We start from the raw sequence: 55155 nt of genomic DNA on the forward strand, positions 1-55155 counted from the left end.
TGTGATCGCGGTGCTGGCAACCGCGACAACCATCGCGATTTTCCTCGGGCTGGCCAATTGGTTCGGCGCATTCTTCATCGTGCGATGTACCGAATGCCGGCATTTGACCTACAGCACCGCCAACGAGTCCGCCCCGTCGTGCCCGCACTGCCGGCATCCGGTGCTGCTGCATCCGCTGCATGCGCTCAGCCATCCGGACAGCCGCACCGACGTGCGGGTCACCGGCGATCGGTTGCGGTACTAACAGGAAGTCCGAGATTGCTTGTCGCGCGCTGATCGTCGCGCACAGCTCGCGAGAAAGAAATTTCGGCCGGTCCACGACATCGTCACCTTTGCCAGCCCTGCCCGTCGGCGATCGTCGACGGGTTATGGTCGTAGGCGCCTCGACGTCGGCGACGTCGGCGGCATCGAAACGAGACGCAGCTTTCTGGCACACGCGACGAGATGACGACGATGACGAGGAGCCAGCACAGATGTCGACATCGCAAGCACCCGGCGAGGACGACCGCGCGACGATGAATCCGGTTCGCGCAGCCATCCGCAGCCTGCACCCGGCCGTGTTCATCCCGGCCTCGGTGATCATCATCGGGCTGATCCTGTTCTCGGTGATCTTCTCGGCGACCGCGGAGAACGCGTTCACCGACCTCAACGCCGCGATCACGAACACCGTGGGCTGGTGGTACATCCTCGTCGCCACCGTCTTCGTGGTGTTCGCCGTCTACTGCGGCGTCTCGCGGATCGGCACCATCCGGCTGGGCGAGGACGGTGAACGCCCGGAGTTCTCCTTCCCCGCCTGGATGGCGATGCTGTTCAGCGCCGGGATGGGCATCGGCTTGGTGTTCTACGGGGTGGCCGAGCCGTTGTCGCACTACGTCGATCCGCCGGCGGCGCGCGGCATCGACGGGCTCACCGACGCGGCAGCCAACCAGGCGATGTCGCTGACGTTGTTCCACTGGGGTCTGCACGCCTGGGCGATCTATGTGGTCGTCGGCCTGGGCATGGCCTACATGACTTACCGTCGGGGTCGTCCGCTGTCGGTGCGCTGGTTGCTCGAGCCGCTGATCGGCAAGGAACGGGTGTCGGGGTGGATCGGTCACACCATCGACGTCATCGCGGTGGTCGGCACGTTGTTCGGAGTGGCGACTTCGCTGGGCTTCGGCATCACCCAGATCGCGGCCGGCCTGGAATATCTGGGCTGGATCGAGGTCAACAACTGGTGGATCGTCGGGATGATCGCGCTGATCACCGTGATCGCAACCGCGTCGGTGGTCAGCGGGGTCAGCAGGGGCCTGAAGTGGCTGTCCAACATCAACATGACGATGGCGGCGATGCTGGCCGCGTTCGTCCTGCTGCTCGGGCCGACGCTGTTCCTGCTGCAGGCCTGGGTGCAGAACCTGGGCGGCTACATTCAGGCGCTGCCGGAATTGTCGCTGCGCACGTCGCCGTTCAGCGACGGGACCTGGCTGGGTTCGTGGACGGTGTTCTACTGGGGGTGGTGGATCAGCTGGGCGCCGTTCGTGGGCATGTTCATCGCCCGGATCTCGCGCGGGCGCACCATCCGCGAGTTCGTCGCCGGCGTGCTGCTGTTGCCCACGCTGATCGGGTCGCTGTGGTTCACCGTCTTCGGCGACTCCGCCATCCTGCGCCAGCGCGATGACGGCGACATGCTGGTCGACGGCGCGGTGGACACCAACACTTCGTTGTTCCAGCTGCTCGGCGGACTCCCGTTGGGGGTCATCACCAGCGTGATCGCGCTGTTGGTGATCGTGTTCTTCTTCATCACCTCCTCGGACTCCGGGTCGCTGGTGATCGACATCCTGTCCACCGGCGGGGAGAACCTCGATCCGCCGAAGCTGACCCGGGTGTACTGGGCCGGACTCGAAGGCCTGGCTGCGGCGGTGCTGCTGGTGGTCGGTGGTGCCGGATCACTGACGGCACTGCAGACCGCGTCGATCGCGACGGCGGCGCCACTGTCGCTGGTGCTGGTCGCGGCCTGTGTGGCGATGATCCGCGCGTTCCGCTACGACCTGGCGACCACGCCACGCTTCCTGCAGGTCACCACCGCCAACGGAGGGGCGGCGCACGGCAGCCGCCATGACGTCTCGGCGACGCTGGCAGGTCTGGTCGCGGTGCGCAGCGTGTCGACACATCTGGTGGAGGTACATCCCACCACCGGAGAGCTGACCGTCACCGAGCCGGTCGATCCGCTGCAGGGTGATGAGCCGGTCGAGGGTGACTTTCTCGGTGATCCCGACCGCGAACTGCCCGAGGGTCAAGACGGCGACAGCGTGCCGGCTACCGACAACCCGAGGGGCTGAACGGGCCTCACCCCGCAGACTGCAACAGCAGCGGTGCCAGGTCGGGCAACCAGGCCCGGTCGGCGGGCACCCACGGCAGCGCTTCGAGCTCGGCTGCGCGCACCCACCCCAGCGCGCGGTGCTCGTGCGCGGTGACGGCGCCACCGGTGCGAGTGACCAGGTAGGCGCGCAGCACCGTCGTCGCGTCGAGCGTGACGTCGGCGCCCAGCTGCGCTCCCACTGTCACGGTGATTCCGAGCTCTTCGCGCAGTTCGCGGGACAGCCCGTCAGCGTCGCTCTCGCCGTGCGCGAGCTTGCCGCCGGGTAGTTCCCACAGCCCGGCCAGTTCGGGCGGCCGGGCACGCTGGGCCACCAGCAGCGCGCCCTGCTCGATGAGGGCGCCCGCGACGACGACGAGCGGATCCGACGGCGGAGGGGGCATCGTCGCAAAACGGTATACCGTCGAGTGATGGCTCTACTGACCGACGAACAGATCGCCTCCGCGCTGGCCGGGCTCAACGGCTGGCAGCATGCCGACGGCGTGTTGCGCCGCTCCGAGAAGTTCCCGGCGTTCCTCGAGGGCATCGAAGCCGTTCGGCGGGTCGCCGAACACGCCGAAGCCCAGGATCACCATCCTGACATCGATATCCGTTGGCGCACTGTGACTTTCGCGCTGGTAACGCATTCCGAAGGCGGGATCACCGACAAGGATGTGCAGATGGCTCGCGATATCGACGGGATCCTCGGATAGCGACCCACCCCAACGTCACCAGGGTGGCGCCGAGGTAGATCAGCCCCGGCCAGGCCAGGTACCACGGCCGGGGGATGGTCCAGATGGAGGGCTGGGCGAAGCTCAACAGCCAGGGCACCCCGATCAGGGTCAGGACCAGCCAGCCCCACCCCAGGATGCGTGCGCCCAGGCATTCCCGCAGCGGGCCGTGCAGCAGCCAGATCATCAGCGGGATCAACCACACCCAGTGGTGGGTCCACGAGATCGGCGACAGCAGCAGGCCGAAGAGCTGCACGATGAGGATGGCGCCGAGTCGGTCCGCGGCGCCGCCGATGGCACGCCAGGCCAGGATCGCGAGCACCGCGGTGACCGCGATGCCGATCAACACCGCCGGACCGTAGCCGGCGTCGTGGCCGAGCAGTCGCGACACTCCGCCGCGCCAGGACTGGTTGAACGACGTGCCCACCGGACCCACCCGGTGGGCGTCGCCGAGCAGTTCGGTGAAGTACACCCGCACCTGCTCACCAACGACGAGGGCGGACACGCCGATGGTGGCGAAGAAGACCGCCGCCGAGCACAGCACGGTGCGCCAGCGGCGCGCGCCGAGGAAGTACAGACCCGACACCGCGGGCGTCAGCTTGACCCCAGCCGCCAGCCCGACCAGCAGTCCCGACAGCCACCACCGGCTGCTGTGCACCGCGCCCAGTACCGCGAGCACCAACACCACGTTGACCTGGCCGTAGTCGAACGTGCTGCGCAGCGGCTCGGTCCAGATACCGGCGGCCGTCCACAGCAACGCGATGCGCCGACTCGCGTCACCATCGGCGACCGAGAGCAGCCGCTGACTCAACCGCACCACGCCGTAGAGCGCCGCGACGATGCCGAGTTGCCAGCAGAACGCGAGCACCCCGAACGGCAGCAGTTGCAGCGGATAGAACACCACCGCGGCGAACGGCGGATAGGTGAAGGGCAGCGGAAAGTCCGGGGTCTGTTCGGCGTAGACGTAGTCGTAGAGGGTGCTGGGATCGTGTAGCGCAGCCGCGCCGCCGACGTATACGTGCAGGTCGACGAAGTTCGCACCGTTGGGTAGCAGGTAGGTCCACGCCAGTCGGGCGGCGACACTGAACAACAGCAGGACCGGCGCCGCGGCTAACAGCCGCGCCGCCAGCCTGCAGCGCAGCGGCGCCGGCCCGGATTCCGAGGTGTCGATGAATCGACTGTATCGACGCGGGGTGATCCGATCGGTGGGCCGGTCACCGTCCGCGCTCATGTGCGTAACGGATGGATAAATGCCACACATGTCACTTGAGTAACACCAGTAACACGCTAGCTTCGGGTGCAGGCGTGCCACCGACCGATTGGGAGATCTCATGCACCGCACCCGAAAACTGTTCGCAACCACGATGATCGCAGCGGCAGGGGCGGTTTCGGCTGCCGTGGCGCTGTCGGCCTCCGCGACCGCCCAGCCGGCACCCGCGCCGGCACCGGAGATCCCGGGGCTGCCCTTCCTGCAGCAGCTGGCGGCCAATCCGGAAGCGGCCACCCAACTCATGCAGACCTTCGCCAACGTGATGGGCAATGCCCCGGCGGCTGCCGCGCCGGTGGCCACCGCGGCGACGGGTGTTCCGGCGACCGCGCCGGGGGCAACGGCCTCGATCACCCTGCCCCAGCCGGCCAATGTGCTGCCGGGTGCCACCGCGCTGCCCGGCGGAAACATCACCACGGTGCCCGTCGGCAACACCACCGCGGCTCCCGCCCCGGCTGCCGCACCGACACAGAACCCACTGGGTGCGCTGACCGATTCGCTCGGAGTGCCCGGGGGCCTGGCATCGCTGCTGCCCACCGGAACCCCGCTGGGCGGCCTGCTGCCGACCGGCGACGCGACGGCCCCGGCACCAGCGGTGGCAGCCCCGGCACCCGCGCCGGTGTTCACCCCGCTCTCGGCACTGCCCTGACCTGGGGCTCACACCAAACATCCACTACATCAACCACATTGGGGGATCATGTCGACGACCAGGACGAAGCTCACCACCGCTGTGGCGGTGGGTTCGTCGATGGCTCTGCTAGCGGTCGGCGTGACCGGAGTGGCTCACGCCGACCCCGCTGCCGCGCCGATACCGATCGACGGGCTGCAGGCTCCCGGCCTGCCGGCCGTGCAGAGCATCGGTCCGGTGATCCAGCAGGCCGCGAATGATCCCGCCAATGCCGCTTCGATGCTGATGGCCGCCGCCGCGGTGTTCGCCGGAGACGCCGCAGCGCCGCGTCCGTCTCGCGACGTCGCGTCGGCGGTCAATCAGTTCGTCCAACCGGTGGCCCACGTGCCCGCCACCGGAGCGGTGCCGGGCACCGAAGCTCATCTGCCCGCCGGGGTCAACCCGGCGCACGCCGTCGGCCCGGTGCCCGAAACGGTGCCGCACGCCCCCGCCGCGATCGCGCCCGGTCCGGCACCCCTACCCGGACCTGCCCCCGTACCGCCACCGGCACCCGCGCCCGAGCCGCTGCCGCCCGCTGCGCCCGTCGCCGCAACCACCCCGGGAGCGGCACCGGACTTCGGTCCCGACGCCCCGGTCACCCAGGACTTCCTTTACCCGTCGATCAGCAACGGATGCCTCGGTGACGGCGGGAATGTGCTTGCCACCGCGCTCTCGGTGGCCGGCCCGGCCACCATCCCCACCCCCGGCCCCAAGCCGGGCCAGACGGCCTACGTCTTCACCGCGATCGGCACCCCGGGTCCGGCGGCCGAGCAGAAGCTGCCGCTCAATGTCACCTGGGTGAACCTGACGACCGGCAAGTCGGGCAGCGCGACGCTCACCCCGAGACCCGATATCAACCCCGAAGGTCCGACCACGCTGACTGCCATCGCCGATACCGGCTCAGGCAGCATCATGTCGACGATCTTCGGTCAGGTCACCACGACCGAGAAGCAGTGTCAGTTCATGCCGACCATCGGGTCGACCGTCGTCCCGTGATCCAGCTGACGTCCCCTGATCCGGTGACGCCGGAAAGTCAGTAGGCCATGAACAGGATGGCGTCGCGGTCGTAGTCGCGACCCGGGTGCTGGTCGGAGAGGTGCTGCTGGGCTTTCTCCACCAGATCGTCCTCGTCCTTACCGGTGATGGCTTCGCCGCACGGGCAGTTCAGGTGAGTCTTCATGACTTCACAATGGCACAGCTCGCAGGCACGGATGGGACAAGATCACCGACATGGACCTCTACGCGGCGATGCGCACCACGGGTGCGGTCCGGCAGTTCACCGATGACCCGCTGCCCGACGAGGCCCTGGAACGCATCCTCGACCACGCGCGGTTCGCTCCCACCGGCGGCAACCGCCAGGGCGTGCGCGTCATCGTCATCCGCGAACACGCCACCCGCGCGGCGCTGGCGGAGCTGAGCCTGCCCGGCGCCCGGCGCTATGTGGCCCAACAGCAGCACGGCGAGGGGCCCTGGAGCCCCGTGCATCCCACCGCGTTGTCCGAGGGACAGCTGGCCTCGGCCGAGGTTCCGGCGGCGATGACGGCCCCGCTGTTCGACGCCGCGGTGGTGCTGGTGATCTGTGTCGACCTGTCGGTGGTCGCGGCCATCGACCAGGAGTTACCCCGGGTGGGCCTGGTAGCGGGGGCGTCGGTCTACCCGTTCGCGTGGAGCGTGCTGCTGGCGGCCCGCAACGAGGGGTTCGGTGGGGTGCTGACCACCATGGCCGTCGCCGAGGAGTCCCGGGTCAAGCAGCTACTGGGCATCCCGGAGCGCTACGCGGTGGCTGCCGTGCTGCCACTGGGCAAACCGCGCCATCAGGTGCGGCGGTTGACCCGCAAACCGGTCTCGGCGTTGGCCACCCGAGAGCGGTTCGACGGCGCGTCTCTGTGACGCGCGGGCAGCGTCGTGAGACCTTGGGAACATGGCGGTCACGCTGGGTTATGCAATGGCCGGCCACCGCTGCACCGACCTCGACGAGCAGGTGTCCGAACTGTGCGCCGCCGGGGTGGATTCGCGGCGCATCTTCACCGACCGCCATCCCGGCTCGACGGACAAGATGCGGGCCGGACTGGTCGCGCTGTTGAGCTACGCGCGTGCCGGCGATGTCGTGGTGGTCGCCACCCTGCAGCGGCTGGGGCGCAACGCCAACGAAGTGACCCGGACCGTCGCCGATCTCGATGGCCGCGGCATCACACTGCGCTGCCTGCGCAGCGGGCTGGACACCGCCACCGCCACCGGACGGGTGGTCGCCGACGTGCTCACCGACCTGGCCACCCTCGACTAGCCTTTGACGGCCTTCGCCATCTTCGCCTGTGCTTTGGCTTCCTTCTTGTAGGCCCGCACCTTCTGCAGCGAGCCGGCGTCGGTCACGTCGGCCACCGACATGTGGGTGTTGGCCTTGCCGTAGTCGCCGGCCGCGGCGCGCCAGCCTTTCGGGGTGACGCCGTACTGCTTGCCCAGCAACGCCAGGAAGATCTTGGCCTTCTGCTCACCGAACCCCGGCAGTGCCTTGAGCCGGCGCAACACCTCGGCCCCGTCGGCACCGTCGGACCACAGCGCGGCGGCGTCGCCGTCGTAGTCGTCGACGACCACCTGCGCGAGCGCCTGCACCCGCTTGGCCATCGACCCGGGGAAGCGGTGCACCGCGGGGGTGCGGGCACACAATTCGGCGAACCTGTCGGGGTCGTAGTCGGCGATCTGCGCGGCGTCGAATCCGCCGAGCCGATCCGCGATCTTCTTCGGCCCGCTGAACGCCACTTCCATCGGGATCTGCTGATCGAGCAGCATGCCGACCAACAGTGCGAAGGGATTGGCCTCCAACAGCGCGTCGGCCGCGGGTTCTTGAACTAACTGCAGTCTGGCCACCCCGTCAGTCTAGGGCGACCGAAAAGGCTCGACACCGGCGCCGACGGGGTCAGGTCGTTCCGGATTCGGGGCCGCCGTCGCTGTGCGATCGTTGAGGACTGAACCGGTCGATGCACACGAGGAGACGGACATGAGACGGGTGGTTGGGCCGCTTGTTGGGGCAATCGCTGCCGCGATCGCGTTGGCCGGCGTCGCCGCTGCGATTCCCGACCAAGGCACACCGGAGTTCGACACGTATCTGCAGGGCCTGCAGCGCAACGGTTACCACCTGTCTCCCGACACCGCGTGGCGGGTTGCCCACCAGGCGTGTGTGGGCGGGATTCCCGGATACATCGGATTGGAGCTGGCGGCCCAAGGGGTCATCGGCCCCGGAGCACAGCAGCGCGTGATGGAGGTCGCCAGGACCTATGCGTGTCCCGTTCAGTGAGCGCAGCCGGCCACGAGCAGAGGCCTAGGACCGATGTCCGGCGAACTCACGATCGCGTTGACCGCCGCACTGAGCCTGCTCGCCGTCGCCGCCATCGTGCTCGCCCTGCGGACCCGGCGGGTGGTGGCCACCCCGACCGAACGTGCCGTGCACACCGCCTTGCACACCGCCTCGCAGGCCGCCCGGGCGCTGCGCCAGGGCCTCGATGTGGAATCCGCACAGACCGCGGCGCCGTTCCTGCGTGAGCTGACCGGCACCGACGGTGTCGCGTTGTTCGACGCCGCGGGCCAGATGCTGGGCCGCGACCCCGCCGATGATCCGATCTGGGGTCACGTGCTCGACAACTGCGCCGAGGCGGCCCGTGAGTCCTTGTCGGCGCAGCGCCGGGTGATGACCCATGCCACCACCTCGGCGGTGATCGCGCAGCCGCTGCTGACCGAGGCCGGCGACCTGCCCGGCGTGCTGGTGGTGGTCACGACCCGATCCCCCGCACCCGGCATGCTCGGCGCGGTCGGCGAAGTGGCCCGCTATGCGGCCGGACAGATTGAGCTCGCCGAGCTCGACGCGTCGCGGGCCCGGCTGGACCGCGCCGAAGTGCTGGCTTTGCGCGCCCAGATCAGCCCGCACTTCATCTACAACGCGCTGAACACCATCGCGTCGTTCGTGCGTACCGACCCCGACCGGGCGCGGGAGCTGATCCTCGAGTTCGCCGACTTCACCCGGTACTCGTTTCGCGCGGCCGGGCAGTACACCACGCTGGCCGAGGAGCTGCGCAACATCGACCGTTATCTGACGCTGGAGCGGGCCCGCTTCGGTGCCGCGCTGACCGTGCGGCTGCAGGTGGCGCCCGAGGTGCTCAACGTCGTGGTGCCGTTCCTGGCTTTGCAACCGTTGGTGGAAAATGCTGTGCGACACGGGTTTGCGGGACGGGGCAGCGGGTCGATCGAGCTCATCGCGCGGGACGAGGGGTCGGACTGCGTGATCACCGTGGAAGACGACGGAGTCGGAATGGATCCCGATGCACTGCGTGCCGGCCCCAGCGACGCGCTCGCCGACAGCACGGCCGAAGGTTCGTCGGCTCATGTCGGTCTGACCAATGTCGACCATCGCCTGCGCGCGGCGTTCGGCAACGATTACGGTCTGGTGGTCGAGACCGCGATCGGTGCGGGGACCAAAGTGGTGATGCGGGTGCCCAAGTTCCGGTCGGGGGTGCGGGCCAGCGGAGGAGCGTTCGGAGTGGGCATCCAGTGACCAGACCGCTCACCGTGCTCGCCGTGGACGACGAGGCCCCCGCGCTCGACGAGCTGGCCTACCTGCTGGGTCGGCATCCAGACGTCGGGGACGTGCTGCGCGCCGGCGAGGCGACATCGGCTCTGCGCGAACTCAATCAGCGACCCATCGATGCGGTGTTCCTCGACATCAACATGCCCGGACTGACCGGAATCGAGTTGGCCGCGGTGCTGGCCAACTTCTCCCAGCGTCCGGCGGTCGTGTTCGTCACCGCCCACGAGGACCAGGCGGTGGCGGCGTTCGACGTCGGCGCCGTCGACTATCTGCTCAAGCCGATCCGCGAGGACCGGCTCGATCAGGCGGTGCGCCGAGTTCTCAGCGCAGCCACCGCGACACCGGCCGCCGATGCAGCCCCACCCAACGCCGACGCCGAGACCGAATCCGACGTGGTCCCGGCCGAACTCGGTGGCGTCACCCATCTGGTGCCACGCGACAGCATCGGGTGGGTGGAGGCCGAAGGCGACTACGCACGCCTGCACGCCGCCTCGGGCGCACATCTGGTGCGTATTCCGCTGAGCACCCTGGAAACCCGTTGGCACAACCATGGTTTCCAGCGGGTGCACCGGTCCTATCTGGTGGCCTTGCGGCTGGTGACCGGGTTACGCAACGTCGACGGCGGCATGCTGGTTCGGCTGCGGGCCAACGGCGCCTCCCCCGCGGTCGAATTGCCGGTCAGCCGACGTCAGGCTCGAGAGCTACGGGATCGCCTGGTGCGCAACCCGATGCGCAACCTGCGCCCCGACGGGACCCAGGGTGACTGACGCCGAGAAACCGCAGCGCCAACGGGTGGTGCTGGCACACCGCAGCGGAGCGCGAATGGTGCGCACCCGCGTCGAGGTTCAGGAACAGACCACCGTCGGGGACGCGCTGGTGCGCGGACTGGTGCGTGCGCAACTGGGCCTCGCGTTGCGCCTCGGGACGGTGGCCGTGTGCATTCTGGGCGCCGTCCCGTTGCTCAACGCCGCGTTCCCCGAGCTGGCGGCACTGACGGTCCTAGGTATCCGGCTGAACTGGTTGGTGCTGGCTGCGCTGGCCTATCCGCTGCTCTACGGGCTCGGGTGGTTCTACGTACGCGCAGCCGAGCAGAGCGAGCGGGATTTCGTCGGCGTCATCGACTCCGAACCATGACCGGATCGGCACTGACTGCCGCCGCACTGCTGGCCTCCGCGGTGGCCACGGTGGCCATCGGGGCCTACGGGGTGCGGTTCTCCCGCACCACCTCCGACTTTCTGGTCGCGTCGCGCACCGTCGGGTCGCGCTGGAATGCCGCCGCGGTGTCCGGGGAGTACCTCTCGGCCGCTTCCTTTCTCGGTGTCGCCGGACTTATCGCGAAGTACGGCGCCGACGCGCTGTGGTACCCGGTCGGTTTCACCGCCGGCTATCTGGGGCTGCTGCTGCTGGTGGCCGCCCCGCTGCGACGCTCCGGCGCCTACACGGTGCCCGACTTCGCCGAGTTCAGGCTGGGGTCACGACGGCTGCGCAAGGTCGCCATGCTGGTCGTCGTCGCGGTCTGCATCTTCTATCTGGTGCCCCAGTACCAGGGCGCCGGGCTGGCACTCAAGACGCTGTTGGGCATGCCGTTGTGGGTGGGTCCGCTGGCTGTCGGCGCCATCGTGATCACCAACGTGGTGGCGGGCGGCATGCGGTCGATCACCTTCGTGCAGGCGTTTCAGTACTGGCTCAAGCTCACCGCGGTCGCGATCCCCGCCCTGGCCTTGACCGCGTTGTTCTTCACCGACCGGGGCGGCGAACTCGGTGGGCCGCTGCCACCGACGGTGCAGCAGGACACCACCGTGGCCATCGAGACCGACGTGGTGGTTCAGGTCGCCGCGCCGGCGGGGCTCACCGTCACCGGGATCCTGGACGGCCGCCAAGTGGCCGCGGCCACCATCGGCGAGCCCGGCGAGCACAGTCTCGGGGCAGGCAGCATGCTGAAGCTGACCGCCGGGGCGGCGACGCCGGTGGTGGCGGGATCGCCGGACGCCGGGACGGAATGGATCGCCTCAGGCGGCGGACTGGGCGGTCCGCATCCGCTCTACCAGGTGCTGTCGATCATCGTCGCGACGTTCCTGGGCACCATGGGTCTGCCGCATGTCTTGGTGCGCTTCTACACCAACCCTGACGGGCGGGCCGCCCGGCGCACGGCCCTTGCGGTGATCGCGCTGCTGTCGCTGTTCTATCTGTTCCCCACGCTGCTCGGCGTCTTCTCCCGGCTTTACGTGCCGCAACTCCTGATCACCGACACCGCCGACGCCGCGGTGCTGTTGGCACCGGGCTCGGTCATCGCCGGACCGATTGGCCAGCTCCTCGCTGCGCTGGTCGCCGCCGGTGCCATCGCAGCATTCCTGGCCACCTCGTCGGGGCTGCTGGTCAGCTTCGCCGGCGCGCTGGCCACCGACGTGCTGCGCGGACGGGTCCGGGACTTCCGGTTGGCCGCGATCATCGGTGGGCTGCTGCCGATTCCGTTGGCGCTGGGCGTATCCGGCGAATTGGAGCTCTCCCGCAGCGTGGGGCTTGCCTTCGCGGTCGCCGCCTCGACGCTGTGCCCGCTGCTGGTGCTCGGCATCTGGTGGCGCGGCCTGACCGCCGCCGGCGCCATCGCCGGGCTGGTGGCCGGTGGCCTGTTCTCCGGGGGTGCGGTCACGGTTGCGGTGTTGGGCGGTGTCGACGAGGCGCTCGGTTCCGGCTGGCCCGCAGTCCTGATCGGCTATCCGGCCGCGTTGAGTGTTCCGCTGGCGTTCACCACGATGATCGTCGTCAGCCGGCTGACCCGCAGCACCGTGCCACCCGATGTGGCGCAGACCTTCGCGCGCATGCACGTGCCCGAGCATTTCGGCATGGGCATCGAGCGGCTCCCGCAGGAGCTCGCGGGCGGCCCCACGGTACGCAGACGGCGCCGCCGCGGCGTTGCAGGTCGCGCCGCTCGTCGTCGCTGACCAACCGTTCACCGCAGCACGCCCCGACCTCACCGCCTCGGGCCCGACAGCCCTGGGTTTGTGATCTGAGTCTCAGTTAGTTTCACCTCAGTGCCACTTCACAGACCACGCCGGTCCAACAAGCAGTCAGGAGCATGACGGTGTCCGAGACAAGTCTTCCCATTCGCCCGGAAGCGATAAGTGGCGAACGCTATCTGGAGGTGCAGGCCAGTCCCGAGTTCCAGGAGCTGCGTACTCGACTGCGCCGCTTCGTGTTCCCGATGACGGCCGTCTTCCTCATCTGGTACGGCACCTACGTGCTGCTGGGCGCCTTCGCCCACGACTTCATGGCCACCAAGGTCTGGGGTGACGTCAACATCGGGTTGATCACCGGGCTCGGCCAGTTCCTGACGACGTTCCTGATCACCGGACTGTATGTCCGCTTCGCCAACCGGGAACTCGACCCGCGCGCCGAGGCCATCCGCACCGAACTCGAGAGCGAGCTGAAATGACCACCTTCCTGGCGCAATCCGAAACCGTCGGCAACCCGCTGGCCAACATCGGCATCTTCAGCCTGTTCGTCATCGTGACCATGGTGGTGGTGATCCGGGCCAGCAAGCGCAACGCCACCGCCGCGGAGTTCTTCACCGGAGGACGCGGCTTCACCGGCACCCAGAACGGCGTCGCGATCGCCGGCGACTACCTGTCGGCGGCCAGCTTCCTCGGGATCGCCGGCGCGATCGCGGTGTACGGCTACGACGGCTTCCTGTACTCCATCGGCTTCCTGGTGGCCTGGCTGGTCGCCCTGCTGCTGGTCGCTGAGTTACTGCGCAACACCGGCAAATTCACCATGGCCGACGTGCTGAGCTTCCGGCTCAAGCAGCGTCCGGTCCGATTGGCCGCGGCCACCAACACCCTCACGGTGTCGTTGTTCTACCTGCTGGCACAGATGGCCGGCGCCGGCGGCCTGGTGGCCTTGCTGCTCGACATCAACAGCCGTGCCGGGCAGTCCGTGGTGATCGCGGTGGTCGGCGTGCTGATGATCGCCTACGTGCTGATCGGCGGCATGAAGGGCACCACGTGGGTGCAGATCATCAAAGCCGTCCTGCTGATCGCCGGCGCAGGCTTGATGACCTTCATGGTGCTGGCCAAGTTCGGGCTGAACTTCTCCGAGATCCTCGGCTCGGCTCAGTCGGCGATCAGCGGCGCCACCACAGCCGGTGTCGCCGATCGAGACGTGCTGGCCCCGGGCGCGCAGTACGGCGGCTCGCTGACCTCGCAGATCAACTTCATCTCGCTGGCGCTGGCACTGGTGCTCGGCACCGCCGGCCTGCCCCACGTGCTGATGCGGTTCTACACCGTGCCCACCGCCAAAGAGGCACGGCGGTCCGTGGTCTGGGCGATTGCCCTGATCGGCGCCTTCTACCTGTTCACCCTGGTGCTGGGATACGGCGCGGCGGCCATCGTCGGCCCCGACCGCATCCTCGGCGCGGCCGGCGGAGTCAACTCGGCGGCACCGCTGCTGGCTTTCCAGCTCGGCGGCGTGGTCCTGCTGGGCATCATCTCCGCGGTGGCGTTCGCGACGATCCTCGCGGTCGTGGCCGGGCTGACCATCACCGCGTCGGCGTCGTTCGCCCACGACATCTACGCGACCGTGCGCAAATCGCACAAGGTCACCGAGCACGAACAAGTGCGGGTCTCGCGGATCACCGCGGTGGTGCTGGGCGCACTGGCGATCGGCTTGGGCATCCTGGCCAATGGCCAGAACATCGCGTTCCTGGTGGCGCTGGCGTTCGCGGTCGCCGCGGCGGCCAACCTGCCCACCATCGTGTACTCGCTGTACTGGAAGCGGTTCAACACCCGCGGCGCGCTGTGGAGCATGTACGGCGGCCTGATCTCGACCATCGTGTTGATCGTCTTCTCCCCCGCGGTGTCCGGCTCGCCGACGTCGATGATCCCCGGGTCCGACTTCGCGTGGTTCCCGCTGGCCAACCCCGGCATCGTGTCGATCCCGCTGGCGTTCGTGCTGGGCATCGTCGGCACCCTGACCTCGCCGGACGACGAGGATCCGAAGGTGGCCGCCGAGATGGAGGTCCGGTCGCTGACCGGGATCGGCGCCGAGAAGGCCGTCGCGCACTGACGAATCCGTCCTTCGACCCGCCGCGCATTCCACGCGGGACCCGCACGGGTCCCGCGTGGAATGCGCCGCCGGCGGAATACCCGCCGGCGCGAGACCGCTGAGTTCTCCGTGCGCCGCTACTCGATGGCCCTGCTGGCCTACGCCTTCGCCGCGATCATGGTCGGCACCACACTGCCCACGCCGATGTACGCATTGTTCGGCGTGGACCTGCAGTTCTCGGTGCTCACGACGACGGTGATCTTCGCGGCGTATGCGGGCGGCGTGCTGGCCGCGCTGCTGGCCTTCGGCCGATGGTCTGACGTGCTGGGCCGGCGGCCGGTATTGCTGGCGGGCATCGCCTTCGCGGCCGCCAGCGCGGTGGTGTTCGTGCTGGCCGATTCGGTGACCGAACTGATCGTCGGTCGCGTGCTCTCGGGGTTGTCGGCGGGTCTGTTCACCGGTACTGCCACCGCAGCGGTCATCGAAGCAGCGCCGCCGGCGTGGCGGTCCCGTGCCGCAGCCGTCGCCTCGGTGGCCAACATCGGCGGGCTGGGCATCGGCCCGGTGCTGGCCGGCATCCTGGTGGAATACGCGCCGCGCCCACTCGACCTGAGCTTCGTCATCCACCTCGTCCTGGTCGTGCTGGCGGCTGCCGCGGTGCTCTGGTCACCGGAGACCTCTCCGCGTCAAGGCACGTTGGGAGTGCAGCGCCTGGCAGTGCCTGCGCAGGTGCGGTCGGTGTTCCTGGTGGCCGCTCTGGCCGGCTTCGCCGGGTTCGCCGTCACCGGTCTGTTCGCCGCGGTCGCCCCGTCGTTCATGGCCGAGATCGTCGGCATCGGCAACCACGCGCTGGCCGGGCTGGTCGCCGGATCGGTCTTCTTGACCTCGGCGGTCGCGCAGGTCGCTGCCCGTTCGACCGATCCCGAACGTGCCATCGCGGCCGGCTGCGCACTCCTGATCGCGGGCATGGTGATCCTGGCCGCGGCGCTGCACCTGTCCTCATTGCCGGGAATGGTCGCGGCGGCCGTGGTCTCGGGGGTCGGGCAGGGCCTCAGCTTCAGCCGCGGCCTGGCCGCCGTCTCCGAACGCACTCCGCCCGACCGTCGCGCCGAGGTGAGCTCGACCTATTTCGTGGTCGGCTACGTCGCTATCGCGATCCCGGTGGTGGGGGTAGGCGTGGCCGCACAGGCCTGGGGCTTGCGGATCTCTGGTGTGGTGTTCGCCGCGGGGGTGGCCGCACTGTCTGCGCTCGCCCTGGTGGTGATTGTGTTGCAGACGCGGCGACGCTCCGACCAAGCCCGCACAGCCCTGGTGTGAGGGTTGCGCGACAATACGCCCGGCGACGGCCGATCAGCCGCTCTTGCGGCGGAATTCGCGCCTGTTCTCGACCGGACCGTGGGCGCGCGACTGCGGCGCCGGACCGCCCGAGCGGGTCGAGCCACCGCCCGATTTGGCGTTCTTGCGCTCCAGCGCCTCCCGGAACCGGCGCTTGGTGTCGTCGTCGGATCCGTCTGCGGGCTCAGCCTTCGATGCCATGAGCGCAGCCTATCCCCGTCAACGCCGCCCCGGGGGCATGCCATAGACATGCGAGATCGGCAGCGTCATCAGCACCCGGCGATCATCGACCATGGCGCGACGGTAGTCCGCCCAGTCGGGATGCTCGCCGGCCAGTGTGCGGTACAGCGCGATCAACCCTTCCACGGTGTCGTCGTGCGGATCGGCAGCCGGCGGACTGAGTATCGCGTCGCCTTCGGCGACGGCATAGGCCCAGCCGTCATCAGAGCTGACGTGGATGGCCGCACGCGGATCGCGGCGCAGGTTGCGGGTTTTGGCCCGGGGCTCGGTAATCGACACCGAGATGGTCAGCGCACGCGGGTCGAAGTGGTAGGACACATTCGACAGTTGCGGTCTGCCATCCCGCTTCACCGTGGCCAGTACACCCAGCGTGTTGCCGGCCAGCAGGGCCAGCAGCTTGTCGTCGAAGACATCACGCGTCATGCCTTCAGCCTACGTCCGCGCCGGGTCTGGGATGATCGAACAGATGCGACGACCCAGCTCCACACCGGCCCGGCAGTGACGCGCTACGCCGCATTCCTGCGCGGGGTCAACGTCGGCGGCATCAACCTCAAGATGACCGACGTGGCCCGGGCGCTCGAGCACGCCGGGTTCGGGGCCGTCAAGACGATCCTGGCCAGCGGCAATGTCCTGCTCGACAGCCCGCTGCCGGCCGCCGACGTGCGTGCCACGGCCGAACAGACACTTCGCGACGAATTCGGTTACACCGCCTGGGTTCTGGTCTACGCTCGCGATGATCTCGCGGCCATCTCGGCGGCCTTTCCGTTTGAGCGCGAGGTCGATGGGCATCACTCGTACGTGACATTTGTCAGTGACGCCGACGTGCTCAGCGCGCTCGAGGCGCTGGCGGCAGACCCCGGCCCGGACGAGAAGATCCAGCCCGGCGCAGGAGTGATCTACTGGCAGGTGCTGCGCGCGGCCACCGTCGGCAGCACGATGGGCAAGACCATGGGCAAGACGCGCTACCGGTCCTCGACCACCACCCGCAACCTGCGCACCATCGACAAGGTGCTGCGCGGCTGACCACGAAAGAGCCTCATGACCGACAAACACACCGTCGACCTGAGCGGGGTCTCCGAAACCGCGTTGATGACGCTGAAGGTGCGCGCCAGTGAGGCCGCCCGCCCCGACGGGCTGATCGATGACCCGATGGCCGTCGCGCTCGTCGACTCGATCGACTACGACTTCGCGAAGTTCGGTTTCACCCGCCGCCAGGACATGGCGGTGCGGGCCAAGTTGTTCGACAAGCACACCCGGCGCTACCTCGTCGACCATCCCAGGGCGACTGTGGTTGCGCTGGCCGAGGGGCTGCAGACCAGCTTCTACCGGATCGACGCACCGGGACCCGGCCCCGACGTCGGCCACGACTTCGGTTGGCTCACCGTCGATCTGCCTCCGATGATCGAGTTGCGGCGCAAGCTGTTACCGCAATCGGATCGGGTGCAGCTGTGCGCGCAGTCGGCGCTGGACTTCAGCTGGATGGACCGGGTCGACCCGGCCGAGGGCGTGTTCATCACCGCCGAGGGCCTGTTGATGTATCTGCCGCCGACTGATGCGATGGCCCTGATCCGAGCGTGCGCGAAGCGTTTCCCGGGCGGACAGATGATCTTCGATCTGCCGCCGTCGGGATTCGCTGCGCTGACGCGGCGCGGCCTGCGCACCTCGCGGCGCTACCGGGTGCCGCCGATGCCGTTCACGTTGTCGGTGGCCGAGGCGGCCGACCTGGTGTACACGGTGGCCGGGGTGCGCGCGGTGCACGATCTGCCGATCGAGCGGGCCCGCGGCCGGCTGCTCAACGGCCTGGTCTGGGCTGTGCAACGGGTACCCCTGCTCGACCCGGTCCGGCCGCTGACACTGTTGCTGGAGTTCGGCTGAGCACCGATCAGCCGAACGCGGCTGCCACGTAGCGCAACGCCGCGTCCCGGTCCACGCCGAGGGCCCGCGCCGCCGACACATACGTGCTGGCGGCGGTCGCCATCGCGGCGTCGGCCGGATCCGAACGGGCCACGAACGTCCCGAAACGCCCCCTGGTCTCCAAAATTCCGGCAGCTTCCAGTTCCCGGTACGCACGGGCCACCGTGTTCACCGCCAGGTCCATGTCACCGGCCAGCTCACGCACCGTCGGCAACCGGGTGCCGGCAGCGAGGTGCCCGTCCCGAATCCCCTCGATGATCTGGGTGCGCAGCTGGTCGAACAATGGCCTGGCCGCCTGCGGATCCACGCGTACCCAATCCCCCAATTCGGCCACGTGTCCAGTATCACCCACCGCCCGCTACTTTGGTGGGATGCGGGTGACGGTGTTCAGCGGCGCCGGGATGTCGGCCGAGAGCGGGGTACCGACCTTCCGCGATGCCGAGACCGGGCTGTGGGCCAAGGTCGACCCGTACGAGATCTCCAGCTCAGAAGGCTGGCGGGCGAACCCCGACAAGGTGTGGGCCTGGTATCTGTGGCGCCACCACCTGATGGGCGCTGTCGCTCCCAACGACGGACACCGTGCGGTCGCGGCGTGGGAGGACTATGCCGACGTGCACGTCGTCACCCAGAACGTCGACAACCTGCACGAGCGCGCCGGCAGCCGCCACGTCCATCACGTGCATGGAAGCTTGTTCGAATTCCATTGTGACCGTTGCAAAACCGCGTATGCCGGTCCGATTCCCGATATGGCGGAGCCGGTCGAGTCAGTCGAACCCCCGCGCTGTCGCTGTGGCGGGCTGATCCGGCCGAACGTGGTGTGGTTCGGCGAACCGCTTCCCGACGAGGCATGGGAACGCTCGCTGGAGGCCGTGGTGCACGCCGATCTGCTCATCGTGGTGGGGACGTCCTCGGTGGTCTATCCCGCTGCCGGGCTGCCCGAACTGGCGGTGGCCAACGGCACGCCGGTGATCGAGGTCAACCCCGAGCCGACGCCGTTGTCCGAAAGTGCCACGGTGTCCTTGCGCGAGAAGGCCGCCGCCGCGCTGCCTGGGCTGCTGCAACGGCTGCCGTCGCTGTTCGACTGATGGTGCGCTAGGAGCGCACCGCGACGCCGATCGCGAACTCGGCCACCGGCAGCGGGACCCACTTCGGGAAGGTCCATTCGCGGTGTGCATCGCTGACGGTGAAGCCGGCACGCCGGATGGTCTGCTCGGTGTGGCGGTGAGTGTGGCAGTTGCCCAACAGCTTCGGCCAGACAGTCGCGTCAGCGACCTTCTGCAGTCGGGCACGGGCACCGGTGCCGGCGACGTGCTCGAGATAGCGCAGCTGGCCACCGGGACGCAGCATCGACCGCAGCGAACCGACGACCTGCTCGGGATCATCGACCGAGCACAACACCAGTGAGCACACCACCGCGTCGAACCCACCGGCGTCGCTGAACTGCTCGACGGTATCGGTGGTCACCGTGATCGGGACCTTCGCCTGTGCGGCAGCTTGTTTGGCGTGTGCAGCCAACCGGCACTCCGGTTCGACGGCGACCACCTCGGTGACGGTGTCGGGGTAGAACTCGAAATTCGTGCCGGTACCGGCTCCCACTTCGAGCACCCGCCCGGTCAGACCGGCCAGGTTCTGCCGGCGCAGCCGGCGCAGCGATTCAGGTTCGCGAGCCGACATCGCCGTCCACACGCGCGCGAACAACGGGTTATCCACTGGTCCGCTCATCGGCGACCTCCTTGAGCCATCTGACGATGTCTTGCGGGGTGTCGGTCTCCCGGATACCCCGCGAGACGACCTGTCCACAGCACACCGAACGCATGACCCGGTCGGTGAACTCCTCGACGTCGCCCCATGGCAGATACGGTCGGGAGATCAACAGCGCGACGATGCCGTGCGCGGCCGTCCACAGCTCCAGGGCCAGCACGGTGGGGTCCCCGGGCGGATAGAGTCCCTCGGCGATCATCGCTTCCACTGCGGCACGCAGATGCACGAATGCCGAGCTGGTCAGCGCAACGTCGACGTCGCTGCCGGGCTGGCCGTGACCCATCGTCGCGATCCGGTACAGCTCGGGATTTTTCAGTGCGAAGCGGACGTAGGCCAGGCCCTGCGCGCGCAGCACCTCCATCGGCGCGGGGCCGGCATCGGCCGCGGCAGTCTGCATCTCGTCATCGAGCTTCTCGAAGTAGCGACTGCACACCGCATCCAGCAGCGCGTCCTTGTCGGCGAAGTGCAGGTAGATCGACGGCGGGGTGACCCCGACCCGCTGCGCGACCGACCGGATGGACATTGCCTTGGCGTCGCCCGACTCAAGCAGCAGTTCGGTTGCGGCATCGAGGATTTCTTCGCGCAGCTGCTCACCGGAGCCGCGAGGAGCCCGGCGGCGACGCAGTGGTTGCATCGTCACGGCGGCCCCTCCCGACCCGCCGCGACCGGTTCGGGCAGCGGCGCGACGGGGTCATCGGCAGTCTCCCGCAATCCGATCCGGGCGTGCAGTCGGGCCAGCGGTTTGGGTGCCCACCAGTTCCAGCGCCCGAGGACGTGCATGAAGGCCGGCACCAGCATCATGCGCACCAAGGTGGCATCCACCAGGATCGCCAGGGTCAGCCCTACCCCGAACATCCGCATGAACGCGACCTTAGCCGTGATCAGCGCCGCGAACGAGATCGACATGATCAGCGCCGCCGCGGTGATGACGCGGCCGGTCCGGGCCAGACCGAGGGCGACGCTCTCGTCGTTGTCTGCCGAAGATGCCCGCCCACCGCGCCGCGCCTGGGCGGCCAACCAGTACTCCCGGATGCGCGAGAGCAGGAAGACCTCGTAGTCCATCGACAACCCGAACGCGATACAGAACAGCAGCACCGGCATGTTCGCCACCAAGGTTCCGGTGGGGGTGGTGCCGAGTGCGCCGAGGTGGCCCTCCTGGAAGATCCACACCAACGCTCCGAACGCCGCGGTCAGTGACAAGACGTTGAGCACCAACGCCTTCAGCGGCAGCACCACACTTCCGGTGAGCAGGAACAGCAACACGAAAGTGATCACCGCGATGACTGCGAGCACCAGTGGCAGCCGCGAGGTGATGGCGTCGGAGCTGTCGCGGTTGATCTGGGCCAGGCCGGTCAGCATGACATCACGGCCGCCGGGGACGGTGACCGCACGCAGATTCCCGAGCTGGTTCTGGGAGGCGTCGGTGAACAGCGGTGCCGTGCTGGTGACAGTCAGAAACGCGCTGCCGTGCGCCGATCCGGTCGGCGCGGCCGGCGGGCCGACCCGGACACCGTCGACGAAGGCACCGGTCGGAGCCGACACCGACGAGACATCGCCGACCCGCGACAACGCCGCCGCATAGTCCTCGAACTCGGTCGGCGTGAGTCCTTCGGCATCGGGAAACACGATCTGCACGTTGTTCGAGGAATCGATCGCGAAGTCCTGGCGCAACTCATCGCCGACGGTGCGCGCCGAGGCCGTCGTCGGCAGCACCCGGTCGTCGGGAAAACCCCAGTTGGCGCCCAGGAACGGGACACCGAGCAGCAGCAGCCCGGTCACCACGACGAGGCCGATCGGAATCGAGCGCCGCATCACCGCTGTGGCGGTGCGGTACCAGAACGTCTGCTCGATCGGCTTGGGTGTCGGCTCGGGCCGGCCCAGCAGGCGGCGTCCCAGGGTGCGGACATCCAGCGCGTTGAGCCGGTCGCCGAGCAACACGATCGCGGCCGGCGCCACCACGATGGCTGCCACCGCCGCGAACGTCACCACCGCGATCCCGGCATAGGCGAAGGATTTCAGAAAGTACATCGGGAACAGCACCATCGCGACCATCGACAGTGCCACCGTCAGGGCCGAGAACAGCACCGTACGACCGGCGGTGGTCATGGTGCGCACCAACGCCCGTTGCGGCTCCACGCCGTCACCGAGTTCGTCGCGGTAGCGGCTGATGATCAGCAGCGTGTAGTCGATGGCCAGGGCCAGGCCCAGCGCGATCGACAGGTTCAGCGCGAAGATCGATACGTCGGTCACCATCGTGACCGCCCGTAGCACCGCCATCGACCCCAGAATTGCGAATGCGCCGACCGCCAGCGGCAACGCCGCAGCCAGCAATCCGCCGAAAACCCACACCAGCACCAGGAAGCTCAGCGGGATCGCGATGAGCTCCATCTGCAGCAGATCCTTCTCGCTCTGCGCGTTGATCTGCACGTAGGTCATCGCCACCCCGCCGGCGCGCACCGTGATGCCGTCGCGGTCGTGGACCAGGTCGTCGGTCAGCTGTTTGGCGTAGCGCTGGGCCTCGCTCTCACCGCCGGTGATCCCGGCGATGATCAATCCGGTGCGCTGGTCCGAACTGACCAGGGCCGGCACCGCTGACGGCGGCGCGGTCCACGCCGAGGTCACGTCGGCCACGTGCGGCGACTGCGCCAGACGCTGCGCGATGTCGGTACCGACCACCCGTGCCTGCGCCGAGTCGACGCCCTGCTGCGGGTCCTCCGGTGTCAGGGCCAGGATCAGTTCCATGTCGCCCTTGTCGAACTTGTCCACCAGGATCTCGGTGGCCCGCGCCGACTGCGACAACGGATCTTGGAAGCCGCCGGCGGACAGGTGGCGGGCGACCGGGACGCCGAACACCCCGCACCCCACCATGATCAGCAGCGCGACGACCAGGACGCGGCGGGGCGCGGCGAGCGCCAGCAGTGCAACGCGATGCAGCATCGGACGCCTTTCGGAGAAGATTACCGGCGGTAAGTTATCAGCGGTAACTTAACGCGGTCAATACCCGGTGCGATGAAATTCGTCGACGATTGCGGTCTGAACGAGCGTGACGACGAAGCCCCCTGCCGACCCCACCCCCGACGTAACATCAGCGCCCGTGACATCACCTTCAAAGCCGCAGGCCACGACCTCGGCATCCACCACCTTCGACCCGTCCGCGCTGCGCGCCACGAACATCGGTCTGTTGATTCTGCGGTTCGCCGTCGGTGCCGCGATCCTGCAGGCCGGGCTGGTGAAGGCGTTCGATTTCTCGGCGACCGCGGGCTACATGGCCGAGGCCGGGTGGCGGCTGCCGACGCTGGCCGCGCTCATGGTCACCGCGGCCGAGACGCTCGGCGGCGTTGGGCTGCTGCTCGGGGCCCTCACGCCGCTGGCGGCCTGCGCAGTGCTGAGTGCGATGATCTGCGCCTGGGCGGTCACCGTCGCGGGCACGGCGTTCTGGTCGGAGCCATTCAACCTCGCATTCATGATCGGCCTCGGCGCGGCGGCGCTGCTGTTCACCGGCGCCGGCTCGTACTCACTTGACCACCGGTTACCTGCCCGGTTCGGCCCGTCGCTGCGGGTTTCGACGTTGCTGTTGGTGGTCGCGGTGGCGGCGGCGATCCTGACCTGGGTGGCCCTGTACGGCGTGAATCCGATCCACTTCAGCACTCCGGCGAGCTGATTGCTACCGGCCGGTAGATCCGCTGACCCTACCCGGCGGTAAGGATTGCCACTGTTTTCCGATAAGTGGCTCACGGATTCCTTAGAGCTGGTGGTTACTTTCGAGTACATGTGGATCGACGACACCAATGCCGATGTCATCAAGGTTGATTTCGACGCGCTCTACCACGGCGATGTCCTGGTCGAGGGCGTGACCTCCGAGCAACTAGACGACGAGACCGCGCTGCCCACCGCAGTGTGAACAATGCGCACCCTCGCGGGTGCGCATTGTTGTGACTTCTGTTTGCCTGCCGCCCGAGCACGTTCGACGATGTCGATGTGCTCGGGCGGCAGTCTGCGTCCTGCGGGCTAGACCGTGGCGCGCGACGGTGCAACCATGTCCGCGAGCCTGCCGGCGATCAGGTCTTCGGCTTCGCCGACCATCCGGGAAACCAGTTCGCCGACCGTCGGGATGTCGTTGATCAGACCCATCGCGGTGCCCACGCTCCAGATGCCGGCGTCGATGTCGCCCTCGTCGAATACCTTGCGTCCCCGCACGCCGGCCACCAGGTCCTTGACGTCCTCGAACTGGCCGCCGTCGCGCAGGATCTGCACCACCTCACGCGAGACCGTGTTGGACGCCACCCGCGCGGTGTTGTGCAGGCTGCGGAAGATCAACTCGGTGCCCCGCTCGTCCCCGGCGACGATCGCCTCCTTGACGTTCTGGTGAATGCAGGACTCCACCGTGCACATGAACCGCGACCCCATGTTGATGCCGTCAGCGCCCAGCGCCAACGCGGCGACCAAGCCCCGCGCGTCGGCGAATCCGCCGGAGGCGATCATCGGGATCTCGATCTTGTCGGCCGCGGCCGGGATCAGAACCAGGCCAGGGATGTCGTCCTCGCCGGGATGGCCCGCGCATTCGAACCCGTCGATGCTGATGCCGTCCACGCCCAGGCTCTGCGCCTTGACCGCATGCCGCACCGAGGTGCACTTGTGCAGCACCTTGATGCCGTTGTCGTGGAACATCGGCAGATGCGGCGCCGGGTTGGACCCGGCGGTCTCGACGATCTTGATCCCGGCGTCGACGATGACCTGCCGGTACTCGTCGTAGGGCGGCGGGTTGATCGCCGGCAGGATCGTCAGGTTGACCCCGAACGGCTTGTCGGTCAGGTCCTTGGTCCGGGCGATCTCGGTGGCCAGATCGGCCGGCGTCGGCTGAGTCAGCGCGGTGATGAAGCCCAACGCACCGGCGTTGGCCACGGCCGCAACGAGTTCGGCGCGCCCCACCCACTGCATGCCGCCCTGGGCGATCGGGTGCTCGACACCGAAGACCTCGGTGAACTTCGTCTTGATCATTCGGATCCCTCCCTGAGTCGTCTGCTCTTCGCGCAAGCGCTCATCGCGGGGCCATCCGGATCGCGCCGTCCAAGCGGATCGTCTCGCCGTTGAGCATCGGGTTCTCCACGATGTGGGTGGCCAGCGCGCCGTACTCGTCGGGGTCACCCAGTCGAGCCGGGTGCGGCACCTGCTTGCCCAGCGAGGCCTGCGCTTCCTCGGGCAGCGAGCCCAGCAGCGGGGTCTTGAACAGCCCCGGCGCGATGGTGCACACCCGGATCAACTCGCGGGACAGGTCACGCGCGATCGGCAGGGTCATCCCGACGACGCCACCCTTGGACGCCGAGTAGGCGGCCTGACCGATCTGCCCCTCGAACGCGGCCACCGAGGCGGTGTTGATGATGACGCCGCGTTCACCGGCGATCGGTTCAGTTCTGGCGATGCGCTCGGCGGCCAGTCGCAGCACGTTGAACGTGCCGATCAGGTTCACCTCGACGACCTTGCGGAAGCCGTCGAGCGGGAACGGACCGTCCTTGCTCAACGTCTTGATCGCATTGCCGATACCGGCACAGTTGACGTTGATGCGTAGCGGGCCGAACTCCTCGGCGGCGTCCAGCGCCGCGCTGACCTGCTCCGGGTCGGTGACGTTGGCCTCGACGAACTTGGCCCGCGGGCCCAGCTCGGAGACGACGTCCGCACCCTTGAGGTCGATCACCACGACCGAAGCGCCCCGGTCGAGCAGGCGTTTGGTCGTCGCCAGGCCCAACCCGGAGGCCCCGCCGGTGACGACGGCGGCAGCGTCTTTGATCTCCACGAATACGTTTCCTTTCCTCGTCGTTAAACCCAGTCCCGCAGGACGTCTTCGGTGTCGGCGCCGGGCACACCCGGCGCCTTCGGCGCGGATGCCACGGTGCGCGAGAAGCGCGGCGCCGGAGCGGGGAACAGATATCCCCTCTCCTGATAGAACGTGTCGCGCTCGGCGATGTGCGGTTCGGACTCCACCTCGGCGAAGGACAGCACCGGCGTCACGCACGCGTCGGTCCCGGCGAACACCTGGGTCCAGTGGTCCCGGTCATGGGCAGCGAAAGCCTCGGTGAACGCGGTGCGCAACTCCGGCCAGCGGCTCATGTCGTTCTGGTCGGGCAGTTGCGCAGCATCCAGGCCCAAGCCGGTCAGCACCTGCGCGTAGAACTGCGGCTCGATCGCGCCCACAGCGACATAGCGACCGTCGGAACACTCATAGGTGTCGTAATACGGGGCGCCGCTGTCGAGCATGTTCACCCCGCGCTCGTCGCTCCACATGCCCGTCGCCCGGAACGCCCACATCATCATCGACAGCACACTGGCGCCGTCGACCATCGCGGCGTCGATGACCTGACCCTTGCCGGAACGCTCCCGCTCCCACAGCGCCGCGAGCACTCCGACGAGCAGGAACATCGACCCGCCACCGAAGTCGCCGACCAGGTTCAGCGGCGGCACCGGACGCTCGTCGGCGCGGCCGATCGCGTGCAGCGCGCCGGTCAGCGAGATGTAGTTGATGTCGTGGCCGGCCTGCTGGGCGCGCGGCCCGGTCTGACCCCACCCGGTCATCCGCCCGTAGATCAGCCGCTCGTTGACTTTGGCGCAGTCCTCGGGTCCCAGGCCGAGCCGCTCGGTGACACCGGGACGGAAGCCCTCGATCAGCACGTCGGCCTTGGCGACCAGACGCAGCACCAACTCGCGGCCTTCATCGCTCTTCAGATCGGCGGCCACCGAGCGCCGGTTGCGATTCAGATAGTCGCTGCCGGGCTTGACCGCCGGCCCGGCGGGCTTGGGCCGCTCGATGCGCACGACGTCGGCACCGAGGTCACCGAGAATCATCGCCGCGTGCGGACCCGGCCCGATACCGGCCAACTCCACGACGCGTAGTCCTTCCAGTGGTCCAGCCATGTCCAAACCGCCCTTCAAAGAATCACTCGGTTGACCGCCGACATAGCTTACTTGTATAACCAAGTCGAACCGGCCACGGGGCCAGGGCGCGGCGCCGGCCCCCCGATCGAGCGGACGGCATGACCAGCAACAACACCTATACCGGCATCGACGACCTCACCGTGACGCTCGACGACGGTGTGCTGCGCCTGACCCTAAACCGGCCGGACAGCCTCAATTCGCTGACCGCGCCGATGCTCAACACCCTCGCCGAGACGCTGGAGCGGGCAGCCGGTGATCCCGGGGTGCGGGTGGTGCGGATCGGCGGGGCGGGACGCGGCTTCTGCTCGGGCGCGGGAATCAGCGAAGAAGACCATGCCAACCCCGGTGCGACGGGCACCCCGGCCGATGTACTCGACGCCGCGAACCGCTGCATCCGCGCGATTGCCGAGCTTCCGCAGCCCGCAGTCGCCGAGGTCCAGGGCGCTGCGGCCGGCGTGGGCGTCTCGCTGGCGCTGGCCTGCGACATCGTCCTGGCTTCGGAGAAGGCGTTTTTCTTGCTGGCATTCACCAAGATCGGCCTGATGCCCGACGGCGGCGCCTCGGCGCTGATCGCCGCGGCGGTGGGACGGATCCGCGCGATGCGGATGGCCCTGCTGGCCGAGCGCATCTCGGCCGCCGAGGCATTCGGGTGGGGTCTGGTCAGCGCGGTCTATCCCGCCGACGACTTCGCCGCCGAGGTCGACAAGGTCGTCGACGCGCTGGTCTCGGGCCCGGCGGTGGCACTGCGCAAGACCAAGGACGCCATCAACGCCGCGACCCTGACCGAGCTCGAGGCCGCGCTGGAGCGTGAGAAGACCGGCCAGCTGGAATTGTTGGCATCCAACGACTTTCGCGAGGGAACCCGCGCCTTCCAACAGCGCCGCGCGGCCAGGTTCACCGACACCTGACGCCTGCGGGCAGAAGAAACCGCTCGACGCGCAACCGCTCACAAACCGAAGATCGGCGGCAGCGCGAGCACCATGATCAGCCCCCAGAAGAAGTGGGTGAGCATGGGCGCCAGCACTCCCCCGGTCGCGCGACGCTCCAGCGCACACACCGTGCCCAGGATGATCGCGGCGAAGCCGAGCATCGGGTTACCGGTGGTGGCCGCCGTGCACAGCACGTAGAGCACCGTGGTCACCAGGACCGGGCGGTACTTGGCCAGCGCGGTGTAGAGCGCGCCGCGGAAGAACAGCTCCTCGGCAAGGCCGTTGATCACGGTGATGAACGTCATCACGTACAGGGGTGCGGCATTGCTGTACTCCAGCACCCGGGTGATGTAGTCCGAAACCCCGGGAATCTGGCGGGCGACCAGCGCGCCGGCCACGAAGATGCCGCCGAGCAACAGCCCGACGGCAGTTCCGGTGATGACCGGTCGTTTATTGCGTCCACGGAAGTGCACGTGTCCCATGTGCAGCGGCCCGGAAACGAACGCTCCGATGGCCCACACCCCGGCCAGGGCCAGCGTCAACCAGACGAAGGTCTCGTCGCCGGGTGGCCGGCTCAGCGAGTAACCGAGCAGTGTGCCGCCCACGACGAGCACGAGCACCACGGCGAACTTGCGCCGCCGGATCACCGCAGGCGGCTCGTTGTGCGGCGCGGCTCGGCTGCGCGCGATCCGGAACATCTCCTTGCGCAGGCGGGGACGCCGGTCCGAGGACGTCACGCGGTGCCCGCCTTGGGGATCAGGTCCAGAACGGTGTCCAGCCCGGTGCGCACCGCAGCGGCCACCGGCTTGGGTACCAAGCCGATCAGGTCGAGCAGCGGTCGCGCGATGGACGGCGTCACACAGCCGGCCAGGTTCTTCAGCCGCAGCGCGTCGCCGCCGGCCCAGTTCGGATCGGTGTCGGCGAGGTGGTGCGGGTCGGCGAGTTGGTCGACCGGTCGCGGTCGCGGACTTTTCACCGCCCGCCGGATCGCGTCGGCGGTGCTGACCAGACCGCCCGCAGGTTGGGGCACCAGACCGGCCAGCCCGTCCTGCGATGCCATCATCGGATAGTCCAGCGACTCAACGAGATCGGCGGCCAGCCCACCCGGTACCGGCAGTACCAGGCCGGTCACCCGGGATACCAGGCCGGTGTCGATGCCGATCACCGGCACCGGAGTACGCCAGATGCCGGCGATGCGGGCATAGCTGCGCAGCAGGTCGCCATACGTCGTGGTCTCGGGTCCGCGGATGTCGTAGGCGCCGGCGGGGACCGTGTCGGTGTCGGCCGCCGCGGCGAGGTAGTACAACGCGTCGCTCACCGAGATCGGGTCGATGGGGTTGGCCGACCAGTCCGGCAACGGCAGCAGCAGGAATCGATCGCCCACGTAGCGCAACATCTCGAACGACGTGGAGCCGGCGCCGATGATGATCGCCGCGCCGAGCCAGACCACATCGGGTCCGCCGTCGACGTGCAATGCGGCCGCCACTTCGGCACGGCTGGTCAGATGCTCCGACAGCGCATCACCGTCCGGAACGAAGCCGCCGAGGTAGACGATGCGGCTGACCCCGGCCTGCTTGGATGCGGCCGCCACGGTCGCTGCGGCCCGGTTGTCGGATTCCCGGAATCCGGGCTGACCGATGCCGTGAACCAGGTAGTAGACGACGTCGACGGGCCCGCACTGCTCGAAGGCCTGCCGCACCGAGTCCTCGTCGTGTGCGTCCAGAGACACCGTTTGCACCCGGTCATGCCAGCCGAAGTCCGCCAGGCGTTGCCGGTTTCGGCTGGCGGCCACCACCTGGTGGCCTTCGTCGAGGAGCCGGCCGATCAGGCGCGACCCGATATAGCCGGTGGCGCCGGTGACCAGAATTCGCAGCGTGCTCACGTTGAGCCCTGTACCCCTATCGCCGCCTCGCACAACCGGCACCTCACCGATTGTGGCCGACTCCTCACCGCTCAGGCGTTGCCGGCGTCACGGTGCACCTTGACCAGCTCCTGATACAGCGTGGCGTTGGTGCGGATCATGGTGACCTCGTCGGCGCTGAGTTCGCGGCGCACCTTGCCGGGCACTCCGGCCACCATCGAGCCGGGTGGGATCACCGCTCCCTGCGGCACCACGGCACCGGCAGCGACCAGCGAGCCGGTGCCCACCGTCGCTCCGTTGAGCAGCACCGCGCCCATGCCGATCAGGCAGTCGTCCTCGACGACGCAGCCGTGCAGCACCGCGTTGTGCCCGACGCTGACGCCGGCACCGATGCGGGCCGGGAACCCTGGGTCGACGTGGACGGTCACACCGTCCTGGATGTTGGTGCCCGCTCCGATCTCGATCGGCTCGGCCTCGGCGCGCAGGATGGCGCCGTACCATGCGCTCGCGCCGGCGGCCAGCAACACCTGGCCGACCACGGTGGCATTGGGTGCCACCCAGCTGTCGGGATGCAGCTGCGGCGAACGTCCGGCGACGGACAGGATCAACGGCTCAGGCATGGGCGCCATCGTAGAGCCCGGGCCGCCCGCCCACGCCTGGCCGCCGACGTGCGATCCTCACCTCGTGACCGCACCGCCTGCACCCACAGCGCTCGACATGGTCGACGGCGTCGACCTGACCGGTAAGACCGTCGTCATCACCGGGGCTTCGGCCGGGCTGGGCCGCGAGTCGGCCCGCGCGCTGGCCCGCACCGGTGCCCACGTGATCCTGGCAGCGCGCAATGCCCAGGCGCTGTCTGACACCGAAGCCTGGGTGCGTGACGAAGTCCCCGATGCGAGGTGTTCGGTGGTTCCGCTCGATCTGACCTCACTGGCCGGCGTCGCGGCCGCGGCGGCCCAGATCGCCGAACTCACCCCGGCCGTGCACGTGTTGATGAACAACGCCGGCGTGATGTTCACCCCGTTCAGCCGTACCGTCGATGGATTCGAGATCCAGTTCGGCACAAACCATCTGGGCCATTTCGAGTTCACCCGGCTGCTGTTCCCAGCGCTGGTCGCCGCCGACGGCGCACGGGTGGTGGTGCTGGCCTCCGAAGGACACCGCCTGGGTGACGTCGACTTCGACGATCCGAACTGGGAGCACCGCGAGTACGACAAGTTCGCCGCGTACGGCGCTTCCAAGACCGCCAACGTGCTGCACGCGGTCGAGTTGGACCGACGCCTGCGCGACAGCGGGGTGCGCGCGTTCGCGGTGCATCCCGGCATCGTGGCGACCTCGCTGGCGCGTCACATGACCGAGGACGACTTCGAATCGCTGAGCAGCAGGGCGCGCGCCGGTCGGAGCACCGATGCGCGCCGATCCCGGCCGGTCGATGTGACCCTGGACTTCACCACCCCCGAGTTCGGCGCGGCCACCCAGGTGTGGGCGTCGGTCAGCGCCGACCTGGATGCCGCGGGCGGGGTTTACCTGTCGGATTGCCGGATCGCCGAAGCCGCGTCCTACGCCACCGACGAATCGCGAGCGCTTGCGCTCTGGGATCTGTCGGAGCGGTTGTGCACCGGCGCCGCGCCGAACTGAGTTCCGTCCACCGGAAATCACTGCTCAGAGGGTCGCCAGCGGCCCGGCGGCGGTGGGCTGCCAGCGTACTCGACTTGGCCGCTGGCTTTTGCTCGCTTTACCATGCCAGGCGACCTGTCGAGCATGAGGAGCAGAACGTGAAGAGTCGCACCAGCAAAACCATCGGCGTTGCTGCCAGTGTCGCGGCGATCGCCCTGTCGGTTCCGCTGGCCGTCACCGCGTACGCCCAGCCGTCCGATACCCCGGTGGCCGAGATCCCCGATCCGCAGGGCCCGGAGTGCGGCGCTTTCAAGGAGGCTCTGCCGAACTGGAAGAGCCTGGCCAATCTGCCCGTCAGCACCGCGCTGAGCAGTATCCCGGAGATCAGCTCGTTCAGCGCCGCCGTGTCCGGTGGTCTGAATCCGGCCGTGAACATCGCCTCGGTGCTCGACAACGGTCCCTACGTCGTGTTCGCGCCGAGCAACGAGGCGTTCGCCGAGCTGCCGCCCGAGCAGGCCGAGTACCTGCGAACCGATGCCGCGGCGCTGACCAGCCTGGTCTACTACCACGTCTTCCTCGGGCTGTTGGGCCCCGACGACGTCAAGGGTCAGCGCCCGACCCAGGAGGGCACCGAGATCGAGGTCACCGGTAAAGGCGGGGACATCAAGGTCAACGAGACGGCCAAGGTGGTCTGCGGCGGCATCCCGGCCCAGAATGCCCGCATCTACATCATTGATGAGGTGCTCAACCCGGCACTGGCGCCCGCGCCGATCACCCCGACGACAACGCCGACCACCACCGAGACCACCGCGGCGACGCCGACCGAGACAACCGAGCCGGCGCCGGCCGAGGCAGGGGCAGGGGCCGCCGAGGGGGCGCAAACCCCGGCAACGTCGCCGGCTCCGGCTGCCGAAGCCCCCATCGGCTGACGCCTCCTGCGCGCGCACCTACCCTGCGCGAGCAGACTAGACGCCCAGGTCGCGGCCGATGATCTCCTTCATGATCTCGGTGGTGCCACCGAAGATCGTCTGAATGCGTCCATCGACATATGCCCGCGCGACGCGGTACTCCAGCATGTACCCGTAGCCGCCGTGCAACTGCACGCACTGGTCGACGACCTTCTTGGCCACCTCGGTGGCCCACCACTTGGCCTTGGCCGCCTCCACCGCGCTCAGCTCACCGTCGACGACGCCCTGCAGGCAGCGGTCGATGTAGTTCTCGGTGACCTCGAGCTCAGTCTCCATCTCGGCGAGCAGAAACCGATTGTGCTGGAAGCTGCCGATGGGCTGACCGAAGGCCTTGCGGTCCTTGCAGTACTGCAGCGTCTCGTCGAACACCGCGCGCGCACCCGCGATCGCCGAGATCGCGATCGAGAGCCGTTCCGAAGGCAGGTTGGTCATCAGATGGTAGAAGCCGCGACCTTCCTTGCCCATCAGGTTGGCGTTGGGCACCCGGACATTCTCGAAGTGCAGTTCGGAGGTGTCCTGGCTGTGCAGGCCCATCTTGTCGAGCTTGCGACCCCGGGTGAAGCCCTCCATGCCGCGCTCCACCACAAACAGCGTGAAGCCCTTGTGACCGGCCTCGGGGTCGGTGCGGGCCACCACGACGACGAGGTCGCAGTTGATGCCCGAGGAAATGAAGGTCTTGGACCCGTTGATGATCCAGTCGTCTCCGTCACGCACGGCCGAGGTGCGGATGCCGGCCAGATCGCTGCCGGCACCGGGCTCGGTCATCGCGACCGCGATGATCGTCTCACCGCTGGTGATGCCCGGCAGCCACCGCTTCTTCTGCTCGTCGTTGGTCAGGTCCTTGAAGTACGGTGCGACGACGTCGTTGTGCAGACTCAACGCGGGACCGTGCACACCGGCCTTGGCGATCTCTTCGTCGATGATCGCGTTGAACCGGAAGTCGTCGGTGCCTCCGCCGCCGAATTCCTCGGGCATGTTGAAGCCGATGAGTCCGTACTTGCCCGCGGCGGTGTAGGCCGAGCGGTCGACGATACGCTCGGTCTCCCACTTCTCGTGGTACGGAACGAGTTCACGCTCGATGTACTCTTTGACGGTTTCGCGGAACGCCTCGTGCTCGGCGTCATAGATCGTTCGCTTCATGCTTGCTTCCTCACTTGCTTACTTGGCTTTCCAGACCGGCTCGCGCTTCTGCGCGAACGCCAACGGTCCTTCTTTGGCGTCGTCGGTCTTCAACAGTGTCGAGAACTCGCCGAACGTCTGCTTCCAGAACGGCTCGTCGGCGGTTACCACGCCCTCGACCGCCCCGTAGGACACCCGCTTGCTGGCCTGCACGGCCAACGGCGCGTTGCAGGTGATGCGCTCGGCCAACGCCAGCGCGGCATCGAGTTCGGTCCCGTCGGCGGCCACCTGGTTGATCAGACCCCAACGCAGCGCCTCGGCCGAGGTGATCGGCTCCCCGGTATAGATCAGCTCCAGCGCGACCTTGCGCGGCAACTGCTCGACGATCCGGAACACGCCGCCGGCGCCGGCGATCAACCCTCGCTTGACCTCGGGCAGACCGAATTTCGCGCCCTCACCGGCTACCACGAGGTCGCTGGCCAGCGCCAGCTCGGTGCCGCCGCCCAGTGCGGTGCCGTTGACCGCCGCGATGGTCGGCTTGTCGATGAAGTGGCGCACGTAGCCGGCGAAACCCCATTCGGGGTGATCAGGGTGAAAGAGGTTCTCGCCTCGGGAGATCGCCTTGAGGTCGGCGCCGGCACAGAACGACTTGTCGCCCGAACCGGTCAGCACGACCGCGCGGATCTCCGGATCGTCCTGCGCGGCCTGCAGTGCGTCACCCACACCGATGCTCACCGACATGTTGACCGCATTGCGGGCCTCGGGTCGGTTGATGGTGATGACCAGGATGTTGCCGCGCTTCTCGGTGAGCGCGCCCGGCTGCTCGGTCGTCACAGCAATTCCAGGATGGTCGCGTTGGCCTGGCCGCCGCCCTCACACATGGTCTGTAGGCCGTACTGAATGTTGTTGTCGCGCATGTGGTAGAGCAAAGTGGTCAGGATACGGGCGCCGGAGCCCCCGAGCGGGTGACCCAGCGCGATCGCGCCACCGTTGGGATTGAGCTTGCTCTCGTCGGCCCCGATGTCCTTCAGCCAGGCCATCGGCACCGGCGCAAAGGCCTCGTTGACCTCGAAGGCGCCGATCTGGTCCAGGCTCAGGCCGGACTTGGCCAACGCCTTCTGGGTGGCCGGGATCGGCGCGGTCAGCATGATGACCGGGTCGGCCCCGGCCAGCACCGCGGTGTGCACCTTGGCCAACGGCTTGAGGCCGAGCTCCTTGGCTTTCTCCGCCGTCATCAGCAGCAGCGCGGCCGAACCGTCGGAAATCTGGCTGGAGTTGCCGGCGTGTATCACACCGTCCTCTTTGAACGCGGGCTTGATGTTGGCCATCGACTCGACGGTGCCGCCGCGGCGGATGCCGCCGTCTTCGAGCACCACGGTGTCGTTGCCGTCGGCGTCCTTGGTCTTGATCCCGACGATCTGATCCTTGAAAGCGCCGGAATCCTGTGCGGCGGCGGCTTTCTCGTGCGATCCCAGGGAGAACTCGTCGAGCTCGGTGCGGGACAGACCCCACTGCTCGGCGATCATCTCGGCGCCGATGCCCTGGTTGGGGGTCTGGCTGTAGCGGGCCTTGAACGACTCGCCGTAGGGGTTGCCGCCATTGGCCAGCGAGGACCCCATCGGGGTGCGCGACATGGACTCCACCCCGCCGGCGACGACGACGTCGTAATGACCGGCCACCACGCCCGCGACGGCGAAGTGCAGCGACTGCTGGCTGGAGCCGCACTGGCGGTCGACGGTGACGCCGGGCACGGTCTCGGGCCAGCCCGCGGAGAGCACTGCGGTGCGCGCGATGTCGAGTGCCTGTTCACCGGCCTGCATGACACAACCCCAGATCACGTCGTCGACGAGGCCGGGGTCGACTCCGGCGCGCTCCACCAGACCGCTGAGGACCTGGGCCGACAGCTCCGCGGGGTGAATTCCCGACAGCGCACCGTTGCGTTTGCCGACGGGAGAGCGGACAGCCTCGACGATGACGGCTTCAGCCATGGGAATTGTCTCCTTCAAGCGTGTAAGAACGTTTTCCCCGAAACTAGACAAACAAGGTTTACTAAGTCAACCTGCTCTGGGAGGCTGGCGCCGCCACCGTTGTCGGCCCAGTCGTCCACCGAGATGGTTTACTGAGTTGTACAGCTCAGCTGGACATTTCAGGTGCACGTTTGGCGTAGGGAGTGGATGTGACGCGAAGCACTCGGCTGGCCCCGATGATCGGGTCCGAGGCGGCCGGTGCGGGCTCGGTCGTCCGGTCCCCCAAGACCGCGGAGCTGGTCGCCGGAACACTGCGGCGCATGGTGGTCGACGGTCAACTCAAGGACGGCGACTTCCTGCCCAACGAGGCCGAGCTGATGGCGCATTTCGGGGTCAGTCGACCCACCCTGCGCGAAGCGGTGCGGGTGCTGGAGTCCGAGCGCCTCGTCGAGGTGCGCCGTGGTTCGCGCACCGGCGCGCGGGTGCGGGTGCCCGGCCCGGAGGTGGTGGCGCGTCCCGCAGGTCTGCTGCTGGAGTTGTCCGGCGCGACGATCGCCGACCTGTTGACCGCGAAGTCCGGTATCGAACCGATGGCGGCCCGGTTGCTGGCCGAGTCTGGATCCGCCGAGGCGTTCGACGAGCTCGAGGAGATGCTCGCGGCCCTGATCACCGAGGGCTGGCGCTCCGAGAGGCTGGCCGAGACCACCGGCGCCTTCCACCTGCGGGTGGTGCAGCTGTCGGGCAATGCGACGCTGAGCATCGTCGCCGGCATGCTGCACGAGATCACGGTGCGCCACACCGCCTTCGTGTTCAAGGAGCGTCGGCCGGTCTCGAAGGCCGACTACGGCACGCTGATGCGCTCCTACCGCCGCTTGATGCAGTATCTGCGCGCCGGCGATGCGGCCGGCGCCGAAACTCATTGGCGTAAGCACCTCGACAAGACCCGCGAGCTGTTGCTGGCCGGGCTGGAGAGCGTGTCGATCCGCGACGTGATGGGCTGACACGCCTCAGGGGGAGGCGGCGGCGTCCTTCTGCCAGGTGACGTGCACCGGGACGGTGTCGTCCCAGGGCTGGCGGGTGACCATGTCGGCAACCATGACGTAGCCGCGTTCGAACTCGCCGGTGGCAGCGTCGACCAGACGGTATTCCTGACGCTGCCGGTGGATGGGTTGAGCGTCGAGCAGCAGCACCCGCACCTCGCCGGGCTCAAACCGGCAGCGCTTCTGCAGCGCCGCGATCAACTGCTCGTTGTGCATGTGCCCGTCGCCGAAGTTCCAGCCGATGGCGGTACTGCAGATCCGTTCGCCGTCGGTGAGCACGTAGTCGGCCTCATTGTGACCGGCCATCGCGCGGTGGGCGAGGGTGAACATCGCCCGGCCGTGGGTGTTGAACGACCGGAACGCATAGCCCATGTACTGGTAGACCTCGGCAATCTCCTTGCTGCCGTAGAACTTCTCCATCTGCGCGGCGGGCATGCTGGCGATGGCCACGATGCCGTCGGTGATCTTCTGCGCCGCCGACGGTTTGACACACCACAGCGAGGTGTCCCAGTTGCCGGCGTAGTAGCGCATGCCGGGCAGGAAGGACACCTTGCGGGGGAACAGGTTTCCCAGCACGACGGTTCCGGCGACGACGGCGAAGAGCACCAGCGGCCACGGCGATTGCAGATCGGCCAGACCGATTTCGGCGTTGCCGACGAACAGCGCCAGGACGCTGAACATCATGAATACATTCCATTCCAGCGGCACCCCCATCGGGATCGCCGACAGGATGCCGAAGTGGAAGACCAGCATCACGAACGCCGCGACGACCATGGCCCACCCGCCGTGGGAGAAGAACAGCACCAGCGGAACCAGCATCTCGATCGCCGTCGAGAAGTGCGCCAGCACGCGCGAGGCGCGGCCCGGCCGCAGATCGTCGGGGAAGCGCTCGAAGAACTTGCGCTTGATCCAGCGCGGTCGGATCACCGGGTTGTTGCTCATCATCGTGGAGATGACGAACGGGAAGTGTTTGTTGAGCTTCGAGGTCGCCGCGCCCATCCAGATCACCAGGCACACCAGTTTGGCGGCGATGACGATGTCGGCGCCGCTGAACAGGAAACACACCGCCAGCGATCCGTAGACCTCGCCGCGCGCAGCCAGGAAGATCACCTTGTCGCGCAGCCCGGCCACCGCGAGCACCGTCAGAATGGCTGCGGTCTGCCACACCGGCAGTACACCGACCTCGGAGCCCAGTTCGGGGATCGGACCGGTGCCGTCGGAGAACAATGCCACCACCAGCAGCACCAGCAGTGCGGCGTAGAGCAGGACGTCCACCGGGGTCCGGGTGTCGCCGGCGGTCAGCGGGATGCGGCCGGGCCACGGTGGCAGCCTGATCGTGTTGGGCCGCAACCAGTACAGGATCGAGCCCATCGGCGGGAAGAACCGGTTGTTCAGCGGTCCGAAACCGCAGCCGAGGCCGACGACCTCGAACAGCATCGTGTAGAAGACGACTTTCTGGTAGACGATCGGCTCGTGATACCAGTCGGTGACGTTGGTGAACCCATCGATCCCGGTGGTGGTCAGCACCACCAACCACGCGCCCAGCACGTACAGCAAGATCTTCACGACGTAGAACAGGTGCATCACCACCGGAGTGCCGAAGCCCACCTCGGCCCAATGCCGGGCCATCGGGACGATGCGTTCGGCGCGGCTGCCCTTGCTCCATTCCGCGTAGTCGACGACGGGCGCGTCCTGTTTGAGAAACCCCATGCCGGTCAGACTAGAACGTGTTCCAGTTTCCGCTATGCCGATTGTGCCGTTTCATCCGAGACACGCCGGGCGCGGCGGATGAAACCGCACGTTCGCCGGACTACGCGGTGGTCTTGGCCGGGGGGCGATAGAAGATCACCAGCTGGCCGATGCCACCGGCCAGGCCCAGCACCGCCGCGATCAGCAGACCCCACCAGCCGAACAGGAAGTCGTAGAACGCGGTCCCGGAGAACAACAGGTAGTCCAAGCTGAGCCTCCCCGCGCCGAGGGTCGCCACCGCCAGCGCCGAAACGGCCAACACCAGGTTGTACTCCCAGCCCTCCTTGACGATGAAGAATCCGTTGGGCTTGTGCACGGTCCACGCCGCGACCAGCATCAGCGCCACAAACCCGGCGGCCGGCACCGGGGTCAGCAAACCGACCGCCAGCCCGATACCCGCGGCCATCTCGGTGGTCGCGGCCACCCGGGCGTGGAACATGCCCGGCTTCATCCCCATGCTGTCGAACCAGCCGGCGGTGCCCTTGAGCCCGCCCTTGCCGAAGAACTTGTTGTAACCGTGCGCGGCCATGGTCAGACCAAGGACAACGCGCAGGATCAATACTCCAACGTCATAGGCAGTCATGTAACAGAACTTAGAACATCTGTCACGCGCCGCGCAGCCCCACCTAGCCCCCGGCGGGTACCCAGTTGCCGTGGAAGCCGGCCGGCACCCGGTGCGGCAGTTCGATGGCGGCGACGTCGTCGAGGGTCTGGGCGTCCAGGATCGCCAGCTCGCTGCGATCGGTGGTGCGGTCGTAGATGTATCCCATCAGCACGCCGTCGTCCTCGTCGGCATCGGGGCTCGACGGGTGGAAGACGAACTCGCTCATGGCCTTCTGCTCGCCGAAGCACCGCGCGGCGTGGTTGCGACCGACGAAGTCGTGCTTGAGCAGCGCGTCACCGGGCTGACCTTCGATACCGAACGCAGCGGTATAGCCGTAGCGGTGACGCTTGCCCACCAGACGCTCGTCGATGCGGGGAAACTCCTGCCCTCGGTCGTCCAACCGCGTTTCACGCACCTTGCCGTCGGCCAGGTCCACGGTCCAGCGCTCGAGGGTGGGCGGGCCCTCGTTGGGGCCGCGCCGGTCGGTGTCGAACATCTTGGGATGTCGGATGACGTCGAGCACCACGGTGTCACCGTCGTCGTAGGCGTTGAGGGGATGAAAGACGTAGCAAGGCTCCACGTCGAACCAGCGGACGTCGGCGTTGCCGCCCGAGCGCGGCATCACCCCGACACGGGCCGGGTAGCGCGGGTTCCAAGAGTACGGGAAGCGTCGATCGGCCGGGTCACCGGCGGGCAGCCGGGCTGCGATCGGGTCTGGCACGCGCACGCGTCCGATCAACGCCGACAACACGATTCGTGCGGGCAGCCGAAGCGCGCGGGGCACCGTCATCGACACCGCCTGGCGGGCGTCGAAGGTGACCGGCAGGTCGTAGAACACCACGTGGTTTTCGGTCAGCGAGAAGTCGTGCATCATCGGGCTGCCGCCGACCTCGACGTCGACGGTTCTGCGTGCCCGCCCGTCGGTGCCGATGACCGAGTACTGCACCGTGTTGCCGCGCTGCATGCTGTAGGACACCGCGTGCAACTCGCCGGTGACGGGGTCGCGTTTGGGGTGGGCGGTGTAGCCCCCGGTCAGCGTGCCATCGAAGTCGCACACCCCGACGGTGTCGAGTTCGTCGGTCAGTTCGTAGTTGGCGATCCCGCCCTCGACCAGCGCGAGCGTCTTGCCGGCGTGACCGATGACGTTGGTGTTGGCGCCGATCGAGGACGCCCCGAAATGGCCGGTCGGCGCCGGCTCACCGAGTATCTCGGACACCAACGGACTGCGGACCCACCGGTTGCGGTACCACTGCGCGCGGCCGTCGCGCAGCCGGATGCCGTGCACCATCCCGTCGCCGATGAACCAGTGATAGAGCTCGGGGTCGACCTCGCCCACCGGGTTGGGACCGTTGCGTAGGTAGCGACCGTCGAGGTGTTCGGGGATCTGCCCCCGCACCGTCAGGTCGGTCAGGGTGAATTCTTCGGTCAGTGGCGCGAACGCGCCCTCCAGATAGCGGTTGCTCATCGCGGACCCTTCTATAACGCTGTTATTGATCTAGGTATAACAGCGTTATGGCACGATGGCAAGGGTGAGCGCGCCACGAGAATCGTTGATTGCCGCCGGAGTCGATCTGCTCGAGCTCGAGGGTGTCGCCGCACTCAGCGCCCGCAGCGTCGCCGGACGGGCCGGCACCTCGACGATGGCCGTCTACACCCACTTCGGCGGGATGACCGGCCTGCTCGACGCGATCGCCGGCGAGGTGTTCACCCGGTTCGCCCGGGCGCTGACCGAGGGCCCGGTGACCGAGGACCCGGTGGCCGATTTCCTGCGGATGGGGCTGGCCTACTACCGCTTCGCGCTGGCACACCCGCAGCGCTACCAATTCATGTTCGGACCCTCCACGCCGACGTCGATCGCAGCTCACCGCAGCGACCTGACCGCGACCGGCAGCAGCACCGACCGCGCCGAGTGGGCCGCCTCGTTCGGCGCACTGCGGACCGCCGTGGAGCGGATGATGGCGGCGGGACGGATCCGCGACGACGACGCGCTGGCCGTGGCCGGACGGCTGTGGAGCCTCAATCACGGCGCGGTGACGCTCGAGCTCGCCGGCTTCTTCGGACAGGAGGGCCGCGGCGTCACCCACATCCTCAGACCGTTGATCGTCGACACGCTGGTAGGGATGGGTGATGACCGGGATGCGGTCAACCGCTCACTGCAGGCGGCGGCCACGCTTGCCGAACCATGACAGCCGCCCCAGAGACCGCGTCAGCGCGATGCCGGCTCAGCACGACAGTGCACGGGTGAGCCGATCGAGGTAGCTGTCGATATCGCCGATGGCCGACTGGGCGGCGTGCACACTGACCACCACGGTGTCCCCGATGCCGTGCACGCCGTGGGTGATGCCCATCATCGGAGACAGTGTGGGGAAGCCGGCGGTCAGCGTGACCGCGGCTGCGCCGAACCTCAGATCCTTCGCGCCGCGGTTGACGCTGGAGACCACCGTGTTGCCGGTGACGGTCGCCGACCGCAATTGTGGGTCGAATTGCCTGACACCCCAACGCAGTAGGGGTGCCGGCAGCGCTGCAAACGCTGCCGCTTCGGCGCGCATCGCCGGGTGCGCGGCACGCCGGCGCCGCTGCTGCAGTTCGGCGGCGATGGCCCGAGCCCGGGGCGCGGCGGCCAGGTCCGGATACAGTCCGACGCCGACGTTGCCGAAGTGGTTGTTCGCCGCGCGGGGGCCGGGCTTGGCCATCGGCACCTCGGCACCCAACGCGGACGGATCGTCGCCGAGCTCGCGAAGGTGACCGGACAGCGCCTCCGAGACCGCGACCAGCGCGCCGACCGTCACCGTCGGGCCCGCGAGCTGGGCTCGTCGACACACCACGGTGCGCAGCCCCCGGGTACCCGATGGGCGGGTGTTGCTGCGCAGCACCGGCCGCGAATCCGCCTGCGCCGGAACCAATCCGGCGGTCGTGTCGCGCACCAGCCGGCGGTGGGCGCGGGCCGCACGAAAAGCCCGCAGGGGCAGCGACGCCGATGTCACCGTCGACTCTGCCACGGCGGGGACGTCGCCCGGGCGCCCGAACAGATATGCCGCCAGCGCCGAGGAACGTACCCCGTCGCTGAGTGCGTGACAGATCTGCAACACCGCAACTGTCCCCTCCCCTACGCCCGGTACGTCGTCGATTTTCGGGAAAATGTGTAACCGCCAGGTGATTTCGCGGGCGTCGAGCTGGTCGGCGCCCAGCGCGGTGACCGCATCCAGGCACCGCTGCCAGCCGGGTTCGGAAAGTTCGTGCACCACGATCTGGTCAGCGCCGAGGTCGCGTGGCGCCCATCCCGGGTAGCTCCAGGAGTTGCTGTCGTCAACCCGCAAACCGAACTCGGGACAGGCCCGCGCCCGACTGCGGATCGTGGTGAGGACCGAACCCAGATCCGGGGCGCGCCCGTCGAACGCATACAGCAGGAACTGGTCATCGGGCACCGACGCCGACATCCAGTACGTCTGCGCGTCGACCGCGGCGAGCCGGCGCACTGTCATGGTGGCCACGTTAGGCTGTGGCACGTGTCGCTGTTGCCTCCTGTCCGGAAAACAGCAGCGGCGCTGATCACCGGTGCGTCCTCGGGAATCGGCGAACACATCGCCCGCGAGCTCAGCAGACGCGGCTACCCCGTCCTTCTGGTCGCCCGCCCGTCCGACCGGCTGCACGCGTTGGCCCGGACTCTGGGCCCGACGGCCCACCCGCTCCCGGCAGACCTGACCGACCCGACGGCCCGGGCCGCACTTCCGACCCGGGCCGCCGAGCTCGGCCTCGAGGTCGACATCCTGGTCAACAACGCCGGTGCGGCCAACCTCGGCCGGGTCGCGGACGTGGCAGTGGCCGACGAGCTGGCGCTGGTGGAACTCGACGTCTGCGCGGTGGTGGACCTGTGTGGTCGATTCGTGCCGGGCATGGTGGCGCGGCGGCGCGGCGCGGTGCTCAACGTGGCATCGGTGGGCGCATTCGGACCTGTACCGTTCCAGGCGTCCTACGGCGCGGCCAAGGCGTTCGTGCTGTCCTACAGCGAGGCGCTGCGTGAGGAGTTGCGGGCCAGCGGGGTGACGGCGTCGGTGGTATGTCCGGGCCCGGTGCGCACCGGATTCGGCGCGCGTGCCGGCATCCCGGACGAGGAAGCCGAGAAGATGCTGCCGAAGTTCCTGTGGCAGCAACCCGAGTCGGTGGCCCGCACCGCCGTCGACGGCCTGGCCCGCGGCCGGGCCGTCATCGTCCCCGGGGCTGCGAACGCCGCCGCGGCGCTGCTCTACCGGCTGGCCCCGCGGCGGGTGCTGCTACCGCTTCTGGCGCGCAGCCACCCTGCACGCCGCACGCTGGGTTAGACCGGGTCGAATTCCGAGATCAGCCAGCGGTCGTCGACCTTCTGCAGCGTCACCCGCACACTCGACGCGGTGTCGGTCGGCGGGTCCTGACCGACGGTGACGGTCTGGTTGACGAACACCAGGACGACCGCCTCGGTGGGATCGGCCGACACCGACGCCGCCGCCGGCACCGACGCCACCGCGGCAATGTTCTGTTCCTTTGCGCCCGGTATCACGACGTCGTTGGTCAACGACGTGTAGGAGTCCCGGAAGTCGCCGGTGAGCAGTTCGCGGGCATCCCCGAGCTGCTGCTCGACTCGGTCGGGGGTATAGGACAGCAGCGCGATCGTGCTGTCCTTGGCGGCTTGCACGGCGGCCATCCCGGCGAGCTCGCTGCTGCGCACCGAGTTGTCCTGCCACTTGAGGAACCCGGCACCCAACGCGAGCACCAGCGCGAGCGCTGGCAGCAACCCGAAGGCGACGACGCGCTTCCCGTCGATGCCGCGCTTGACCGGCCCGGCTGTAACGGCCTCGGGTTCGGCAGCCGCAGGCTCGACGGCCTCGGTGGCCTCAGGCTCGACGGCCCCGGTCTCGGCGGCGTCACTTTCGACGGCGTCAGGTTCGGCAGCCGGGGTCTCGGTCTCGGCGCGGTCTGCTGCGTCGCCCACTGTCGGGTCCTGTTCTGTTTCCGGGATGGCGTTGTCGTCGGGTTCGTTGCTCATGGCACGAAGTCCACTCTCGATACCTTGGCTTCGCCGGCGACCTCTTGCACGGTCAGCCGCATCCGCCAGGCGCGGGGCTGCTGTTCAGGGGCGCCGGCATTGGAGGTGCGGACGGTGACCGCCACCAGTACCGTGCCTTCGTTGTCGCCGTAGGACTCCAGTCCCGCTTCGGCGATCGTGCCCTCCGACTTGGACTGGGCCTGCTTGACGACCTCGACGAATGGCTGGGCGCGCTCCTGGAACTCGTCATAGAACGTCCCTGTAGCGGAGTCCAGGATGCGCTGGACGTCGGCCTCGGCGTTCTCCCAGTCGATGGTGGTCAGGTTCACCGCGCCCTGCCGTCCCACCTGCAGGAACAGGTTGCGCTGCTGCTCCTCGCGATGCGACTCGTAGGTCCGATAGCCCAACCATCCGGTCAGCCCCGTCAACGCGAGCACAGCGACCAGGCCGGCGATCAGCGCCAGCTTGACGTGCGACATCGGCGCCCGTGCGGGCGCCTCGTCAGTAGCCTCCCCGGCAACCTCGTCAGCGGCTCCGTCGTCCTGCACCACATCGTCGCCGGTCGCACCCTCCACAGCGGTCGACTCCTGCTCGGTCGCACCGGAGGGATCCTCGGACGGGGTTCGGTCGGTCTGCTGCGGGTCGGTCCCGGACGTCGACTTCGTCAGTTCCCCGTCGGGGGCAGCAGCATCGTCTGCCATGTTCGCTCCTCTGCGGCACTGTTGGCCAGGTTGGACTGTGTGTACACACGTCCGTCCGGACCAACGTACGTGCCGCTTTCCGGGTCGTATTCGGCGGCCGCCATCGGAGGCGGTACCGCAGCCGGTGGCGGAGGCGGTTGCGCAGGTGATTCACCCGGCGGCAGCTGGGGGACGGCCTGCCCGGACACGGTCGCGTTCGGGTCGCCCTTCCAGTTGTAACCGTCGTTCAACGGCACGTAGTTCTCGTTGCTCTCACACATCTTTACCGTAGGTGCACGTTTGCCGGGCACCGTGACACACGGAAGGTTGCGCGCGCCGCGCACATTGAACGGTCCGTCCTGGGGCACGCGGCAGTACACGTCACCGGCCGGACGGTCGGGATAGTCCTCGAAGATCGCCGACCGCTGCTGCTGGGCCGGCAAGAATCCGGTCGTGCACGGCGGCGGCAGGTTCAGGTTCAGGTTGAATACCAGGTAGTCGCCCATGTAGTCCTGCTTGGTGCCGTTCTTGGGCACACCGACGGCCTGGGTGACCGCCGTGCCCTGCGGCAGCAGCACCAGAAGCTGCTCGAGGCTGGGCTGGTAGGTGACCAGGACCTCACCGACACTGACAAGGTTGGCCAGCACGATCGGCAGGGTGGGCGATAAGCGGTCGAACAGCGCCCGGGTCTCCTCGGCCGCCCCGGGTCCCTTGCTCAGGATGCCCGACACCGCGGCGTCCTGGTCGCGCAGTTGATCGGTGACGCTGGCGAGGTTCGCCGCCCAGGCCTGGATCGAGTCCGAGGTGTCGATCTGCGTGTCGAGGACGGGCTCGATGTCGTCGATCAGCGTGGTCAGCGGGTCCAGGTTCGCTCGCGCATCGATGGCGAGCTTCGACGAGCCGGAGACCAGCCGGCGCAGTTCCGGTCCGAGCCCGCCGACCGCCTGGTAGGCCTCGTCGACCACAGTGCGCAGATTCTCCTGCGGAATGGCCTGCAGCCCTTCGTTGGTCAGTTCGAGCACGGTGTTGACGTCGGGAGGCACCCGCGCCCGATCCTGGGCGATGACGTCGCCGTCGGTCAGGTCGGGACCGCCGGCGCTCTGCGGCAGCAATTGGACGAACTGCTCACCGACTGCGGACTGGCTGCGCACCTCGGCGATCAGATCGGCTGGGATCTTGACGCCGGAATCCAGCGAGAGCTGGGCCTGCACCCCGGTGTCGGTGAGGTGCACACTCTTGACGATGCCGACCTGGGTGCCGCGATAGGTCACGTTGCTGCGCTCGTAGAGTCCGCCCGTCTCGGGCAGTTCGAGGGTCACGTTGTACTGACCGATGCCCACGAGCGCGGGCAGCCGCATGTAGTTGAACACCATGATGCCCAACGCCGTTGCGGCCAGCACCGCGAAGATCGTCAACTGGATCAGCATCTGTCTGGTCAACCGCATGTCAGCGCCCCTGATCCCAGCGATACGGCGCGATGAGCGGATTCCCGCCCGGTGGCGGGACGTGGTGGTTGCAAGGGCTGGGCATCTGGCCGATGGTGCGACCCCACTGCAGTTCCAGCCACGTCAGGTTGCACTCCCAGCGGGTTCCGGTGAAGAAGCCGGAATCGATGCGGCTCAATGTCATATCGACGATCAGAGTCAGGTTGGCGTAGTCACCGCGCATCCAGTTGGTCAGTGTCTCCTTCGGGAACGGGAAGGTGGGCAGGAAGCTCAGCGCCCGGGTCAACGCCGGTCCGGCATCGGCGAGCGATTGCAGCACCGGGCCGAGGTCTTTGAGCTCGGCCACCAACGACTCCCGGGTCTGGTTGACCGAGTCGGCCGCCAGGGCGCTGAACCTACCGAGTTGGACCAGCGCCTCGGACAACGTTTCGCGCTGGTCACGCAATACCGCCAGCGCGTCGGGGATGGTGCGTAATGCCCTGTCCACCACCGGTTTCTGCTCGGCAACCTGGCTGACCAGGTTGTTCAGGCTCTCTGAGGTGGCGATGATGTCGTCGGTCTGGTTCTCCAGGTGGCCGACGGCGATGTCAAGCTGTTCGATCAGGCTGCGCAGGTCGTTCTCCCGGCCGGTGAACGCGGTGCTCAGCGCCTCGGTGATGTCGCCGATGTTGGCCAGCCCGCCCCCGTTGAGCAGCAATGCCACCGCGGCCAGCGCCTGCTCGGTGGTCGGATAGGCCCCCGACGATGCCAGCGGGATGACCGACCCGTCCTGCAGCCGACCCTCGGGCGCGGCATCGGTCGGTGGTGCCAGTTCGATGTGCGGGCTGCCGAGCAGGCTGGTCTGGCCGAGCCTGGCGGTCGCGTTGGCGGGCAGCACCACGTCGCCGTTGAGGGCGATGGTGACCAGCGCGTGCCAACCCTGCCGTTCGATCCGGGTGACGGTGCCGACGTTGACGTCGCCGACCCGCACCCGCGAATTCGGCTCGATGTTGTCGACGTCGGGCATCTGCGCCTGCACGCTGAACGAGTCCGGACCGACCCCCTGCACGCCGGGCAGCGGGATCGAATTCAAGCCGCGCCAACCGCAACCCGACAGCGCCAGGGTCAACACCAGCACGGCGACCCCGACTCGGCTCAGCCGCATCGCCGGCCTCATGAGCCCGCTCCGTGCGGGACCATCATGCCGCGCAATCCGTCGTTCGGGTTGGTGGGTGCAGCCACCTCGGCGGCCAGCGGCGGCGTGTCAGCAGGCACCCCGACCGTGCCGTCGACCTCCGGTTCGACACCCAGCGGCGTGGGCAGGCCCGGCGGAGGCGGACCGGGCGGCGGAATGTAGTCCGGGCGCAACCAGTCCTCGCTGTAGGTCAGCTCGTTGGGCCGGGTGGTGGCGCCGACGAGCAGGTTCTGACCGATCGGCGGGAAGTTGTACTGACGATTCTTGATGATCGGCGCCAGGTACTGCACGCACAGTTTGGCCGACTCCTCGGCTCCCAGCCGCGATGCGGCCTGCACTGCACCGCACAGGAATTGGATGGGGTTGGCGAAGTTGTTGATCATCGGCACGCTGCTCACCGCGCCCTGGGCGGGCTGCCAGATGTTGACGTAGTTCTGGAACGTCGTCGGCGCGACATGCAGGAACTGCTTGATGTCGTCGAGACTCTCGTTGAGGGCCGTGGTGACGCCGGCCAGCTTGTCCGACGTGGTGCCCAGGGCCTCTCGGTTCTCGGCGACGAACGACTGCAGCTCACCGACGACCGCATCGAGATCCCCGACGGCCCGGGCCACTTCACCGGGATCGTCGGCCAGCAGCCCGGTGACCGAGGCCAGGTTCTGGTTGAGCTGGCGCATCACCGTGGTGCTGTCCTGCAGCGCCGACACCAGCACTGCGAGATTCTTGACCGTGGCGAAGATGTTGGTGCTGTTGTCGCCGAGCGCAGATACCGCCTGCGACAGTTTGATGACCGTTTGGCGGATGTTGGCGCCTTGGCCGCGCAGGTTCTCGGCGGTCGTGTTGATCACCGATCCGAGCGGGCTGACGTCGCCGGGCTCGGTGGGTTGCAGCGTCTCGCTGAGTCGCTCCAACTGGCTGCGCACCTGATCCCACTCCACCGGCACCGCGGTGCGGTCCAAGCCGATCACGGTGTCGTCCTCCATCACCGGGCCGCCGGTGTAGGCCGGAGTGAGCTGAATGGCCCGCGAGGTCACCAGCGCCGGCGACAGGATGGCCGCTTTCGCGTCCGCCGGGACGTCGTAGCGGTCGTCGTACCAGAACGAGATCCGGACGCGTTCGGGCTCCGGATCGATGGCCACGATCCGGCCGACCGGTACTCCGAGGATGCGCACGTCGTCGCCGACGTAGATGCCGTTGCTGTTCTCGAAGTACGCCACCACGTTGACCCGGTTGACCCGGTCGGTGGTACGGACCAGCGTGGCCACGCCGGCGACCAACAGCAGCACCAGCACCGCGGCGACCCAATTGCGGGGATTCTTCATCGGGCACCCTCCCCGGACTGCAGCGGCGGGGCTTCACCGGGCGCCGGAACGTAGATCGGGTTCGGCGTCGGCGACGGGGTGGATTCCAGGCCCGGGGGCGGCAGCGCCGGCGGTCCCGGCGGCGGGCCACCGGGCGCAGGTGCCGGTAACGGCTCGCGGTATGGGTAACAGCCCGTCGGCCCGGGCAACGGCAGACCAGGCGGCCCGCACCCCTGATCGCCGGGGTTGCCGGTGATGGCATCGGGCAGGTGCAGCCGCGGCTCTCCGCCCTGACCGGTCCGCGGGTAGGGCACCGGCATGGCCGGGGTGCCCGCCTGACCGACCTGCGGGTCGCTGCGCTCCGACGGCGCCAGCACCGTGGGATCCAGGCCCAGATCCGAGAACGCCACGTCGATGAACGGCTGGAGGAACTGGCCGGGCAGCAGATTGGAGACGTAGGTCTTGAAGAACGGACCCGAGGACACCGACTCGCCCAGCGACATCGAGTAGGCGTTGAGCAGCGACAGCGACTTCTGCAGCCGCTCCTTGCGGTTGTCCAGGATGGTCAGCACGCCGTTGAGCTTGTCCAGCGCCGGCCTCATCGTCGCGCGGTTTTCGCCGATGAAACCCTGCAGCTGCCCGCTGAGGTTGGAGATGTTGCCCGAGATCTGGTCCAGCGCAGCGCTCTGGCTGCGCAGCGCGGCCAGCAACGCGTTGGTGCTCGACACCAGCCCGACGATCTGGTCGCTGCGCTCGGCCAGCACGGTGGTGGCCTTGTTGGCGTTGTCCAGCAGGTTGCGTAATTCGGCGTCGCGGGCATTGAGGGTGTCGGAGAACCGGGCCACCCCTTCCACGGCGATGCGCAGTTGCGGAGGCGTGTCGGCGAACGTCGCTGAAAGCACCCGCAACGAGTCGGAGAGCTGATCGGTGTCCAGTCCGCTGATCGTCGCGGCCAGATCGCCGAGGGCATCGGGAAGCTGGTAGGGCGACTGGGTGCGATCCAGCGGGATCGTGTCCTCCTGCTGGCCGTCTCCGCGGGCCGTCACCTCCAGCACCTTGGTACCCAGTAGACCCTTGGTCTTGATGGCGGCTTCGGTGCGGTCACCGAGCCGGATGTTCCGGTCGACGGTGAAGGTGACCAGAACCTGTGGCCCGTCCAGGGCGATCGACTTCACCTGGCCCACCTTGAAACCCGAAACCTGCACGCCCGCTTCGGTGGTCAATCCACCAGCTTCGGCGAAGTACGCACTGTACTCGCGTCCGCCGCCGAAGAACGGCAGCTTGTCGTAGTTCATCGACCCGAGCACCACCCCGGCGGTCAGCGCCAGGCCAAGCGCTCCGATCGCGACCTGATTGCGTTCACTGAACGGCTTCATCGCGGCGCACACCTCCCGCTGCTCTGCCCGGCGACCTTGACGTAGACCGGCTGCCCACCTTTGCCGTTGAGCTTGAGCACGATGTCGCACAGGTAGAAACTGAAGAAGTCACCGTAGATGCCCTGCCGCGCCAGTGCCTGGTAGGCGTCGGGCAGTGTGTTGATCAGATTGTCGAAGTACTCGTGATCGGCGACGACGATGCCTGCGGCGCGGTCGGTCTCCTGGACAACTTTCTGCAACGGCGGCCGCGCTTCGTCCAGCAGATCGGCGATGCTGCCGGCCGCGGCGTTGGTGTAGGCCAGGCCGGCGCTGATGTCGTCGCGGCGGTTCTCCAGTGCCCCGACGAGCTCGGAGAGCGCCTCGACGGCCTTGCCGAACTGTTCGTTCTGGTCACCCAGCGAGCCGAGCACGGTGTTCAGGTTGACGATCACGTCGCCGATCAGCTGGTCGCGGTCGGCCAATGTGCTTGTCAGCGCGGCGGTTTGGGCCAGGAACGAGTTGATGGTGCCGCCTTGGCCCTGCAGCGCGGTGATGAGCTGGCCCGACAACGCGTTGATCTGATCGGGGTCCAGCGCACGGAACAGCGGCCGGAACCCGCCGATCAGCGCATCGAGATCCAGGGCCGGCGAGGTACGCGCCAGCGGAATGGTGTCTCCGGCATTGAGTCTCTGCACGCCGCCGGCACCCTCTTCGAGCGCCAGGTAGCGTCCGCCGATCAGGTCGTCGTAGCGGATGACCGCGCGGCTACCTTCGGTCAGCACCACCGAGTCGTCGGCGGTGAACTCCACCAGAGCGGTGGTATCGGGTTGTATCTCGACCTTCTTGACCCTGCCGACCTCGACGCCGGCGATGCGGACGAAGTCGTTGGTCTCCAGTCCGGTGACGTTGACGAATTCCGCGCGGTAATCGTGGGCGCGCTCACCGAAGCGCATCTGGCCGAACACGGCGTAGAGCCCGAACACCCCGACCAGGCAGACGGCCAGGAACACGCCGAGACGCACCAGGTCTCGGCGAATGTTGCCTGTCATCGGTTACCTCTCATCGTCGGTTCGGTCGGCACTCAGGAAGGCGGTCCGGGCGCGGCGGGTACGGGTGGAATCACGTCGGGGTACGGCACCGCTCTGGGCTGCAGCTCGGCCGGGTGGGGCACCACGAACGGTTCCGAACCCGGACGGGGTCCCGGGTCGCGCGGCGCGCCCGGCGGCGGCGCCGGCGGCAGCCCCGGCCACAACGGGGTGCCGTCGGGTGCGTAGAGCTGCGCTCCGTAGGCCGGCGCACCCGGGTACGGAACGGGACCGATGGCCGGGCCGCCGAACAGATTTCGGATGCTCGGGGCTTCGGGCACCGCACGGGTGGTCGGCAGCCAGTTGCCGTAGGTCGGGAACGCGATGCCGGGGTTGGGACGCCAGTCCAGACCACTCCCGAAGCCGGTGTTGGTGACCAGATTTCGCACCGGCCAGTTCTCGGCGACTTTCGGCAGGGATCCACACCCCGGCTTACCGCCCGGGCCACCCTTGGCACCGACGATCGGCAGATGCTGGGGGTACTTGTAGGGGTCGTCGCCGAAGGACAGCGCGGTGTCGAGCACCAGGGTGCGTCCGTTGCCGCCCGGTCCCTCGTACCCACCCTCGTCGAGCAGGTGTTTGGCCCCGACCAGCAGGCAGGTGAACGAGGGCGAGTACTTGTGCAGCAGGTTGGTCGTCGGGGCCAGCACGTTGATGGCCCTGATCAGGTTCTGCTGATTGGGTGCCAGCAGGTTGATACCGCTGTTGGACAGTCCGAGGGTGGACAGCAGCAGTGCGTCGAGATCGCCGGACTGCCGGACGACGGTGTCGCTGGTGGTGCTCACCGCATCCAGGGTGGTCAGGATGTCTTGTGCCGCAGCGCTGTAGGTCTCGTTGAACTGTGTGAGTGCCCGCAGGTCGGAGGTGATGGTCTCGTTGCGTGGATTCAACGCCAGCAGCACCTCGTTGGCGTCGGTGGTGGCCCGTCCGATCAGTTCGCCCTGGCCGCGTACACCGTCGGCCAGCGCGGTCAGCGTGCTGTTGAGCTTGGCCGCGTCGACGTGGTCGAGCACCTGCACGAGGTTCTCGAAGACGGTGTTGACCTCGGTGGTCACGTTGCGCGACTGCAGCACCTGATTGGCTTCCAGCCGTTGGCCGCTGGGGTTGTCCGGAAAGACCAGGTCGACGAATTTCGCACCGAAGATCGTGGTTGCCCGGATCTGGGCTTCGACGTTGGACGGGATGTACTGCACCTGGTCGGAGTCGATTTCCAGGCGCAGCGCCACCGGGTTGTTCAGCGCCCCGGTGGTCGAGATGTCGGCCACCCGGCCCACCTGCACCCCGCGCAGCTTGACCTTGGCGTTGGTCTCCATCACCAGGCCGGCCCGCTCCGAGGTCAGCGTGACCGGCATGGTGGAGCGCAGCGAACCGGTGAACAGCGCCCAGGTCAACCAGCTGGCGGCGATGAACAGCACCACCAGAATCAAGGTCCACCACCCCGGCCGCAAACCGTCGTCGTCCATACCTCAGCCCGCCAGGTTGAAGTTGCCGGATTGTCCGTATACCGCAAGCGAAATCATGACCAGGACGACCGCCGAGAGAATCAGCGACGTGCGCACCGCACGGCCGACCGCCTCCCCCACCCCGGCCGGCCCGCCGCGGGCGGTGAAGCCGTAATAGGTGTGCACCAGCATGATCACCACCCCCAGTGCCACACACTGGATGAACGACCAGAACAGATCGGTCGGGTTCAGGAACGTGCGGAAGTAGTGGTCGTAGACGCCGGTGGACTGGCCATAGATCACGGTGGTGCCGAACCGGGCCGCCCAGAAAGCCGCCAGCACGCCGACGCAGTACAGCGGGATGACCACCAGCAGACCCGCGACGACACGGGTGGAGGCCAGATAGGCGATGCTGCGGATGCCCATCACCTCCAACGCGTCGATTTCCTCGTTGATGCGCATGGCTCCGAGCTGGGCGGTGGCGCCGGCGCCGATGGTCGCCGACAACGCGATGGCCGTGGTGCCGGGGGCGATGAGCCGCACGTTGAAGAACGCCGAGGCGAAACCGGTCAACGCCTCGACACCGATCTCGGCGAAGTCGGTATATCCCTGCACCGCAACCAATGCGCCGGTGGTGACGGTGAGGAATCCGACGATGGCCACCGTGCCGCCGATGATGATCAGCGCACCGGCGCCCAGACCCATCTGGGCGATCAGTCGGATCAGCTCGATGTGGTAGTGCGTCACCGCTGTCACCGTCGAGCGCAGGGTACGACCGTAGAACTTGGTCTGGACCCCGACCTGGTTCCACGGATCGGCCAGCGCCCGGTATCGGCGCTTGAGCCAAGGGAACTGGGAATGGGGGCGTGAAACCGTCACATCGTCACCTTCACCGCGACAGCTGTGGCGACGATGTTGATCGCAAACAAAGCCATGAAGGTGAACACCACGGTCTCGTTGACCGCGTTGCCGACACCGGCCGGGCCACCCCCGACCGAAATGCCCTTGTAGCAGGCGATCAGGCCTGCCGAGAGCCCGAACAGGGCAGCCTTGATCAGCGCAATGGTCACATCGGGGGCACCGATGATCAAGGTCAGGCCGGACGCGAACGCACCGGGAGAGACGTTTTGGATGTACACGCAGAAGAAGTAGGCGCCGGCCAGACCCACCAGGATCACCGTCGCCGACAACGCCAGCGACACCAGCGTGGCAGCCAGGACGCGCGGAACCACCAGCGCTTGAAGGGGATTGATGCCCATCACCCGCAACGCGTCGAGTTCCTCACGGATGGTACGGGCTCCCAGATCGGCGCACATCGCCGTGGCGCCGGCGCCGGCGACGACCAACACCGTCACGATCGGGCCGATCTGACGCACGGTGCCCAGCGCGGCGCCGGTACCCGAGAAGTCAGCGGCCCCGAACTCGCGCAACAGAATGTTGAACGTGAAGGTCAGCAGCACCGTGTACGGAATGGTCAACATCAGGGTCGGCACGATCGACACCCGCGCGACGAACCACGACTGCGAGATGAACTCGCGCCACGCGAATGGCGGCTTGAACATCACCACGAACGTGTCGAGCGCCATCGAGAAGAAGCCGCCGACTGCGCGAACAGGTTTGGCGACCACGCTGGAAGCGACCATTTACCGGGCCCTTCCTCGTGCGCACCTCACCGCCATAGTCCTCCCACAACCGGCCTGGTCCCGATAGGTGGGGCTGAGGTTACACATGGGAGGACGCGGAGAACCGTATATCACCGAAAACTGACGCGCCAACAAAATGGCCGGGGCGTCACGTTGCGGGCGGTCTACAGGCCCGCGATCGCCTGTTCGAGGTCGGCGATGACGATCTTGCGCATCCCGAGCATGGCCGTGGTGGCGGCCTCGGCGCGGGCCGGATCCGGGTCGCCGGTCAGTTCGGTCAAACGCCGCGGCACGATCTGCCAGCTCACCCCGAACCGGTCTTTGAGCCAGCCGCACTGAGACTCCTGTCCTCCGCCGTCGAGCAGTCGGCCCCAGTAGTAGTCGACCTCGGCCTGGTCGGCACAGTCGACGGCGAACGATACCGCCTCGGTGAATGGGAACAGCGGGCCGCCGTTGATCGCCGTGAAACGCTGCCCGTCCAGGCTGAACTCCGCCGAGACCACCTCCCCCGGTGTGCCGGGACCTGCGTCGGTGAAGCGGTCGATGCGTTCGATCGACGAGTTCGGGAAGATCGAGCAGTAGAACGCGATCGCCTCTTCGAGGTTGTCGTCGAACCACAGCGACGGCGTGATGGCGGGCATGGCGGTCTCCTCGTCGGGGTGATTGCCTGGGGGGCAGGCCGTACACCGGCTGTAGATGCCGGCAGTAATGCAGACCGCCGTGGATCGCCGAAGTCATCGGCCGCAGGCCGGGGCCCCCACTGCGCGCAGCGCGAAGTCGGTCACCCGGGCACGGGCGCGGGCGAATGCCTGCTCGTCGTCGACCTTCTGACCGGCGATGACGCGGCTGACCAGGGCACTGATGGCCAGTGCATCGATCTCGGGATCTGCCAGTGGCAGCGTGCCGTCGCGGCGGCCGAGGCACAGAATCCGGGTCAGCGACCGTTCCCGGTCCTCGTGGTGTCGCTCCCGCGCCTCGCGGTATCCCTTGGCCGCGCGGACCTCGTCGGAGTCGGCCACCGCGAAGTGCATCCGACGCTGAGGGTCGGTGACAGCGTCGAACATCGTGGCGATCCAGGCCGCGAGCTGGTCGACCGGCGTGGTGCCGGTGTCCTCGACAATGCGGTCCAGCTGGGCTGTCAACGCATTGCACTCTTGCTGGAGAAGCGCCAGGAACAGGTCGTCCTTCGAGGAGAAGTGCCGGTAGAACGCACGACTGGACAGTCCAGACCGGTCCAGGATGACCGACATCCGGATGGGCCGGTTATGCGGCTGCGCCAGGCAGCGGTATGCGGTGTCGATGATGGCCGCGCGCTCCCGACCCCCCGTGAGGTTTTCTTGCACGCACGACAATTTATGCTGCCGAC

At 67.9% G+C, this 55155-nt stretch carries 61 protein-coding genes (1 of these 61 only partly in view); 26 read left to right on the plus strand and 35 right to left on the minus strand.

The annotated features are described in order from the left end of the window. On the plus strand, window positions 1–244 hold the 3' portion of the coding sequence (locus KXD98_RS19165; protein WP_260759907.1) for a hypothetical protein. The gene continues 29 nt to the left of window position 1, outside the view; only the last 244 of its 273 coding nucleotides appear in the window; its start codon lies beyond the left edge, outside the window; it ends in the stop codon at window positions 242–244. A gap of 271 nt (window positions 245–515) precedes the next feature. Then, the gene (locus tag KXD98_RS19170) at window positions 516–2318 is read left to right on the plus strand and encodes a BCCT family transporter (RefSeq protein WP_260765312.1); all 1803 of its coding nucleotides are present in this window, start codon (window positions 516–518) and stop codon (window positions 2316–2318) included. 7 nt (window positions 2319–2325) lie between these two features. Here KXD98_RS19170 and KXD98_RS19175 read toward each other — a convergent pair whose 3' ends face one another. Next, a complete protein-coding gene (locus KXD98_RS19175; RefSeq protein ID WP_260759908.1) occupies window positions 2326–2739 on the minus strand; it encodes a (deoxy)nucleoside triphosphate pyrophosphohydrolase in 414 nt (137 codons plus the stop codon). 27 nt (window positions 2740–2766) lie between these two features. Here KXD98_RS19175 and KXD98_RS19180 point away from each other — a divergent pair, with 27 nt between their 5' ends. Further along, a complete protein-coding gene (locus tag KXD98_RS19180) occupies window positions 2767–3048 on the plus strand; it encodes a 4a-hydroxytetrahydrobiopterin dehydratase (protein WP_260759909.1) in 282 nt (93 codons plus the stop codon). Here KXD98_RS19180 and KXD98_RS19185 read toward each other — a convergent pair. Continuing rightward, window positions 2996–4297, minus strand: a complete 1302-nt coding sequence (locus KXD98_RS19185; protein WP_260759910.1) for a mannosyltransferase — start codon at window positions 4295–4297, stop codon at window positions 2996–2998. The genes KXD98_RS19180 and KXD98_RS19185 overlap by 53 nt on opposite strands. Window positions 4298–4397: 100 nt before the next feature. Here KXD98_RS19185 and KXD98_RS19190 point away from each other — a divergent pair, with 100 nt between their 5' ends. Further along, the gene (locus KXD98_RS19190; protein ID WP_260759911.1) at window positions 4398–4982 is read left to right on the plus strand and encodes a hypothetical protein; all 585 of its coding nucleotides are present in this window, start codon (window positions 4398–4400) and stop codon (window positions 4980–4982) included. Window positions 4983–5030: 48 nt separating this feature from the next. After that, a complete protein-coding gene (locus tag KXD98_RS19195) occupies window positions 5031–5996 on the plus strand; it encodes a hypothetical protein (protein WP_260759912.1) in 966 nt (321 codons plus the stop codon). Between the two features lie 37 nt (window positions 5997–6033). Here KXD98_RS19195 and KXD98_RS19200 read toward each other — a convergent pair whose 3' ends face one another. Beyond that, a complete protein-coding gene (locus tag KXD98_RS19200; RefSeq protein ID WP_260759913.1) occupies window positions 6034–6180 on the minus strand; it encodes a DUF1059 domain-containing protein in 147 nt (48 codons plus the stop codon). Between the two features lie 50 nt (window positions 6181–6230). Between KXD98_RS19200 and KXD98_RS19205 the strand changes: the two genes are divergently transcribed. Then, window positions 6231–6890: a nitroreductase family protein gene (locus KXD98_RS19205; protein ID WP_260759914.1), complete on the plus strand. Its 660-nt coding sequence runs from the start codon at window positions 6231–6233 to the stop codon at window positions 6888–6890. A 31-nt stretch (window positions 6891–6921) separates the two neighbouring features. Then, window positions 6922–7284 carry a recombinase family protein gene (locus KXD98_RS19210; RefSeq protein WP_260759915.1) on the plus strand — a complete coding sequence of 121 codons (363 nt, stop codon included), beginning with the start codon at window positions 6922–6924 and terminating at the stop codon, window positions 7282–7284. Here KXD98_RS19210 and KXD98_RS19215 read toward each other — a convergent pair. Then, on the minus strand, window positions 7281–7865 hold the full coding sequence (locus KXD98_RS19215) for an HhH-GPD-type base excision DNA repair protein (protein ID WP_260759916.1): 585 nt from the start codon (window positions 7863–7865) through the stop codon (window positions 7281–7283). The genes KXD98_RS19210 and KXD98_RS19215 overlap by 4 nt on opposite strands. Before the next feature lie 130 nt (window positions 7866–7995). Here KXD98_RS19215 and KXD98_RS19220 point away from each other — a divergent pair, with 130 nt between their 5' ends. The 8 genes from KXD98_RS19220 to KXD98_RS19255 all read left to right on the plus strand — a co-directional run bounded on the left by KXD98_RS19220 (window position 7996) and on the right by KXD98_RS19255 (window position 15933). Then, window positions 7996–8292 (plus strand): DUF732 domain-containing protein, encoded by a 297-nt coding sequence (locus KXD98_RS19220; protein WP_260759917.1) that lies wholly within the window; start codon window positions 7996–7998, stop codon window positions 8290–8292. 33 nt (window positions 8293–8325) lie between these two features. Then, the gene (locus tag KXD98_RS19225) at window positions 8326–9543 is read left to right on the plus strand and encodes a sensor histidine kinase (protein WP_260759918.1); all 1218 of its coding nucleotides are present in this window, start codon (window positions 8326–8328) and stop codon (window positions 9541–9543) included. Continuing rightward, complete coding sequence (locus KXD98_RS19230; protein WP_260759919.1) at window positions 9540–10343, plus strand: LytTR family DNA-binding domain-containing protein; 804 nt, start codon at window positions 9540–9542, stop codon at window positions 10341–10343. Before KXD98_RS19225 ends, KXD98_RS19230 begins: the two co-directional genes overlap by 4 nt. Beyond that, a complete protein-coding gene (locus KXD98_RS19235) occupies window positions 10336–10710 on the plus strand; it encodes a hypothetical protein (protein ID WP_260759920.1) in 375 nt (124 codons plus the stop codon). Before KXD98_RS19230 ends, KXD98_RS19235 begins: the two co-directional genes overlap by 8 nt. Then, the gene (locus tag KXD98_RS19240) at window positions 10707–12518 is read left to right on the plus strand and encodes a cation acetate symporter (RefSeq protein ID WP_260759921.1); all 1812 of its coding nucleotides are present in this window, start codon (window positions 10707–10709) and stop codon (window positions 12516–12518) included. The genes KXD98_RS19235 and KXD98_RS19240 overlap by 4 nt, the downstream gene beginning before the upstream one ends. A gap of 140 nt (window positions 12519–12658) precedes the next feature. Beyond that, entirely contained in the window at window positions 12659–13009 is a 351-nt protein-coding gene (locus tag KXD98_RS19245; RefSeq protein ID WP_396883251.1) for a DUF485 domain-containing protein, read from the plus strand. Then, window positions 13006–14637: a cation acetate symporter gene (locus KXD98_RS19250; RefSeq protein WP_260759923.1), complete on the plus strand. Its 1632-nt coding sequence runs from the start codon at window positions 13006–13008 to the stop codon at window positions 14635–14637. The genes KXD98_RS19245 and KXD98_RS19250 overlap by 4 nt, the downstream gene beginning before the upstream one ends. A gap of 60 nt (window positions 14638–14697) precedes the next feature. After that, window positions 14698–15933 carry an MFS transporter gene (locus KXD98_RS19255; protein ID WP_396881649.1) on the plus strand — a complete coding sequence of 412 codons (1236 nt, stop codon included), beginning with the start codon at window positions 14698–14700 and terminating at the stop codon, window positions 15931–15933. Between the two features lie 33 nt (window positions 15934–15966). Here the strand turns inward: KXD98_RS19255 and KXD98_RS19260 are convergent, their stop codons facing one another. Both KXD98_RS19260 and KXD98_RS19265 read right to left on the minus strand, forming a co-directional pair. Beyond that, a complete protein-coding gene (locus KXD98_RS19260) occupies window positions 15967–16152 on the minus strand; it encodes a DUF5302 domain-containing protein (RefSeq protein ID WP_260759924.1) in 186 nt (61 codons plus the stop codon). An 18-nt stretch (window positions 16153–16170) separates the two neighbouring features. Then, on the minus strand, window positions 16171–16614 hold the full coding sequence (locus KXD98_RS19265; RefSeq protein ID WP_260759925.1) for a PPOX class F420-dependent oxidoreductase: 444 nt from the start codon (window positions 16612–16614) through the stop codon (window positions 16171–16173). Window positions 16615–16689: 75 nt separating this feature from the next. Here KXD98_RS19265 and KXD98_RS19270 point away from each other — a divergent pair, with 75 nt between their 5' ends. Together KXD98_RS19270 and KXD98_RS19275 are read left to right on the plus strand one after the other, a co-directional pair. Further along, window positions 16690–17214, plus strand: coding sequence for a DUF1697 domain-containing protein (locus KXD98_RS19270; RefSeq protein WP_260759926.1), 525 nt, complete (start codon window positions 16690–16692; stop codon window positions 17212–17214). Window positions 17215–17229: 15 nt separating this feature from the next. Continuing rightward, complete coding sequence (locus KXD98_RS19275) at window positions 17230–18066, plus strand: class I SAM-dependent methyltransferase (RefSeq protein ID WP_260759927.1); 837 nt, start codon at window positions 17230–17232, stop codon at window positions 18064–18066. Window positions 18067–18073: 7 nt separating this feature from the next. Here the strand turns inward: KXD98_RS19275 and KXD98_RS19280 are convergent, their stop codons facing one another. Beyond that, on the minus strand, window positions 18074–18439 hold the full coding sequence (locus KXD98_RS19280; RefSeq protein WP_260765314.1) for a GntR family transcriptional regulator: 366 nt from the start codon (window positions 18437–18439) through the stop codon (window positions 18074–18076). Window positions 18440–18476: 37 nt separating this feature from the next. Here KXD98_RS19280 and KXD98_RS19285 point away from each other — a divergent pair, with 37 nt between their 5' ends. Then, window positions 18477–19190 carry an NAD-dependent deacylase gene (locus KXD98_RS19285; RefSeq protein ID WP_260759928.1) on the plus strand — a complete coding sequence of 238 codons (714 nt, stop codon included), beginning with the start codon at window positions 18477–18479 and terminating at the stop codon, window positions 19188–19190. A 7-nt stretch (window positions 19191–19197) separates the two neighbouring features. Here the strand turns inward: KXD98_RS19285 and KXD98_RS19290 are convergent, their stop codons facing one another. Genes KXD98_RS19290 through KXD98_RS19300 form a run of 3 tightly spaced genes read right to left on the minus strand, consistent with a single transcriptional unit; the run spans window position 19198 to window position 22803 of the window. Next, complete coding sequence (locus tag KXD98_RS19290; protein WP_260759929.1) at window positions 19198–19827, minus strand: class I SAM-dependent methyltransferase; 630 nt, start codon at window positions 19825–19827, stop codon at window positions 19198–19200. Continuing rightward, window positions 19808–20500 (minus strand): TetR/AcrR family transcriptional regulator, encoded by a 693-nt coding sequence (locus KXD98_RS19295; protein WP_396883253.1) that lies wholly within the window; start codon window positions 20498–20500, stop codon window positions 19808–19810. Before KXD98_RS19295 ends, KXD98_RS19290 begins: the two co-directional genes overlap by 20 nt. Before the next feature lie 2 nt (window positions 20501–20502). Beyond that, window positions 20503–22803, minus strand: a complete 2301-nt coding sequence (locus KXD98_RS19300) for an MMPL family transporter (protein WP_260759931.1) — start codon at window positions 22801–22803, stop codon at window positions 20503–20505. Window positions 22804–22960: 157 nt separating this feature from the next. On the opposite strand from KXD98_RS19300, the gene KXD98_RS19305 reads away from it, so the two are divergent. Together KXD98_RS19305 and KXD98_RS19310 are read left to right on the plus strand one after the other, a co-directional pair. Continuing rightward, window positions 22961–23527: a DoxX family protein gene (locus KXD98_RS19305; RefSeq protein ID WP_396881653.1), complete on the plus strand. Its 567-nt coding sequence runs from the start codon at window positions 22961–22963 to the stop codon at window positions 23525–23527. Between the two features lie 108 nt (window positions 23528–23635). Next, window positions 23636–23767 (plus strand): hypothetical protein, encoded by a 132-nt coding sequence (locus KXD98_RS19310; protein ID WP_260759932.1) that lies wholly within the window; start codon window positions 23636–23638, stop codon window positions 23765–23767. A 107-nt stretch (window positions 23768–23874) separates the two neighbouring features. On the opposite strand, the gene KXD98_RS19315 is transcribed toward KXD98_RS19310, so the two are convergent. From KXD98_RS19315 to KXD98_RS19325, 3 genes are read right to left on the minus strand one after another with little or no spacing between them, the layout of a single operon-like run. Continuing rightward, window positions 23875–24864, minus strand: coding sequence for a nitronate monooxygenase family protein (locus tag KXD98_RS19315; RefSeq protein WP_313901242.1), 990 nt, complete (start codon window positions 24862–24864; stop codon window positions 23875–23877). Between the two features lie 40 nt (window positions 24865–24904). Beyond that, window positions 24905–25657, minus strand: a complete 753-nt coding sequence (locus KXD98_RS19320; protein WP_260759933.1) for a 3-hydroxyacyl-CoA dehydrogenase — start codon at window positions 25655–25657, stop codon at window positions 24905–24907. A gap of 23 nt (window positions 25658–25680) precedes the next feature. Beyond that, on the minus strand, window positions 25681–26772 hold the full coding sequence (locus KXD98_RS19325; protein ID WP_260759934.1) for a CaiB/BaiF CoA-transferase family protein: 1092 nt from the start codon (window positions 26770–26772) through the stop codon (window positions 25681–25683). A gap of 119 nt (window positions 26773–26891) precedes the next feature. Here KXD98_RS19325 and KXD98_RS19330 point away from each other — a divergent pair, with 119 nt between their 5' ends. Further along, window positions 26892–27701, plus strand: coding sequence for an enoyl-CoA hydratase (locus KXD98_RS19330; protein ID WP_260759935.1), 810 nt, complete (start codon window positions 26892–26894; stop codon window positions 27699–27701). Window positions 27702–27739: 38 nt separating this feature from the next. On the opposite strand, the gene KXD98_RS19335 is transcribed toward KXD98_RS19330, so the two are convergent. From KXD98_RS19335 to KXD98_RS19345, 3 genes are all read right to left on the minus strand, one after another. Continuing rightward, entirely contained in the window at window positions 27740–28420 is a 681-nt protein-coding gene (locus KXD98_RS19335) for a CPBP family intramembrane glutamic endopeptidase (RefSeq protein WP_260765317.1), read from the minus strand. Window positions 28421–28455: 35 nt separating this feature from the next. Then, window positions 28456–29604, minus strand: a complete 1149-nt coding sequence (locus tag KXD98_RS19340; protein ID WP_260759936.1) for an NAD(P)H-binding protein — start codon at window positions 29602–29604, stop codon at window positions 28456–28458. Window positions 29605–29675: 71 nt separating this feature from the next. After that, window positions 29676–30203 carry a gamma carbonic anhydrase family protein gene (locus tag KXD98_RS19345; RefSeq protein WP_260759937.1) on the minus strand — a complete coding sequence of 176 codons (528 nt, stop codon included), beginning with the start codon at window positions 30201–30203 and terminating at the stop codon, window positions 29676–29678. A gap of 97 nt (window positions 30204–30300) precedes the next feature. Between KXD98_RS19345 and KXD98_RS19350 the strand changes: the two genes are divergently transcribed. Further along, complete coding sequence (locus KXD98_RS19350; protein ID WP_260765318.1) at window positions 30301–31221, plus strand: SDR family NAD(P)-dependent oxidoreductase; 921 nt, start codon at window positions 30301–30303, stop codon at window positions 31219–31221. 137 nt (window positions 31222–31358) lie between these two features. After that, window positions 31359–32129, plus strand: coding sequence for a fasciclin domain-containing protein (locus tag KXD98_RS19355; RefSeq protein WP_260759938.1), 771 nt, complete (start codon window positions 31359–31361; stop codon window positions 32127–32129). A 36-nt stretch (window positions 32130–32165) separates the two neighbouring features. Here the strand turns inward: KXD98_RS19355 and KXD98_RS19360 are convergent, their stop codons facing one another. Genes KXD98_RS19360 through KXD98_RS19370 form a run of 3 tightly spaced genes read right to left on the minus strand, consistent with a single transcriptional unit; the run spans window position 32166 to window position 35275 of the window. Then, window positions 32166–33308, minus strand: coding sequence for an acyl-CoA dehydrogenase family protein (locus KXD98_RS19360; RefSeq protein WP_260759939.1), 1143 nt, complete (start codon window positions 33306–33308; stop codon window positions 32166–32168). An 18-nt stretch (window positions 33309–33326) separates the two neighbouring features. After that, window positions 33327–34121 carry a crotonase/enoyl-CoA hydratase family protein gene (locus KXD98_RS19365; protein ID WP_260759940.1) on the minus strand — a complete coding sequence of 265 codons (795 nt, stop codon included), beginning with the start codon at window positions 34119–34121 and terminating at the stop codon, window positions 33327–33329. Continuing rightward, entirely contained in the window at window positions 34118–35275 is a 1158-nt protein-coding gene (locus KXD98_RS19370; RefSeq protein WP_260759941.1) for a thiolase family protein, read from the minus strand. Before KXD98_RS19370 ends, KXD98_RS19365 begins: the two co-directional genes overlap by 4 nt. A 188-nt stretch (window positions 35276–35463) precedes the next feature. On the opposite strand from KXD98_RS19370, the gene KXD98_RS19375 reads away from it, so the two are divergent. Continuing rightward, entirely contained in the window at window positions 35464–36255 is a 792-nt protein-coding gene (locus KXD98_RS19375; protein ID WP_260759942.1) for a FadR/GntR family transcriptional regulator, read from the plus strand. A 6-nt stretch (window positions 36256–36261) separates the two neighbouring features. On the opposite strand, the gene KXD98_RS19380 is transcribed toward KXD98_RS19375, so the two are convergent. The 3 genes from KXD98_RS19380 to KXD98_RS19390 all read right to left on the minus strand — a co-directional run bounded on the left by KXD98_RS19380 (window position 36262) and on the right by KXD98_RS19390 (window position 40112). Further along, window positions 36262–38004, minus strand: coding sequence for a DUF3556 domain-containing protein (locus tag KXD98_RS19380; RefSeq protein WP_260759943.1), 1743 nt, complete (start codon window positions 38002–38004; stop codon window positions 36262–36264). Between the two features lie 100 nt (window positions 38005–38104). Continuing rightward, entirely contained in the window at window positions 38105–38626 is a 522-nt protein-coding gene (locus KXD98_RS19385; protein WP_260759945.1) for a DoxX family protein, read from the minus strand. 43 nt (window positions 38627–38669) lie between these two features. Continuing rightward, a complete protein-coding gene (locus KXD98_RS19390) occupies window positions 38670–40112 on the minus strand; it encodes a carotenoid oxygenase family protein (protein WP_260759946.1) in 1443 nt (480 codons plus the stop codon). 64 nt (window positions 40113–40176) lie between these two features. On the opposite strand from KXD98_RS19390, the gene KXD98_RS19395 reads away from it, so the two are divergent. Next, window positions 40177–40833: a TetR/AcrR family transcriptional regulator gene (locus KXD98_RS19395; protein ID WP_260759947.1), complete on the plus strand. Its 657-nt coding sequence runs from the start codon at window positions 40177–40179 to the stop codon at window positions 40831–40833. A gap of 36 nt (window positions 40834–40869) precedes the next feature. On the opposite strand, the gene KXD98_RS19400 is transcribed toward KXD98_RS19395, so the two are convergent. Beyond that, window positions 40870–42129, minus strand: a complete 1260-nt coding sequence (locus KXD98_RS19400; RefSeq protein WP_260759948.1) for a WS/DGAT domain-containing protein — start codon at window positions 42127–42129, stop codon at window positions 40870–40872. Between the two features lie 30 nt (window positions 42130–42159). Between KXD98_RS19400 and KXD98_RS19405 the strand changes: the two genes are divergently transcribed. Further along, window positions 42160–42966 carry an SDR family NAD(P)-dependent oxidoreductase gene (locus KXD98_RS19405; RefSeq protein WP_396883256.1) on the plus strand — a complete coding sequence of 269 codons (807 nt, stop codon included), beginning with the start codon at window positions 42160–42162 and terminating at the stop codon, window positions 42964–42966. Here the strand turns inward: KXD98_RS19405 and KXD98_RS19410 are convergent. From KXD98_RS19410 to KXD98_RS19465, 12 genes are all read right to left on the minus strand, one after another. Continuing rightward, window positions 42963–43667: a hypothetical protein gene (locus tag KXD98_RS19410; RefSeq protein ID WP_260759950.1), complete on the minus strand. Its 705-nt coding sequence runs from the start codon at window positions 43665–43667 to the stop codon at window positions 42963–42965. The genes KXD98_RS19405 and KXD98_RS19410 overlap by 4 nt on opposite strands. Next, a complete protein-coding gene (locus tag KXD98_RS19415; protein ID WP_260759951.1) occupies window positions 43664–44368 on the minus strand; it encodes an Mce protein in 705 nt (234 codons plus the stop codon). Before KXD98_RS19415 ends, KXD98_RS19410 begins: the two co-directional genes overlap by 4 nt. Beyond that, entirely contained in the window at window positions 44332–45792 is a 1461-nt protein-coding gene (locus KXD98_RS19420; protein ID WP_260759952.1) for an MCE family protein, read from the minus strand. The genes KXD98_RS19415 and KXD98_RS19420 overlap by 37 nt, the downstream gene beginning before the upstream one ends. Before the next feature lies 1 nt (window position 45793). Then, window positions 45794–46948 carry a virulence factor Mce family protein gene (locus KXD98_RS19425; protein WP_313901243.1) on the minus strand — a complete coding sequence of 385 codons (1155 nt, stop codon included), beginning with the start codon at window positions 46946–46948 and terminating at the stop codon, window positions 45794–45796. Continuing rightward, on the minus strand, window positions 46945–48285 hold the full coding sequence (locus KXD98_RS19430) for an MCE family protein (protein ID WP_260759953.1): 1341 nt from the start codon (window positions 48283–48285) through the stop codon (window positions 46945–46947). The genes KXD98_RS19425 and KXD98_RS19430 overlap by 4 nt, the downstream gene beginning before the upstream one ends. Next, entirely contained in the window at window positions 48282–49640 is a 1359-nt protein-coding gene (locus KXD98_RS19435; protein WP_260759954.1) for an MCE family protein, read from the minus strand. Before KXD98_RS19435 ends, KXD98_RS19430 begins: the two co-directional genes overlap by 4 nt. Further along, window positions 49637–50668 (minus strand): virulence factor Mce family protein, encoded by a 1032-nt coding sequence (locus KXD98_RS19440; protein WP_260759955.1) that lies wholly within the window; start codon window positions 50666–50668, stop codon window positions 49637–49639. The genes KXD98_RS19435 and KXD98_RS19440 overlap by 4 nt, the downstream gene beginning before the upstream one ends. 32 nt (window positions 50669–50700) lie before the next feature. Next, entirely contained in the window at window positions 50701–52167 is a 1467-nt protein-coding gene (locus tag KXD98_RS19445) for an MCE family protein (protein WP_260759956.1), read from the minus strand. A 3-nt stretch (window positions 52168–52170) separates the two neighbouring features. Continuing rightward, complete coding sequence (locus KXD98_RS19450) at window positions 52171–53025, minus strand: ABC transporter permease (protein WP_260759957.1); 855 nt, start codon at window positions 53023–53025, stop codon at window positions 52171–52173. Next, complete coding sequence (locus KXD98_RS19455; RefSeq protein ID WP_260759958.1) at window positions 53022–53789, minus strand: ABC transporter permease; 768 nt, start codon at window positions 53787–53789, stop codon at window positions 53022–53024. Before KXD98_RS19455 ends, KXD98_RS19450 begins: the two co-directional genes overlap by 4 nt. Before the next feature lie 164 nt (window positions 53790–53953). Beyond that, window positions 53954–54430 carry a VOC family protein gene (locus tag KXD98_RS19460; protein ID WP_260759959.1) on the minus strand — a complete coding sequence of 159 codons (477 nt, stop codon included), beginning with the start codon at window positions 54428–54430 and terminating at the stop codon, window positions 53954–53956. A 93-nt stretch (window positions 54431–54523) separates the two neighbouring features. After that, window positions 54524–55132 (minus strand): TetR/AcrR family transcriptional regulator, encoded by a 609-nt coding sequence (locus KXD98_RS19465; RefSeq protein ID WP_260759960.1) that lies wholly within the window; start codon window positions 55130–55132, stop codon window positions 54524–54526. Window positions 55133–55155: the final 23 nt, after the last annotated feature.

The sequence above is a fragment of the Mycobacterium sp. SMC-4 genome, assembly GCF_025263265.1.
GTDB lineage: Bacteria > Actinomycetota > Actinomycetes > Mycobacteriales > Mycobacteriaceae > Mycobacterium.

Coding starts and splice junctions, on each gene's coding strand:
- KXD98_RS19170 (WP_260765312.1), top strand. CDS start 516: ATGAATCCGGTTCGCGCAGCCATCCGCAGCCTGCACCCGGCCGTGTTC.
- KXD98_RS19175 (WP_260759908.1), bottom strand. CDS start 2,739: ATGCCCCCTCCGCCGTCGGATCCGCTCGTCGTCGTCGCGGGCGCCCTC.
- KXD98_RS19180 (WP_260759909.1), top strand. CDS start 2,767: ATGGCTCTACTGACCGACGAACAGATCGCCTCCGCGCTGGCCGGGCTC.
- KXD98_RS19185 (WP_260759910.1), bottom strand. CDS start 4,297: ATGAGCGCGGACGGTGACCGGCCCACCGATCGGATCACCCCGCGTCGA.
- KXD98_RS19190 (WP_260759911.1), top strand. CDS start 4,398: ATGCACCGCACCCGAAAACTGTTCGCAACCACGATGATCGCAGCGGCA.
- KXD98_RS19195 (WP_260759912.1), top strand. CDS start 5,031: ATGTCGACGACCAGGACGAAGCTCACCACCGCTGTGGCGGTGGGTTCG.
- KXD98_RS19200 (WP_260759913.1), bottom strand. CDS start 6,180: ATGAAGACTCACCTGAACTGCCCGTGCGGCGAAGCCATCACCGGTAAG.
- KXD98_RS19205 (WP_260759914.1), top strand. CDS start 6,231: ATGGACCTCTACGCGGCGATGCGCACCACGGGTGCGGTCCGGCAGTTC.
- KXD98_RS19210 (WP_260759915.1), top strand. CDS start 6,922: ATGGCGGTCACGCTGGGTTATGCAATGGCCGGCCACCGCTGCACCGAC.
- KXD98_RS19220 (WP_260759917.1), top strand. CDS start 7,996: ATGAGACGGGTGGTTGGGCCGCTTGTTGGGGCAATCGCTGCCGCGATC.
- KXD98_RS19225 (WP_260759918.1), top strand. CDS start 8,326: ATGTCCGGCGAACTCACGATCGCGTTGACCGCCGCACTGAGCCTGCTC.
- KXD98_RS19240 (WP_260759921.1), top strand. CDS start 10,707: ATGACCGGATCGGCACTGACTGCCGCCGCACTGCTGGCCTCCGCGGTG.
- KXD98_RS19250 (WP_260759923.1), top strand. CDS start 13,006: ATGACCACCTTCCTGGCGCAATCCGAAACCGTCGGCAACCCGCTGGCC.
- KXD98_RS19255 (WP_396881649.1), top strand. CDS start 14,698: ATGCGCCGCCGGCGGAATACCCGCCGGCGCGAGACCGCTGAGTTCTCC.
- KXD98_RS19260 (WP_260759924.1), bottom strand. CDS start 16,152: ATGGCATCGAAGGCTGAGCCCGCAGACGGATCCGACGACGACACCAAG.
- KXD98_RS19265 (WP_260759925.1), bottom strand. CDS start 16,614: ATGACGCGTGATGTCTTCGACGACAAGCTGCTGGCCCTGCTGGCCGGC.
- KXD98_RS19275 (WP_260759927.1), top strand. CDS start 17,230: ATGACCGACAAACACACCGTCGACCTGAGCGGGGTCTCCGAAACCGCG.
- KXD98_RS19285 (WP_260759928.1), top strand. CDS start 18,477: ATGCGGGTGACGGTGTTCAGCGGCGCCGGGATGTCGGCCGAGAGCGGG.
- KXD98_RS19290 (WP_260759929.1), bottom strand. CDS start 19,827: ATGAGCGGACCAGTGGATAACCCGTTGTTCGCGCGCGTGTGGACGGCG.
- KXD98_RS19295 (WP_396883253.1), bottom strand. CDS start 20,500: ATGCAACCACTGCGTCGCCGCCGGGCTCCTCGCGGCTCCGGTGAGCAG.
- KXD98_RS19300 (WP_260759931.1), bottom strand. CDS start 22,803: ATGCTGCATCGCGTTGCACTGCTGGCGCTCGCCGCGCCCCGCCGCGTC.
- KXD98_RS19310 (WP_260759932.1), top strand. CDS start 23,636: ATGTGGATCGACGACACCAATGCCGATGTCATCAAGGTTGATTTCGAC.
- KXD98_RS19315 (WP_313901242.1), bottom strand. CDS start 24,864: ATGATCAAGACGAAGTTCACCGAGGTCTTCGGTGTCGAGCACCCGATC.
- KXD98_RS19325 (WP_260759934.1), bottom strand. CDS start 26,772: ATGGCTGGACCACTGGAAGGACTACGCGTCGTGGAGTTGGCCGGTATC.
- KXD98_RS19330 (WP_260759935.1), top strand. CDS start 26,892: ATGACCAGCAACAACACCTATACCGGCATCGACGACCTCACCGTGACG.
- KXD98_RS19335 (WP_260765317.1), bottom strand. CDS start 28,420: ATGTTCCGGATCGCGCGCAGCCGAGCCGCGCCGCACAACGAGCCGCCT.
- KXD98_RS19345 (WP_260759937.1), bottom strand. CDS start 30,203: ATGCCTGAGCCGTTGATCCTGTCCGTCGCCGGACGTTCGCCGCAGCTG.
- KXD98_RS19350 (WP_260765318.1), top strand. CDS start 30,301: ATGGTCGACGGCGTCGACCTGACCGGTAAGACCGTCGTCATCACCGGG.
- KXD98_RS19360 (WP_260759939.1), bottom strand. CDS start 33,308: ATGAAGCGAACGATCTATGACGCCGAGCACGAGGCGTTCCGCGAAACC.
- KXD98_RS19370 (WP_260759941.1), bottom strand. CDS start 35,275: ATGGCTGAAGCCGTCATCGTCGAGGCTGTCCGCTCTCCCGTCGGCAAA.
- KXD98_RS19380 (WP_260759943.1), bottom strand. CDS start 38,004: ATGGGGTTTCTCAAACAGGACGCGCCCGTCGTCGACTACGCGGAATGG.
- KXD98_RS19385 (WP_260759945.1), bottom strand. CDS start 38,626: ATGACTGCCTATGACGTTGGAGTATTGATCCTGCGCGTTGTCCTTGGT.
- KXD98_RS19390 (WP_260759946.1), bottom strand. CDS start 40,112: ATGAGCAACCGCTATCTGGAGGGCGCGTTCGCGCCACTGACCGAAGAA.
- KXD98_RS19400 (WP_260759948.1), bottom strand. CDS start 42,129: ATGACAGTGCGCCGGCTCGCCGCGGTCGACGCGCAGACGTACTGGATG.
- KXD98_RS19410 (WP_260759950.1), bottom strand. CDS start 43,667: ATGAGCAACGAACCCGACGACAACGCCATCCCGGAAACAGAACAGGAC.
- KXD98_RS19415 (WP_260759951.1), bottom strand. CDS start 44,368: ATGGCAGACGATGCTGCTGCCCCCGACGGGGAACTGACGAAGTCGACG.
- KXD98_RS19420 (WP_260759952.1), bottom strand. CDS start 45,792: ATGCGGTTGACCAGACAGATGCTGATCCAGTTGACGATCTTCGCGGTG.
- KXD98_RS19425 (WP_313901243.1), bottom strand. CDS start 46,948: ATGAGGCCGGCGATGCGGCTGAGCCGAGTCGGGGTCGCCGTGCTGGTG.
- KXD98_RS19430 (WP_260759953.1), bottom strand. CDS start 48,285: ATGAAGAATCCCCGCAATTGGGTCGCCGCGGTGCTGGTGCTGCTGTTG.
- KXD98_RS19435 (WP_260759954.1), bottom strand. CDS start 49,640: ATGAAGCCGTTCAGTGAACGCAATCAGGTCGCGATCGGAGCGCTTGGC.
- KXD98_RS19440 (WP_260759955.1), bottom strand. CDS start 50,668: ATGACAGGCAACATTCGCCGAGACCTGGTGCGTCTCGGCGTGTTCCTG.
- KXD98_RS19445 (WP_260759956.1), bottom strand. CDS start 52,167: ATGGACGACGACGGTTTGCGGCCGGGGTGGTGGACCTTGATTCTGGTG.
- KXD98_RS19455 (WP_260759958.1), bottom strand. CDS start 53,789: ATGGTCGCTTCCAGCGTGGTCGCCAAACCTGTTCGCGCAGTCGGCGGC.
- KXD98_RS19460 (WP_260759959.1), bottom strand. CDS start 54,430: ATGCCCGCCATCACGCCGTCGCTGTGGTTCGACGACAACCTCGAAGAG.